We start from the raw sequence: 57671 nt of genomic DNA on the forward strand, positions 1-57671 counted from the left end.
AAAACAGATATTATCAACACAGGCATCTCTACGGTAGGTGGTGCAATTAGCGGTGTTCTTCCGGGCGTTCATCCAGTCACAGATCTCACCAATTTAGGTACCCTCACCTTTGAAACTTCTCGCGATACCGTTAACGGTACTTTAGAAGCTATTTCTGATTTAGCAGGTGCGGATATCAGTGGTGCTGCGGGTTCACTGACTGGTGTAGTCGGTACATTAATTACCAACGGTTCAACTGCGTCTGGTCTGGTTCAGCATATTGCAGGCGATCTCACTGATGTGGGTGGCCTCATCGGTGGAATCACTGGCGGTATCGGTGGTGAAGGTGGTCCTTTAGGCGCAGTTACTGGCATTATCGGTGGCATTACTGGCAGTATCGGTAGTGAAGGTGGTCTAAGTGTGATTACAGATATTCTTGGAACCATCAATAATGGTGCAAATAGCGGAGACGTTATCGCAGGAATTGCTCAACCGATTCAAACTGTCATTAGCAATGGCAACATTGCAGTAGACACATTACAAGATCATGTCAGTACCCTATTCAGCGATGGTTCATTAGAGAGTATCAATAATCTAATTAGCGTCAGTGTTGGAAATGGAGATTACAGTCTTCATGGCAGTGTAGACGGAATTTTAGATGCATTGACTGGAACCGTCACTTCTGGCATCGCTGTTGGCGAACCAAATCCAAATGGTGGTTCTTTAACAGATCTTGTATCTCTTCAATCGCCACTCAGCAGTCTTACAGATCATCTATTCAGTTCAGTGAATCATTTCTAAAATAGATTAACTAAAAAGCCGCTGATCTCAGCGGCTTTTTTTATATTTATTATTTAATTTATATTCGATCAAAAAAATCAGACACAAAAAAACCGCAATTAAGCGGTTTCTTTTATTAAGTTGGTGCGCTCAGAGAGATTCGAACTCCCGACCCCTTAGTTCGTAGCCAAGTGCTCTATCCAGCTGAGCTATGAGCGCATTACTTATGTGCCTATTTAGGCATGTGTTACTTTAAATCTTTACTTGGTGCGCTCAGAGAGATTCGAACTCCCGACCCCTTAGTTCGTAGCCAAGTGCTCTATCCAGCTGAGCTATGAGCGCTTTAAGTAAAGTGGCGGTGAGAGAGGGATTCGAACCCTCGGTACAGTTACCCGTACGCATCCTTAGCAGGGATGTGGTTTCAGCCACTCACCCATCTCACCGTAACACGAGCGCAATAATACAAACTAAAACCACATTACACAAGGGATGTTCCTGTTTTTTTCTACTTTTTAAGTTCAATCAAATGTTTTTTAATCAATTTCCACATTTTTTCAGCATTTTTTGGTTCAACGCTTGTTAATATAGCGTTCTCTCCTTTATTCAGATCGGAGCAATAAACAGAATCTTGCAATCTTTGACGTGCAGTTAGAGTTTGAATGACTTATGCTAAACCGATCTGCCAGATGTGAATTGAAACGATATGACTAAAAATTGGGCCGATCCCGAAGCAAAAGCAGAAGCGCAACGTTACGATAATCCTATTCCTAGCCGAACTCTTATTCTAACTACACTAGAACAATTACAAACTGCACAGTCCCATGCAGAGCTGGTTGACCACTTTAATATCCCAGATCAAAAAAGCATTGATGCCTTGAATCACCGTTTAAGTGCCATGGTACGTGATGGTCAACTTATGAAGGATGGTTTTAAATACCAACCTGCAACCGATCTGCCAACTCATGAAGCAACGGTCTATATCAATAGTAAAGGTCTGGGGACTGCCAATATTGCAGGTCAGGACGATATCCTTTTACCTGAACGTGAACTTCGCTTAGTTTTTAATGGTGACCGCGTTAAAGTGCGTCAGACCTCCGTTGATCGTAAAGGTAAGCCTTGGGGCTTTATTAGCGAAGTAGTACAACACCGCGTTAAACAAATTATTGGTAAATTGTCTGAACATGAAGGTGAATACTTCATTCAACCAGCCAATCCAAACCAGCATCAACCTATTACTTTAGAAAAAGAATTGATTGAGCATGCCAATGCTAAAGTTGGTGATATGCTCCGTGTTGCAATTGATGACTATCCAACACGCGAAGAGCTGGCGACAGGTCATATCGTTCAATCAATGGCGGATAAAGCAGATACTGAAATCATCATTCCACAAACGATTCTAGAATTTGGTCTGCCTTACGAATTTCCAGAAGCTGTGGTGAAAGAAGCAGAAAGCTTTAAAGAACCATCAGCAAAAGATCTTAAAGGGCGTGTTGATCTACGTGATCTACCATTAGTTACTATTGATGGTGAAGATGCACGTGACTTTGATGATGCCGTATTTGCAGAAAAACGTGCAGGTGGTGGTTATCGTGTTGTCGTTGCAATTGCGGATGTTAGCCATTATGTACGTTTAGACTCTCCATTAAATGAAGAAGCAGAAGAACGTGGTACATCGGTTTATTTCCCGCACTTTGTATTGCCTATGCTGCCAGAAGCGCTATCAAATGGCTTATGTTCTTTAAATCCACATGTTGATCGTCTGTGTATGGTCTGTGATTTAAAACTTTCTCGTGCAGGTAAAGTCACAGGATATGAGTTCTACCCTGCGGTGATGCATTCCAAAGCTCGTCTGACTTATACCCAAGTAGGACAATATTTTGAGGGGGCAACCAATGCGATCCCTGAAGATAAGAGCATTCATAAGTCACTTAATACGCTCTTCCAGCTTTATCAAACACTAAAAGGCTTACGTGCTGAACGTCATGCAATGGAATTTGAAACCGTTGAAACCTACATGACCTTTGATGAGTTAGGCGGAATCAAGGAAATTTTGCCACGTACACGTAATGATGCGCATAAACTCATTGAAGAATGTATGCTGCTGGCCAACGTTGCTGCAGCAGAATATGCTTTAGAGCATGATATTCCGATGTTGTATCGTGTGCACGAAGCACCAGAGTTTTCACGTATTCAGAAAGTGCGTGACTTTGTGAAATTGCTTGGTCTGCCATTCCCTGAACAGCCAACTCAAGCAGATTATCAAGCCGTCATTGAAGCAACCAAAGATCGTTTAGATGCGCCAAGTATCCACGCGGTGCTATTACGTTCGATGATGCAAGCCTACTATGGTGCGAAGAATGCAGGACACTATGGTTTGGCATATGAAGCCTATACCCACTTCACGTCACCGATTCGTCGTTATCCAGACTTATTATTACACCGTGCAATCAAAGCGTATTTAGACAAAAAAGTGTATCCACTGTCAGGTGCAGCATTAGATGATGCGGGTGAGCATTTCTCCAAGACAGAACGTCGTGCTGATGAAGCATCACGTAGCGTCACCATGTGGTTGAAATGCCACTATATGCAACAGCATATCGGTGATGAGTTTGTCGGGGTTATCAGTGCAGTCACTGAGTTTGGACTATTCGTGACTCTGAAAGACCTCTATGTCGACGGCATGATTCATGTCAGTCAGTTAGGTGATGACTTCTTCATTTATGATCAGGCCAGTCAAAGCTTAGTCGGTCAAAATCGTGGACAGTCATTCAGCCTTGGTGATGAAGTGAAGATTCAAGTTGCGGGTGTGAACTTGGAAGAACGTAAAATTGACTTCCAACTGGTACAACAGCTGACACATTTGGGTCGTGTAATTCGTCAAAAAGCACCACGTACTGCGAATCCTTCTAGCTCGAAGCGTGCTTCAACAACTGAAGAAGTATTTGGCAAACAGCCCTCTACTCAATCTAAAGTTAGTGAAGATGGTGAAAAGCCTGTACGCAAGAAAAAGGACAAGAACAAACCAAGTTCTTATACCAAGAAGCCTGCAAAAAAAGCGTCTGCCAAGCCTGAAAGCAAAGACAAGGCCAAGAAAAAAGTGAAAAAGAAAAAGTCGAATGCGAAAGCAAAGGCTGAGTAATTGATAAAAGATAAGGGAGCTTCGGCTCTCTTATTTTTTGTTATATAATGAATAGATAGACTATTTTTAAATATAAATAAAATCCAAATGACTTACGCCCGCATCACCAAATATTATTACCACCATTACTTTTCTATTCTCTTTTTCTTTCTCACAATCGGTGCTGCTATTTCTGTATTTTGGAGTGATTTTTCACCTAGCTTTACAGTAGAAATTGTCGCCTTAATCATTGCATGTTTTCTCTATGCCTTACTCCTCATTTATTTTCTCTACTTGAAAAAAAGACAGGAATGGGTGATTCCTAGACAATGGCAGAAAGTACGAAAACAGCCTAAACATTATGCTTTATTTATTTTCCCTTTATTCATTATTCCCGTACTCTGGCTCAACTTAGCCGGTACGCTTCCAATGATCTGGACATATACGCTAGGAAAACCCCAAATCATAGAAATATCAGCACAAGCAGTAAAAAAACGCTCTAAAAATACCGATTTTTATTCTTTTCAAACAATATATTCAGGGATCCCTATTTTCAGAATTACATCAAAACAATATGCAATGTATAGGGATCATCAACTCAAATTAAAGCTATCTACCCGTCACAGCACATTCGGTACATATGTAATGTCGATTGATGAAATCCAGGTCGCAACGCAAAACCCAACGAATAAATAATCAATCAACCTTGATTTCTCCCCTCCGAAGCACTACATCTATAACTATGTTTAAAGATGAATATGGCAAAAATACAATGACACTCCAGCAAGCGACACTTCCCGTTCCTCAATTTGATCAAATTCAACTTGCCGATTTAAAACAACAGATCGAACAAACCATTCAAAACGGTCAAAATTTCTTAAATCAACTCAATAACGTTCCGCAAGGGACTGAAGCCCAACTAGCAACATTGACTGAAGTTGATCAACTTGAAAATAACATGAGTGAAGCATGGGGAATTTTGTCACATCTCAATGCGGTGATGAACAATGCGGAAACCCGTGAAGTGTATCAAGCCCTGTTACCGAGTTTAAGTGAGTACTATACCCAGCTTGGTCAACATACGCCGTTGTACCAAACCTATCAACAGATCCATGACAGTTCCGTATTTCAAACGCTGAGCGAAGCACAACAAAGTGCGATTAAACTGGCTTTACGTGACTTTAAACTGTCAGGTGTTGCACTGGAAGGCGAAGCCAAAAAACGTTATGCCGAAATCTCAGCACGTTTATCACAACTGTCTTCTGACTTCTCTAACCATGTACTCGATGCCACCCAAGCCTACTTCAAGCCGCTAACAGAAGCGCAACTTAAAGGCTTACCGCAAAGCAGTGTTGAACTGTTAAAACAATACGGACAACAACGAGAGCTTGAGCAAGCCGTTGCCACACTCGACTTCCCTGCTTATTTTGCGATTATGACCTATGCCGATGATCGTGAATTAAGAGAAGAGCTGTATAAGGCCTATGTCACCCGTGCTTCAGAACAATCCGACCAAACTGAATTTGACAACACTCCAGTGATGGAGGAAATCCTGAGCTTACGTCAGGAAATGGCTCAGTTGCTTGGCTTTAACAACTTTGCCGAATATTCCCTTGCCAGCAAAATGGCACCTGATGTTGAAACCGTAGATAAATTCTTGGTTGATCTGGCAGAACATGCGCGTACACCAGCACTGGCTGAAATTGCAGAATTGAAAGCAATTGCACGACAAGATGGTATTGAAGAACTCAAACCTTGGGATGCAACCTACTATTCTGAAAAGTTGAAACAACAACAGTTCAATCTTTCTCAAGAAGCACTTAAACCATATTTCCCTGCACCGAAAGTGGTTCAAGGTTTATTCCAGATCGTACAACGCCTTTATGGTATCCAGATCATCGAACGCCAAGCGCCTGTGTGGCAAAATGATGTACGCTATTTTGAAATTGAAGATCAAGGCCAAGTGGTCGGTGGTTTCTACTTTGATTTATATGCCCGTAGTGGCAAACGCGGCGGAGCATGGATGAGCGGTTTCCGTTCTCGTGTTCAAACAGCCAATGGTCTGCAAAAACCAATTTGCTACATGGTGTGTAACTTTACCCCACCAATTGGCGATCAACCTGCGCTGCTGACCCATGATGAAGTAATTACTTTATTCCATGAGTTTGGTCATGGCTTACATCATATGCTCACCGAAGTGGATAACATCTCGGTTGCGGGGACACACGGTGTGGCGTGGGATGCAGTTGAATTACCAAGTCAGTTTATGGAGTTCTGGGCATGGGACAATGAAAGTTTAGATGTACTCAGCGAGCACACTGAAACCAAACAAACCTTGCCGCAAGAATTACTCTCTGCATTGTTGAATGCACGTTTCTTCCAGTCTGGTATGCAAACCTTGCGTCAGATTGAGTTTGCCCTGTTTGACCTGAGCATTCACCGTCAAGCACCTGCCTTAAACAGTCAGCAAATTCAGGCCACGCTGGATGATATTCGCGCTAGGTTTGCCGTGGTTCCAGCAGTTCCTTATAACCGTTTTCAACACAGCTTCAGCCACATTTTTGCAGGCGGTTATGCTGCAGGTTATTACTCGTATAAATGGGCAGAGGTTTTAGCCAGTGATGCATTTGACCGTTTCGAAAGCGAAGGTATTTTTAATACCGAGACTGGAAAAGAGTTTAGAAAGTTTATTCTAGCAGTTGGCGGAAAAGATACGGCGCTTGATGCGTTTCGCAATTTCCGAAAAAGAGAACCAAAAATAGATGCATTATTACGTCATCAAGGTTGGACGAACACTGATAAAACCGCTTAAACTACGTCATTATTGTTCACAGGGTGTAATTAACTGACATGAAAAGACAGTTCATCGCGGGCGCAAAATGCCCGAAATGTGGGGCCTTAGATCGTGTCGTTAAGATCATCACTGTGGATGACGAGTGGATTGAATGTATCGAATGCGCTTATAGCGAAAAACGCCCAACCCATGTGGAACAAGCGCAACCCGCTGAGCCAGATGAAATTGGGGTGATACAATTCAAACCTCGTCATTTTGACTAGAAGGTTAAAAGTGATGTCCACATACCAAACAGAAAATTCCAAATTATTATGGATGATAATTGGTGGAATTAGTATTGTCGTGGTGCTGTTCCTTGCGGTCCAATGGTTCTTAGCTCAAAAAGATCAGCAAGCCACAACATCCGCACCGACTCAGCCTGTGGCTGAAAAAACCGTTGCCCCAGTAGCAACTGAAGCAATGGCAACCGTTGATGAAGTAACAACGGCGAGCAGTGATGTCGCTGCACCGATCCAATTGGTTGAAGAATCGATTGTAAAAGCGCCACTCCCTGTAAATGACAGTTTGGCAAAAGAAGAAATTGCCAAACTGGATGATATTCATCAACAACTGCAAGACCAGCAACATGATTTGAAACAGCAGAATAGCGATGTGGATACTTTGCTCAAGCTCAAAGAAGATCAAATTAAGCTCTTGGAAGCCCAGATTGCTGCCCAGAGTAAATCTTAATAAGAAAAGCTTTAACTTCGGTTAAAGCTTTTTTGTTAGTGGCCTGTTTAATCTAAAATTTGCTTTGATGCTGGTTTGAATTGAATCGGTTTCTGAATAGTTTGTGCTATCAGAATTCCAATCAAGGTTAAACCACCGCCTATATAGTGGAACATCTGCAAATGCTCGCCTAGCAAAGCGACCGCAATCAGCGCAGTAAATAAGGGCAATAGATTCATAAAAATACTGTTGCGATTCGGTCCTAAATGTCTCACCCCTTCTATCCATAAATACGACAACAATACTGAAGAAAAAATACTGGCGTAGATAATCAGTGGAATGGTCTGTTGGTTCAGTTGCATCTGCGATGCTGGTAAAAATATAAAGAATGGCAGTACATAAACAATCGCAAAACAGGATTGCACAAAATTCGATTGCCAAGCAGGGATCGGCATTTTCCAACGTTTAAGTAACACACCATATAAGGCATAGCCTGCCGCAGCAATCAACATTAAACCATCACCCAAATGTACGCCTTGCTTCCAGATACCGGTAATTGAACCATGGCTCAGCAAATACAAGATGCCATAAAAAGACAAAGCACCTCCGAACAACATGCCATAGCTCAGCCGATCTTTCAGCATCACACTACTTAAAATCATGGTCAGTAAAGGAATCAAGGCGGTGACAATCGCCATATTGGTGGCTGTGGTGGTGGATGCTGCCTGATAAGACAAGAACTGGAATAGAGACACGGACAGAAAACCTCCCAATGCCAACTGTTTCCAATACTGTTTGATGGTGTGTCGATTGTTCCAGACTGGAATCAGCACAAAGGTACTCATCACGGCGAGCGCCAACACCAGACGATAAAACGTAATCGCGACAGGCGAAATGGCATGACTGGCCATTTTAGATACCACGACATTGCCCGCCCAAAATAAAATCGCGAATAAGGGATAAAAATAAGCTTTCTGAAACATAGGCTAGACCTCTACATTGCGGTAACGGTCATGCTAAAAAATAATCAATTTATTGTTTCTCGACAATAAGACGATTACTATCGAGAAATAGACAACTTGTTTTTGGACATTGCACACATGGGGAAAAACTTTGAACATGGATTTGCAGATTATCCAGTCTATGCATTTTCAGAAAACTACCCCCATGGCCATATTGAAGACTGGCATAGCCATGATCGAATTCAGTTGATTCATACCCTATCAGGCGTGATTCGAGTACAAACCCACGAAGGGATCTGGATTACCCCACCTGGACGTGGCGTATGGATTCCTGCGCATAAACCACATGCCTTACTCAGTAGCGGTGATGTCAAAGCCCGAGGGATTTTTATAGAAACCTCAGCACAAACCCATCTGAGTTCCGGATGTCGGGTTGTTGCCATTCCTGCTTTACTACGGGAGCTGATGAGTAGTGCAATGGACATTAAAGCAGCGATCCAGCCCATGAGTCGCGATGAAAGACTGTTGCAATTGATTTTAGACGAAGTTCGGGTATTACCAGCTCTTGCCTTTAATTTGCCAGATCCTCAAAACCCACGCCTGCAACAGCTTTGTCAGCAAATCAAAGACAATCTCAGCTTTAACTGGAATCTGAAAGATACAGCTGAACAACTGCATATCAGCAGTAAAACGTTAGCGCGACATTTTCAAAAAGAGACTGGACTGCATTTCTCCCATTGGGTTCGTCAAGCCAAACTGATGCAGGCCATGATTGATTTGGCCCTGAACAAACCGGTTTTAAATGTGGCCTTGGACTTGGGCTATGACAGCCCCAGTGCCTTTAGTGCCATGTTTAAACGTGAAACCAGCATGACACCGAGTGACTATCTTAAACAATTCTCTGACACACTCAGTTGAGTGTCCTGAGCATAGATTGAGTGAAGAATCTCATTCCTTTCATCCTCACAGCAGCATAAAATAAGCGCAATCTCCCAATACCCGAATCGCTATGGATGCTCAACCCACCAATCGCAACCTGATGATGGCGATTGGTTGCCTTACTCTTTCTGCGCTGCTTTTTTCTGTGATGGGCATTTGTATTCGTTACGCTTCACATACGGTCGATAACTATACCATTGTGTTTTTCCGCAATGTGGTGGGCCTGATCCTGTTTTTACCTTTTATCTTCAAGCAAGGAACCCAGTTTGTAAAAACAGAAAAACTGTGGATGCATACCTGGCGTAGTATTGTTGGGCTTGCTGCCATGTATGGTTTTTTCTATGCCATTGCACATTTAAAACTCTCCAATGCCATGGTGTTTACCTATTCTTCCCCCATTTTTATTCCATTGATTGCTTGGCTGTTTCTTAAAGAAAAAATCACCACGGCGATGCTCTGTGCCGCAGGACTGGGCTTTATTGGAGTGTTCTGTGTAGCTAAGCCTGATCAAGGTTTATTGAACTGGATTTCAATCGTTGGCATCAGTTCTAGCCTGTTGGCTTCAATGGCCTTTGTCACTGTGCGCGCACTGACTCAAACCGAGCCACCTGAACGGATCGTGTTCTATTTCTGTTTTATTGGTTCTTTGCTTTCCGTGATTCCGATGTTTTGGGTATGGCGACCTTATCATTTACAGGAATTATTGTTTTTGATCGGTGCAGGTGTACTGGCCAATGTCAGCCAGATTTTTATGTCGCATGCCTACCGTCTTGCCCCTGCTGGACAGATTGCACCCGTCAACTATATTGCAATTATTTTTGCAGGACTTTGGGGTTTTTTACTGTGGAATGAAGTGCCTGATTTATATAGCTTGATTGGTTTTTGCATTATTCTCTCAGCGATTTTTTTATGTAGTCCATTGATAAAACGATCAAAGTCAAAAAAGTCAGTACTGTAAGCTCAATGCTTTGGATAAGGGTGCAAGTCCAGTACATAATGACCTAGAATTTCCCGTTTTGGCTTATCAACAACGATAACAAGATAGGTGTTATCTAAGGGCACTGGAATATTAAGATGCTGGAATTGCACGTCTCCGCTTTCATAAATATGTTTCACAGACCATTCCCATGCAGTACAGGAGTGATACAGCTGTTCAATCACAGGATCAGCATAGCCCCATAAATCTACAATTTCCTCCGCACTCTCCGTGACATCTAACATAGGAGGGAAAAAAGTTGCCTGATACTCTGCCTGACTCAATGCTTTCATGGATTCACTCCTTCAATAAAATAATAATAAAAAAGCACCCGTAGGTGCTTTTTTAGTTTCAATTGTTAATGCTTATACCAACCAAACATTTGGAAGATATACGGCGCATAGGTCACCAACACCAACGATGAGAACAAGACGATAATCGGCAATAACCAACGCTCATAGCGGAAGTAGAAACTGGTGTATTTCTCTTTCGCTTCCTTATCGGCGGCCGAGACCTCTTCATCCCCGACGGAGAGTCGCGTCAGCAAGTGGTTCAGGGCAACAGGCGGCGTTACATAACCAAACTCGAATGCCACCAATACGATCATCCAGAAGTGGATCGGATGGATACCATTCTCGTAAGCAACAGGGGCAACCGTTGCAGCAACCAGAATCACCGCACCGAATGGATCGGTAGTCATCCCAATAATCGCAAGTAACAACGCAATGAAGGCAAGCGAAATATAGATATTGCCCAAGTGAGTCGGTAATAACTCAACCACTTCTGCACGTTCAATTAAGCCACCGACACTTGCAGACAATGCCATTAATAGAATTAATGCACCGATGTGCCCCACTGTTTCTGAGGTTGCAAAACGTAATGCCCCACCAAAACCAAAGCTCTTGCTACCGTGTGGATCATGTGATTTCAAGAACTCAGATTTTTTCTCATGTTCACGAACCAAAGCTTCATGCTTCGCATCGACCACTGGCGCAGGCGCAAGTTTTGAGGCAAATAACTTGTCAAACAAGATCATTGCAATCAACACCAACGGTAAAATCATTGGCGCAGTAAATTCGTTGATTGAGGTATCTAAAGCAAGCTTATAGAACATCACCACAGCAAAACCAATGATGATATATGGGATCACAGGCACACATGCACGTAACATCCCTGGCACAGCGATTTTAGGTGAGTTCACACGGAACTTTTCCTCTGCAAGAATCAGAGAAACACCCAAGAAGATGAAGGCCGTTAACCAGAAGACATAGATACCGTGATCAAATAATTCAGTCGATGTCACATGGCGGCTGTCGAGCATTGAGATCAAGATAACCAATAGACATGGACGAATCACCACACCCAAAGAACCCGACATTGCCGATACAGCTAAGGCATATTGACGGCGAGCACCTGAGTTCCAAACTTCTTTATAGATGATCGCACCTGCTGCAATAACGAAAATCCCTGAAGCACCTGTATATGCTGTTGGAATCGCTGCTGCAATCAAGATTAACCAAGTTAAAGTTTCTGGCGCCAAGTTCCACGGACGTAAGATATTTAAGAATAAATCCATCACGCGTGTTTGGGTCAGTAACATACCCGCCCAAATGAACAAGGCTAGATTTAAGAAAATACCTGAGAACTCAACCAAGATACCCAAGTAAATCCCTTGCCCCATTGGATAATCCATGAAGAAGGTAAATACAATCCCTGTCACCAAAGACATAAACGCATACAGAGGAACACTCAGTAGCGCCAAACCAAAGTTACCCTTCGGTTGTGCAGTTTTCGGGATAAAGATGAATTGGAAAATACTGATAATGGTCAATGACACAAATAGCGCAATCCACAACCAATACAAAACGGCCGTTTTTCCAGCAACTTCAACACCTGAATTCAATACTGAATGGTATTGGCTAATCACCGAATAACTGAGTAAAGCATTACCCGCAACCATCAATGCTGAATAGACACGGAAGTCGATTCTAGTTTTTGGTGCACGTAAACCAATGTGGTGATAACGCAAAGATGCTGTAATTGAAGCAAACAACACCATGATTAATAAAATAACAGTTTGGTTTTCAGAACCTAATTTAAAGATTCCGAAGAAAGTAGTTTCAACTTTACGATAAGTACGAATACTTGGATGCGCTTCCAAGTGCTTCATTGCTTTATCATAGAATTGGTATTTTTCTTCACACTGCTGCTGTGCGGCCAATAAAGACGCACGAACATCAGCTTCAGAAGCCGCACCAAACATACTTGCAAATTCATCGGCAGCATTGGCTTTCATCTGCTCTTGAACTTGTGCATCAATGTTTGGATGTCGATCACAAGATGGTTTTTCAGGTTCCGCACGTAAAAACGAATATTGCATCCCTGTTGTTTGATCACCGTAAAGACGCTCCCCCATACGAAGCATCTGACCGTGAATCATTTCGCCTGTACCAATAAGCAACGTCATTAGCAACAAAGCAAGAATAATGAAGGTTGATATCCAATCATTCCAGATATAGCCTAATCGGGCTAATCCAGTCTTATTCTCTTGATCATTTTGCATGTCTATTCCAATTTATTGTTATCAACATCCATCCAAAGATGTTGAATCATGCGCTGTCCTTGGTTGATAGATAAATGAATTTACCCTTTGAATCACCAATCCCTTTTAAACCGCTTAAATTTGCAGCAAACTTTTATAAAAAAGAATGACTGCAATCACTTTTTTGTTGGTTGTTTTTATCAATTTATCTGTTCTCTCGAGCGCTCTCCATTTTTATCACTCTGCTGATTACAAATTTCGCGCCCCAAATTGCCTTTTTACAGCTGCCCTTTAGAAAGATGAATCCGATCTTAAAGCAGGCTACTCCATCTTTTCCGTCTATTTATAGCATAACTGGTTCGATCTCAAAATGTTATTTTAATCACATAATAATCAACGCTAGTCTAAATTCACCTATAGTTATTGGTTCACTCGATATTCACCACTATAACCAGAGTTCAATAGCATTTACTTCTGCACAAAATAAGCACCCTAAGGTGCTTATTTTTTCTTTAAGCTTCGCTAGCTATACCAGCCAAATAATTTAAAGCTATAAGGGACATAGGCAATGATCAGAATTGCAGGCACCATCACCAGTAATGGTAAAATCCAGCGCTCATAGCGATAGAAAAAGGATTGATGGCGTACTTCAGCATCCGCCTCTGCCACTTCAGCATCCCCAATCGACTGTCTCGCCAATAAGTGATTCAATGCAACTGGCGGCGTGACATACCCCAGTTCAAAACCAATTAATGCAATCATCCAGAAGTGCACAGGATCAATCCCATACTGATAAGCCACGGGCGCAACTGTTGCAGTAATTAAAATCACTGCCCCAAATGGGTCCATAATCATCCCCACAAAAATCATCAGCAGCACGATCAGCGTGATCACCACATAGGTGCTGTTAATATCTTGCGGGAAATTTTCCATGATATGAATCTGTTCAAGGAAACCACCGACACTCACCGAAAGTGCCATGAGGATCACCAAAGCCCCAATATGTCCAACCGTCTCACTGGTCGATGCATGTAATGCTTTACCGAAAGAAACACGGCGCACAGGATTCCGCGGATCATCTGCAGGGTTGATCGGCGCAGCAGGTTGAGAACCATCCGCAGGAATGATGTAACTGTTCAAAGTACTATCCCAATGCCCAACGGGTGCTAAGGGTGCAGGTTCTTTGCGCAACTTATCAAAAAGCACCATCAATAATAAAATCACTGGCATCATTACAGGTGCAGTAAATTCATTCAGATCTGTGGCCAAAGCATGTTTATAGAACAGCCAGATCAAAATAAAAATCACGATATAAGGTGATACTGGCACAAATGCACGTAACGACTTAGGTAAGGCGATTTTGAGTGGTGCAACTCTAAATTTCTGTTCGGCAAAAAACAGCGCAATCACCAAGAATAAAGTTGAGGTTAACAAGAAGGTGTACATGCCATATTGATACAGCAGGTCAGTGGTCACTTCTTTATTTAATGACGCTACAACCACGATCAATAGACATGGACGAAGCACCACCCCAAGTGAACCTGACAGTGCAGTTGCAGCCAAAGCAAATTGGCGACGTCCACCTGCATTCCAGACTTCTTTATAAATAATTGCACCTGCTGCAATGACGAAAATACCTGACGCGCCAGTGTAGGCGGTCGGCAAGGCCGCAGCAATTAAGATTAACCAGGTTAATGTTTCAGGGGCGAGATTCCAAGGTCGCAGAATATTTAAGAATAAATCCACAATGCGCGTCTGTTTTAACAACATCCCCGCCCAAATAAACAAGGCCAGATTTAAGAAAATATTCGAGAACTCGACCAACTGCCCTAAGTAAATCCCTTGCCCCATTGGATAGGCCATAAAGAAGGTAAAAGCAACTCCCGTGATAATCGCCATATAGGCATAAAGTGGCACGCTTAGGAAGGCTAAACCAACACTCCCCCCTTCTCGGGTTGGCGTAGGCGACTTAATCAACTGATACAGACTAATCAAGGTCAGTACCGCAAATAAAATCATCCATAACCAATAAATCAGCATCATTTCTGGGCTGATCGGAACACCAGAGTTCATCACAGATCGATATTGACTCATCACCGATGAGGTCAATAAAGCATTTCCAATCAGCATCGCAATGCTATAGATACGGAAATCAATTTTCGTCGCTGGGCTGCGTAAACCGATATGATGGGTCTTTAATGTGGCACTGATGGCCGCAAATACCACCATAATCACCAAAAATAAAGCACGGTTTTCTGTACCAAATTTAAAGATGCCAAAGAAGCTGGTTTCAATCTGACGATAGGTCCGCACACTCGGGTGTGCCTCGATATGCGTCATTGCCTTATCATAAAATTGATATTTTTCATCACATTGCTGCTGTGCTGCCATCAAGGAAGCGCGTACATCTGATTCCGAAGCCACGCCAAACATACTGGCAAATTCATCGGCTGCATTAATCCGCATCTGCTCTTGAACTTGTGCATCGATATTGGGATTTCGGTCACAGGTGGGTTTTTCTGGTTCGGCACGAAGGAATGAATACTGCATTCCAATCGCAGGATCACCATATAAACGTTCGCCCATCCGTAATAACTGACCATGGATCATCTCGCCAGTACCAATAATCAGTGTCATGAGTAATAAGAAAAGGATAACAAAGGTTGATATCCACTCGGTCCAAATATAACTCAATAGACCTAATCCAGTTTTTTTCTGTTGATTATGCTGCATATCTATTCCAGTTTATTGTGATCAACACCCCTCCGAAGATGCTGAATCTTGCAATGCACATGGTTGATAGAGAATACATTTATTCCCTGTATAACCAATCCCTCTGTACCCACTGAATTATTATTAAGCGTCTTAATCAAATGATCATGTTGTTGTCGTTTTTATCTTTTTTATCAGTAAATAACCTAAACCACAGAGCAACCCACCAATCGCACCGATCAAATGTGCTTCGGTGAGGACTGGACTGCCAATTAATTGAGCAGTCCCTGTTTGCCCAAAGGTATTCTCCCAAATCAGTTTTGCCGCAATCAAGGCTAAGACCAAAATTGCAAATTTCCGTTCATTTTTATATTGCAGATATACCACACCCACTGCGGTATATAGACCATGCAAGACCCCTGAAAGTCCAGCATAGGCATCAATATAAGGCAGATAAAAATAAAAAATTAAACTAATAAAGGGAGGTAGCACGAGCAATAATGCACCTAAATGCCAATTGCGAACATGAGGAAAAATAAAAGGTAAACAGGCAAAAGCCATCATATTCAGTAGAAAGTGAACCCATCCTACATGAACCCAATGTGCAGTCCATAAGCGCCAAAACTCGGTGAGTAAACTTGGACGCCAATAAATAAAATGATCAGCAAAAACTTGTAGACAAGCCGATATGGAAATACATATCGCAATCAAAATAATTTTACTTACCCATATTTGATCTTTCATAGGCTGACCGCCTCCTAAAAAAACAGACCTTTTACAAGTTTAGATAGTTCATCTGTAAAAGGTCGTTTAATTCAGGTTACTCCGCTGGAGTTTCTTGTGCTGGTGCCGCCTGGTCTGATGCTGGTGCAGCTTGATCCTGCGCAGGTGCTGCTTCACCACCGTCAAACAACGAATCCAACTCAGCTGAGCTTTCTTGTTTGTCATCCCAGAATGAAGTTAAGCCTTCGTCACTGGCTCTTACACCTGTATTTTCAGTCCAATAACGATCTGCGATACCACGAACCATCAAACCGGCCATTTTATCAATCAATCGGAACTGTGGATTTGCTGGTTTATCTTCACCTGTTGCCGCAGCATATGAACGGAAAGCATCGCGTAGCTTGGCATCATCACCACTGGCCTGTGCGGCAACGGCATATAAAGCATGTGCTAAACGAACACCCTTCTTCTCACCAATGGCCATAGACTGCTTCATGGTGGCATACGGTTCAGGCTTACCGTCACCCGCACCTGGTAATAAGGTCCAGATGACTGCACGGGTTGCCATTGGCGCACCCCAGAATTTCTCATTGTCTAAACACGCCATACCGCGTTCAACAATACCTGCAATATCTTTAGGTACATTGATCGCACCACCAGAGTTAATATCGTTGGTCATGGCTTGTAAACCACTCACCATACCAAGTAAATAAACGGTTTGATCTAGATCATTACGCATGGTTGGGCACGAGTCGCCCAATTTATATTTGTATTTAGTTTCCCAACGATTCGCAAACAGCTGATAGCCTGCATATTGACGTTCAGCAGCAATTCCCGCCCAACGTTTCTGTTCAATACGTGCATCTTGTGCTTCTGAAACCTGACCTGCTTTAGACGCACGTAAGTAACGCAACTCTGCTTCTAAAGCTTGATTCTCAGCACAAACGCCCGCTGCGGTATATAACAATACCGCCATGCGGGTTGGGTCAGCACCCATATCTTTGGTTGACATCACGGCAGGGGTTAAAGCATTCCCTGAGTTACACACCATTTCAGCGTCATCCATTGCTAAAATTGGTGGAACAATATGGTTTTCACCAAAACCAAGTGCGACATTCGCACCCGTTTTAATCACATATGAACATCCTGATAGCATTGATGTTGTCAATACAGCAACCGCCACACCTTGTCCAATTTTTTGGAGTTTAGACATACTTCCTGTCCCTCTAATAATTTGTTTTTTCCTTTTAGCTGTACATTATCAGATGCATAACCTGAATTAAAGAGTAATTGCTCTAATTTTAACCTAGACATTTTGACACAAATCACAGAGGAATGAATTGACACTTAAGCGGCTGAACAGAAATTTCAGGCAAAAAAAAGTAGCATTGCGACGGTTCAGCACATGCTACTTATTAACTGGTAAAATCGTGAAACTCTTTATATTTTAGTTTTGTTGAAAATAATCCTTGAGTAACGTTCCAGCTCTTCCTACAACAATCGCCATAACGATTGCAATTACTAGAAACATCCACATTGAAATCTCCATAGAGACCTCCTACACTTACGTATCTACTTTTGATAGATACTAGATTGGCGTTCACCATCGATATTCACGGGAGAGTGATATATTGATGACACTTTCAATCTCTTTCTCTTGGTCACGACAACTTGACGTGATTCAAGAAATTCCCTGAGTAAAGTTCCTGCTCTTCCTACTACAATCGCAAAAATGATTGCGACCACCAGAAACGACCATGTTGGAATTTCCATTTTGGACCTCCACCATACTTTACGTTGGTGTTTGTACTTTAACGAAAATAAATCGGACTTGATCGCCAGATTGTCTGACAATCATAATTTTCACTATTTTTTAGAGTATTTAATCTAACAATTTAAACAAGACAAACCATAATTTTAATTAAATTATTGAAATTTATATTTTTATTAATTTTATACAGTTGTAGAATTGTCAAACAATCATCCCAGTTTTGCGCGTAATTTTAGCTTTTTCCATTGCGAATGTGATAATTGATCCCACCAAATAATGCAATTTTTATGCTTTTTATGAGAAAAATAGAGCGCGATATAAAGTTGCTGATCTAATATTTTGATGATCTGTCTACGCTGGATCTTTAATTTGGGGTCATAAAATTCGAACGAGCATTCTTGATGATCCAAGTATTCAAAACGTCTAATTTGAGGTCGTTTCAAAAATAAAAACCAAGTAATGCTCATCATGCCAAAGCACAGTAGCCAAATCCATAAGGTAAGTAAGGAATAGGTTAAACTAAGAATGGCAATGAAAATCAAGAGCTGCAATACCATCGCAAAACGACTGCGTTGCAGCTCGAAAACACCATTAGCCATGGACATAGTGTTTTAATTTTAAAATAAAATCTTTTAATTCTGCACGAGGTGGTTCCCCTACCTCCATAAACCAATCCAATAAATCTGGATCTTCTTGATCAACCAACTCGGCAAATAATGCCTTTTCAGCAATATCGGCTGTCAGGTAGTGGTTTTTAACATAAGGATCAAAATACACATCGATTTCTTTTAAACCGCGACGCGCACGATACACAACCTTACGCTCTTCCAGTGTCATTTCATCAGACATTATTGGCTCCGCAATGCAACAATTTTTCCATAGTGTACCCGATCTCCCCGATGAAGTTCTGAGAGATTTTTCTCAAGTGACCAAATACATCAATCAAATTGAGCATTGATCACATTGTTCACTATTTTCAATTTCTTGTATGGTGATGAAGATGATTTAAATCCAACACACTAGGGAAAAATAACAAATGCAATCAGGTGCTATTCGTCCAATTCCAAACATGCTGCCACGCAAACTGTTTACTTCAGACCATGAAGCATTCCGTGAAACCGTGCGTAAATTCTATGAGAAAGAAGTTGTTCCGAATATTGAAAAATATGAAACACAACAACATGTAGATCGTGACTTATGGAATAAGGCAGGTGCACTTGGTCTACTCTGTACAACAATGCCTGAACAATACGGTGGTTCAGGTGTCGATCGTCTTTACAGTATGATTCTGATCGAAGAACAAGCCTATGCCATGGATTCAAGTACGGGTTTTTCTTTGCATTCAGATATCGTTGCCAACTATATCAATAACTTCGGTAATGAAGAGCAAAAGCAACACTGGTTACCAAAAATGGCAACAGGCGAAGCCGTCACAGCAATTGCGATGACTGAACCTGGTACAGGTTCCGACCTACAAGCAGTTCGCACGACTGCCGTATTGGATGGCGATGAATATGTCATCAATGGTTCTAAAATCTTTATTACCAATGGCTATCTTTGTGACATGGCGATTGTGGTGTGTAAAACAGGCAACAATGAAAAAGGCTCAGCCAATTTATCCTTACTGATTGTAGAAGCGGATCGTGCGGGTTTCAGCAAAGGTAAGCCACTGAACAAAATTGGGATGAAAGGCCAAGATACCTGTGAATTGTTCTTTGATAATGTCCGTGTACCGAAAGAAAATTTACTAGGTATGGAAGGCATGGGCTTTATCATGTTAATGAAAGAGCTCGCTTGGGAACGTATGCTGGTCGCAATTATCTGTCAAGCAGGTGCTGAAGCAGCCTTTGCACATACCGTGCAATACACCAAAGATCGTAAAGCATTCGGCAAAGCAATTAGTACCTTCCAGAATACTCGCTTTAAACTGGCGGAATTGCGCACTGAAATTGATTTCTGTCGTACCTATCTCGATCGCTGTATGGAACTACAGCTTGAAGAAAACTTAGGTGTGGATGCGGCCGCAGCTGCGAAATACAAAATTTCCGACATGTTCTCAAAAGTTGTAGATGACTGCTTACAACTACATGGTGGTTATGGTTATATGCTGGAATATCCAATTGCCCGTGCTTATATCGACAACCGTGCCAATCGTATTTATGCAGGTACCAATGAAATTATGAAAGAACTCATTTCTCGTACCCTCTAAATAGCAATACAACAAAGCGATCGTGCCCGATGCACGATCGCTTTTTTATTTATTTCGATTCAGGTTTTTCAGTCGTTTGAACGGGCTGCGGATTCATTCTTGCCATTAGCTGCTTAACTTTTGGATTCTCAATATATTGTTGCATGGTGGTATTGAGCGCTGTACGTGCATTTTGTGTGGTGAAATGTGCGACTTCACTGCCAACATCACTGGCTTTCTTTGCCCAAGCCTTACCTTCTACAGATTGATAAAAGGTCAATGCAGCTTGTAACTCTTTCTGGCTAAAACTTTCCACATAACGTTGCACGATAAATTGCTTACGCTGTTCACTATTCAGATTTTTGCTCAAATCGGTATAAAAACTTTCAGGTAAGTCTTTTGGCAAACGCATACGAATTTGCTCTAAAATCATTTTATCGGTGTTTTGCAAACCTTGTTCAGTCCCGTCAACAGATACCAGCTTTTGCGCAATGACTTCTTTTTGTTTTGCATCATCGGCAAACACCAATGTACTGAATAATAATGTCCCTAAGATGATGATTTTTTTCATCGTATTATCCCTAATCAAAATTTTCTAATGTGCTCAATATACGCGATATTGATCGAATTTAAAGCCCGATTGCAAATAAAAAACCCCATGCTTATGCATAGGGTTTTTTAATAAATTCAATAAATAATTACGACACTAGCTTTGGCTTACGATCGACTTGCTCACCACGTTTATGGAATTGCAGGACCACGTCATTGAATGATGCATCTTTCAATTCTTTACGATCCGCAAGATAGTTATTGGTGATTTTCCACGGTGCTTTTTTACCTTGCTTCGGCATTACATCTGCTGCACGTGCAATATAACCAGAAGACATTTTACCCATAATGGTATCTTGTTCACGCAATGCTGGATCCGCATGGGCAATGACTTCATCATAGCCATTTTTGTCCATATGATTCAGCAAACGACAGATATAATCCGCTGCAATATCAACCTTTAAGGTCCAAGATGCATTGATATAGCCAATGATCATTGCCATATTTGGTACATCACTGACCATCACACCTTGATAGAGCATGTGTTGAGAGGTATCCATTGGCTTACCATCAATTGTGCCTTTCACGCCACCCAAGATTTGGATTTCTAAACCTGTTGCTGAAATCACAATATCTGCTTCAAGGTGTTTACCAGACTTCAATTGAATACCATTTGCCGTGAATTTTTCAATTTGATCTGTTTCAACATTGGCTTGGCCTTCACGTAATGCCTTGAATAAATCACCATCTGGTACGACACATAAACGTTGATCCCAAGGGTTATAGCTTGGTGTAAAGTGTTTCATATCCACCTTACCTTTCAACTGCAACTCAATACCTTTCAACAATAAGCGACGTACTGTTTTTGGATATTTTTGTGCTAATGCATAAATACCACGTTGCATACCAATATTACGTGCACGGGTAAATTTATAAGCGGTTTCCTCAGACATAAATTTACGCGTTTTTTCATAAATGAAGTCAATTGAAGGAATCGTCGCAATATAAGAAGGAGAACGCTGTAACATGGTTACATGCCCTGCACCGCCTTTCACCATTGAAGGAACAAGGGTAATTGCTGTTGCACCACTACCAATAATAACGACTTTCTTACCTGTATAATCTAGGTTTTCAGGCCAGTGTTGTGGGTGGATCAATTGGCCTTTGAAATCTTCTTGTTTTGGAAATTTCGGTGCATAACCTTGATCATAGTTGTAGTAGCCTGTGCAACCCATCACAAAATTTGCAGACCAAGTTTGCTTTTTCTTGTTACTGTCTTCAATTTCAACAGCCCATTTTTTCTTTGCAGAATCGTAGTTTGCAGAAAGGACACGATGACCAAAATGAATTTTATCTTTTAACTGATTTTCACTGATCACATCGCTTAAATAGCCCTTGATCTCAGCACCGCTTGCCAATACTTTATCTTTTGCCCATGGTTTAAAATTAAAACCAAACGTTGACATATCCGAGTCAGAACGAATACCAGGGTAACGGAATAAATCCCAAGTCCCACCAAAGCTATCACGACGTTCTAAGATTTCGAATTTACGTTGTGGACAGTTTTTCGAGAGATGCACAGCTAACCCAATCCCAGAGATACCTGCACCAATAATTAATACATCAACTTGCTTTTCCATTTTTTTTATACCCTGTATAAACCATGACTTTATTAAAGCACAAATTTGACAATACGCAATGTCAAGTTTGGTCATTCATCGGTTTTTTCATATCACTTCGGGACAATTTTAGAAAAAAGAGTGCTAAAAAATCCTGAGATTTCTGCTTGGATTTCGTTCAGTAGAGGGTTTGCTTTCGTAGATGAATAAAATTATCTGTACTCACTGAATACTTATAAACATGCTTTATTCAATACCTACAGGGAGACAACTTTTAAGGAAAAAGCTCAGGATAAGAGATGATGTAGAAATAGATGTATTAGCAATTTTAGATCGTAGCTTTAATTTCAAATAGAAAATGCCATTTATATCCTAGAATAAAAATAGCTTCATCAAAAGCTCATCTATATATTCTGCGTTATTTTTCAAGGCTTTTGATTCCACCCCATAAGTTTGAAAACCAAACTTTTGATATAGCTTAATTGCTGGCTGATTATCATCAGCGACAATAAGTAAAATTTGTTCTAGATATTCTTTACTATGTTCAATAACAGTCGTGAGTAATCTATCTGCCACTCCCCGTCTTTGAAATTCAGGTTCAATAAATACACTTGATAAATAAGCCTTATGAGCAAGCTTTGTTGCGACCTCTCGGGTTAAAGTCGCTAAACCAATAATTTTATCGTTGTAGTAAACGCCAAAAACTGTTGAACTAGATAAGCAATTTTCAAAGAAACTTAAGGGCTTCACTACTTCTATACGATAAGTAGAACCAAACATTTCAGGGGCTTTTGCTAAAGCTGAAAGCCTGATCGTTCTAAAGTCATTCAGCTCATTCACACTTAGAATTTTAATCTCAATATTTAGCATACTTGTCGATTTGAATTTTTATAAGAACGCGACTTAATTTAGCATATCAACCAGTTGGCCAAACACAGATTAATTAAAAAGATAAATAAAAAAGGCCGGTTATTACACCGGCCTTTTTTGGAACAACTGACTGTTCTACACGTAGAAGTATTATTTTACTTCACGGTCAACGAGTTCAACGTAAGCCATCGGTGCAGCATCACCTGCACGGAAGCCCGCTTTAAGAACACGAAGATAACCGCCGTTACGTTCTTTGTAACGAGGGCCAAGAACGGTAAATAATTTACCAACAGTTGCTGCAGAACGAGTACGAGCAAACGCTAAACGACGGTTTGCTACTGTATCGTTTTTTGCCAAAGTGATTAAAGGCTCAGCAACGCGGCGAAGTTCTTTCGCTTTAGGTAAAGTTGTTTTAATTAACTCGTGCTCAACTAAAGCATTTGTTAAATTTTGGAACAACGCCTTACGGTGGCTGCTGGTACGGCCTAATTTCACACCACTATTACGATGACGCATGGTGATAGTCCTACTTAATTAACGGCTACGATAGGCAAAACGGTCATCCATACGGAGACTAGCTGGTGGCCAGTTCTCTAAACGCATGCCGAGTTGTAAACCTTTCGAAGCCAAAACATCTTTGATCTCTGTTAACGATTTTTTACCTAAGTTAGGAGTTTTTAACAACTCAACTTCAGTACGTTGAACAAGATCACCAATGTAGTAAATATTTTCTGCCTTCAAACAGTTAGCAGAACGAACAGTTAGCTCGAGATCATCTACTGGACGAAGCAAGATTGGGTCAACTTCTTCGCGAGGCTCTTGAGCAACAGGAGTTTGATCTTTCTGAAGGTCAACAAAAATTGCAATTTGTTGTTGCAAGATTGTTGCCGCTTTGCGGATTGCTTCTTCTGGATCAACAGTTCCGTTAGTCTCAAGATCAATCACTAACTTATCAAGATCGGTACGTTGTTCAACACGAGCATTTTCTACTGTGTATGAAACACGCTTGATTGGGCTATAAGAAGCATCTAACTGTAAACGACCTACAGGACGTGTTTCACCTTCAGGGAAACGTGAGTCAGATGTTTCATAACCACGACCTTGAGAAACTTTAAGGCGCATTTTCAATGAACCTGTAGAACTCAAAGTACCGATTAAATGATCAGGGTTAACCACTTCAACATTATGAGGTAAACGAAGATCAGCTGCAGTTACGTCACCCGCCCCTTGTTTCTCTAATGTCAAATATGCTTCGTTTTGATCGAACAGCTTAATAGACAATCCTTTTAGGTTCAGCAAGAGCTCGACGATGTCCTGCTGCAAGCCTTCTAAAGTACTGTACTCGTGCTCGACACCTTCTATTTCTACTTCAACCACAGCAGCGCCAGGTAAAGAAGACAATAGAATGCGACGTAAAGCATTACCTAGAGTATGACCAAAGCCACGCTCTAAAGGTTCCAGAATCACTTTTGCCGAGGTCCCGCTCACCGCTTCGACCTTGATCGCTTGCGGAGTTAGAAACTCGTTTGCAGTACGCGTCATTTATTGCTACCTCAAGGATTATTTAGAATACAATTCTACAATCAAGCTTTCGTTGATTTCAGCAGGTAAATCAGAACGATCTGGTGCAGCTTTAAACGTACCTTCTAACTTAGAATGGTCAATTTCCATCCAAGCAGGGATACCACGTTGAGCAGCTAATTCAATTGCGTTTTTAATACGTAATTGTTGTTTAGCGCCTTCGTGTACTGCAATTACATCACCAGCTTTAACTTGGATAGATGCAATGTTAACACGACGACCGTTCAAAGTGATGCTACGGTGAGATACTAACTGACGAGCTTCTGCACGTGTAGAACCAAAACCCATGCGATAAACAACGTTATCAAGACGGCTTTCAAGCAATTTCAACAAGTTTTCACCTGTTGCGCCTTTCACACGAGCAGCTTCTTTGTAGTAGTTACTAAATTGACGCTCTAACACACCGTACATACGACGTACTTTTTGTTTTTCACGTAATTGTAGTGAGTACTCTGATTGTTTGCTACCACGAGCTCCGCCATGTTGGCCAGGAGCTTTAGCATGTTTTTTAGTCTTAACGTCAAACGGTTTAACGCCAGATTTTAATTGCAGGTCTGTCCCTTCGCGGCGAGAGAGTTTGCATTTTGGACCAATATAACGAGCCATGAATGTTTCTCCTTACACGCGACGTTTTTTAGGTGGACGGCAACCGTTGTGCGGAATTGGAGTCACATCGGTAATGCTGTTAATTTTATAACCCACTGCACCTAATGCACGAACCGCAGATTCACGACCAGGACCAGGACCTTTTACAAGGACGTCCAAGTTTTTCAAACCGTAATCTAAAGCAGCTTTACCAGCAACTTCAGCAGCTACCTGAGCAGCAAACGGTGTTGATTTACGTGATCCACGGAAGCCTTGTCCACCTGAGGTAGCCCAAGCCAATGCATTACCTTGACGATCGGTAATCGTAACAATGGTGTTATTAAAAGAAGCGTGAATGTGTGCGACACCTTCAGAGACGGTACGAGTGACCTTCTTGCGTGCGCGAGTATCTTTAGCCATCTTTTAGCTTCCAGAAATCTTATTTCTTAATCGGTTTGCGCGGACCTTTACGGGTACGTGCGTTAGTTTTGGTGCGTTGTCCACGGACAGGCAAGCTGCGACGATGACGAAGACCGCGGTAGCAGCCTAAATCCATTAAACGTTTAATGTTCATGGAAATTTCGCGACGTAAATCACCTTCGGTCGGAACCTTAGCAACTTCTGCACGAATCGCATCAAGCTGAGCATCATCTAATTCACGGATCTTAGTAGTTTCAGCAATACCAACAGAAGCTAAGATATTCTTAGCAGTGTGGCGACCTACACCAAAAATATACGTGAGAGAGATAACAGCATGCTTGTTATCCGGAATGTTTACACCGGCAATACGAGCCATTCAATTTTCTCCAAAAAGGCAGTCAAGATAATCAACCGCCCCACAAAAATCTTGAGGGGCGGATAATAACCTAATTAGCCTACTGAAATCAACAGGTCTTAATTAAATTAACCTTGACGCTGCTTATGACGAGGTTCTGCGCTACAAATTACGCGAATAACCCCATTACGACGGATAACTTTACAGCTACCACAAATTTTCTTTACAGAAGCTTGTACTTTCATGATGAAACCTTCTAAGTGCGCTTATCCCTTAGGATGAGCAGTCGTTTTTCTCATTAACGTTTGATTATCATATTGATGCGAAGTAAGGTGCGCTTGGAGTTGCGCCATAAAGTCCATTACGACTACGACGACAATCAATAAAGATGTTCCACCCAAATGGAATGGAATACCAAACGAACTTTGCAGTACCATAGGCATTAAACACACTACAGTAATGTAAATTGCACCAATGAAGGTCAAACGGTTAAGAATATGATCTAAATAACGAGCCGTTTGCTCACCTGGGCGGATACCAGGCACATATGCCCCGCTACGCTTTAAATTCTCTGAAACTTCTTTCGGGCTAAAAACTAGCGCAGTATAGAAATAACAGAAGAAGATAATTAACGCGCCAAAGAGCATTAAATACAACGGCTGTCCAGGCGATAACACCAATGCCAGATCTTGTAGGCTGCGCTTCACAATCCCTGCATTTGGATCAGCACTTCCTAACCATTGTCCCAAGCTCGCTGGAAATAATAACAATGAGCTTGCAAAAATCGCTGGAATTACACCGGCCATGTTAATTTTTAACGGCAAATGCGTTTGCTGTGCAGTAAATACACGACGACCTTGCTGTTTTTGTGCGTAGTTCACTGGGATACGACGTTGTGCTTTTTCAATAAACACGATCGCAGCTAAAACGGCTAATGAGAGTAAACCGAATACAGCTAAACCAATTAAGCTACCCTGACCATTCTGTACAGACGTAAACGACTGAATCACAAGATTTGGCAAACCTGCCACAATACCTGCGAAAATGATCATCGAGATACCATTACCAACACCACGTTCGGTAATTTGCTCGCCCAACCACATCAAGAACATCGTCCCAGCAACTAACGAAGTTACTGCTGGGACGTAGAATGCCAGGCCTGACGTTAAGGTAATACCTTGACTAATCAAGCCAGCACACATCCCTACACCTTGCACGAGTGCAAGAAATAAGGTGCCGTAACGCGTATATTGATTGATCTTACGTTTGCCTTGCTCGCCTTCTTTTTTCAAAGCTTCTAGCGAAGGAACTACCGTAGACATTAACTGCACGATAATCGATGCAGAAATGTACGGCATAATCCCTAACGCCAGAATCGACATGCGTTCTAATGCACCACCAGAGAACATGTTAAATAAACCTAAGAAGGTACCTTCATTAGCTTTAAAAAACTGTGCTAGCGCTACATTATCAATCCCCGGCAACGGAATATGCGCTCCTAGTCGAAAGACCAATAACGCGCCAATCAAAAACATTAATCGACGAATAATTTCACGGTATTTCACATGAAATGGTTGGCCTTTCATCATGTTTACATGACCTGAAGAACTAGGAGTCATAGACACTCGAGATTACTCCTCGACTTTACCGCCAGCAGCTTCAACAGCAGCTTTAGCGCCTTTAGTCAACACAACACCTTTAACAGTGAATGCGCGAGTGATTTCACCAGAAAGAACGATGCGAGCACGAATTTGGTCACGACGAACAACATTCGCAGCTTTTAAAGTTTCAAGGCTAACAACATCACCTTCAACTTTATTCAACTCAGACAAACGTACTTCAGCAGTTTTCAAAGCGATTTGGCTAGTGAAACCGAATTTAGGCAAACGACGATATAACGCAGTTTGACCGCCTTCAAAGCCTGGACGAGTACCACCACTTTTACGTGAGTTTTGACCTTTGACACCACGGCCACCAGTCTTACCAACGCCAGAACCGATACCACGGCCTAAACGACGGTTATCACGCTTAGCACCTTCTGCAGGTGCAAGTTCATTTAAACGCAGAGTCATGGCTTATTCCTCTACACTAACCATATAGTAAACTTTGTTGACCATACCACGGTTAGAAGGCGTATCTTGCACTTCTACAGTATGACCAATACGACGCAGACCTAAACCTTTAAGGCAAAGTTTATGATTTTTTAAACGATGCGAAGAAGATTTAGTCTGGGTAACTTTAATCGTTTTCATGATTGATTACCCTTGAATTTGTTCTACTGAAAGACCACGTTTCGCAGCGACTTTCTCAGGAGAAGTCATATCACGCAAACCTTTGAAAGTTGCGTTTACTACGTTAGCAGCATTTGTAGAACCATAACATTTAGCAAGTACGTTATGTACACCTGCAGCTTCAAGAACAGCACGCATAGCGCCACCAGCAATTACGCCAGTACCTTCTGAAGCAGGTTGCATGTATACACGGCTTGCGCCATGACGAGCATTCACAGGGTGTTGTAAAGTAGTGCCCGCAAGGTCTACAGTAATCATGTTACGACGAGCAGCTTCAAGTGCTTTAGAAATAGCAGCTGGAACTTCACGTGCTTTACCACGACCAAAACCTACACGACCATTACCATCGCCCACAACAGTTAATGCTGTGAAAGAGAAGATACGACCACCTTTAACAACCTTGGCTACACGATCAACGGCAACCAGCTTTTCAACGAGACCTTCGTTTTGTTCAACTTTCGCCATGATTAGAACTCCAAGCCGCCTTCACGAGCAGCATCAGCCAAGGCTTTGATACGACCATGATATTTAAAACCAGAACGGTCAAATGCAACTTTGGTAACACCAGCTGCTTTAGCACGTTCTGCGATCAAAGCACCAACTTTCGTAGCTGCATCTACATTACCTGTAGTACCGCTACGTAAAGATGCATCTAAAGTTGAAGCTTGCGCTAAAACTTTTCCACCATCTGCTGAAATAACTTGCGCATAGATGTGACGCGGCGTGCGGTTTACACACAAACGAGTCGCACCCAATGCACGAATGTGCAAGCGTGTGCTTTTCGCACGACGCAAACGGGTTTGTTTCTTTTCGTTCATAAGAACCTCGCGCCTTATTTCTTCTTAGCTTCTTTACGAAGAATAACTTCATCCGAATAACGAACACCTTTACCTTTATATGGTTCAGGAGAACGGTATGCACGGATTTCCGCTGCCACTTGACCTAACAACTGCTTGTTTGCTGACTTCAAAATGATTTCAGTCGCAGTTGGAGTTTCCGCTGTTACACCTTCAGGTAAAGCGTAGTCAATCGGGTGTGAGTAACCAAGGTTAAGGTTTACAGAAGTACCCTTAACCGCAGCTTTATAACCAACACCAACAAGCTGTAACTTACGTTCGAAGCCTTCGCTAACACCTTTTACAAGGTTGTTCAATACAGCGCGAGCAGTACCAGCCTGCATCCAAGCGTCTTTCGACTCTTTAGCTGGAGCAAGTTGAAGTTTACCTTCTTCCTGTTTTAGCTCGACCAGCGCATGCAGGTTGAAAGACAATGTACCTTTGCTGCCTTTCACTTCGACCTGCCGGCCGTTCTGAGTAACTGTTACACCATTAGGTACAGTTACTGGGGCTTTAGCCACACGAGACATGAGGAATCACCTATTAAGAAACAAAAGCAATAACTTCACCACCAACGCCCGCAGCACGTGCAGCGCGATCAGTCATGATGCCTTTGCTTGTAGAAACAATTGCAATACCTAAACCTTGCTTAACGCTAGGAATTTTATCTTTACCGCGATATTGGCGTAGACCTGGACGGCTTACACGCTTAACGGTTTCGATAACTGGTTTGCCTTCGAAATATTTTAAAGTAATTGTCAAAGTAGATTTTGTTTCTTCAGAAGCAACTTCTACATTTGAAATATAACCTTCTTGTTGAAGTACGTTTGCAATAGCAACTTTCAACTTAGAAGAAGGCATAGAAACAGTTTGTTTCTTAGCCATTTGTGCGTTACGAACACGTGTTAGCATGTCGGCAACGGTATCTTGCATACTCATTTAGTCGCTCCTTACCAGCTTGCCTTAACAACGCCTGGTACATCACCCTGCATTACTGTGTCACGTAATTTGTTACGGCTTAAACCGAACTTACGGAAGTAACCATGAGGACGACCAGTTAAACCACAACGGTTACGAAGACGTACTGGAGATGCGTTACGTGGCAATGCCTGTAACTTTAATGTCGCTTCGAAACGTTCTTCGTCACTTGCATTTACATTAGCAATCGTTGCTTTTAATTCAGCACGTTTTGCAGCGTATTTAGCAACTGTCTTTTCGCGTTTCAATTCGCGATTAATCATACCTTTCTTAGCCATATCGACCTCTTATTTGAACGGGAAGCCGAATGCACGCATAAGCGCACGGCCTTCGTCATCGCTACGAGCAGTTGTCGTAATAGTGATGTCTAAACCACGGATACGATCAATCTTGTCAAAATCGATTTCAGGGAAAACGATTTGCTCTTTTAAACCCATAGAGTAGTTACCACGACCATCAAATGATTTCGAAGAGAAACCACGGAAGTCACGGATACGAGGGATTGCGATCGAGATCAAACGATCCAAGAATTCGTACATTTGGTCGCCGCGTAAAGTAACTTTACAACCGATCGGCCAACCATCACGGATTTTGAAACCAGCGATTGATTTACGAGCAAGTGTCACAACTGGTTTTTGACCAGCAATGAGTTGCATGTCAGCAACAGCGCCATCTAATAATTTCTTATCAGTTGCAGCTGCGCCTACACCCATGTTAAGAGTGATTTTTGTGATGCGAGGAATATCCATCACATTCTTAACGCTAAGTTCTTCTTGTAACTTTGCTTTAAGTTCGTCGTTGTAACGTGCTTTAAGTCTGGCCATTGCCTTTTCAACCTATTACTTCGCTACCGCCACTGATTCACCATTTGATTTATAAACACGAGTTTTCGCGCCATCAATCACTTGGTAACCAATACGGTCAGCCTTTTGGGTTGTAGCATTAAAAATTGCCACGTTTGAAATATGAAGCGTAGCCTCTTGAGTAACGATGCCGCCTTCAGCGCCAGTTACACGGTTTGGCTTTTGATGCTTCTTCACTAAGTTAAGGCCTTCGACCTTAACTCGATCTTCAGAAACTGACAAAACGATACCTTGTTTGCCTTTTTCTTTACCTGCGATCACAATTACTTGATCGCCTTTTTTAATCTTAGCCATGATTGCCTCTTATAGAACTTCAGGAGCCAATGAAATGATTTTCATGAACTGTTCAGTACGAAGTTCACGAGTCACTGGTCCGAAGATACGAGTAGCAATCGGAGCTTTGTTGTTGTTCAAAATAACAGCCGCGTTATCGTCGAAACGAATAACAGAACCGTCTGGACGACGGATGCCGAACTTTGTACGAACAACTACAGCATTCATCACGTCACCTTTTTTAACACGTGCGCGTGGAATTGCTTCTTTTACAGTAACTTTAATAATATCGCCAACTGAAGCATAACGACGGTGTGAACCACCAAGTACTTTAATACATTGTACGCGGCGTGCACCACTATTGTCTGCTACGTCGAGCATACTTTCGGTTTGAATCATTGCCCTACTCCAAAACCGAGCATCACCGGTCACAATTTCGAAAGGCTCAAAGAGTACTCGAAATTGTCCGATGATGCAACAAGAACGTCTAATTACTCAGCAGCAGCTTCAACTACTTCCACTAAAGTCCAAGCTTTAGTTTTAGAAATTGGGCGGCTTTCTTTGATGGTTACCAAGTCGCCTAATTTAGCAACATTGTTCTCATCATGAGCGTGTAATTTAGTTGAACGGCGGATTGATTTGCCATACAACGGGTGTTGAACGCGGCGTTCAATAAGCACAACAATAGACTTGTCCATTTTGTCGCTTACGACTTTGCCGGTTAACGTGCGGACTGTTTTTTCACTCATTGTCCGTTCCCCTGTTTTTCGGTAAGGAGTGTCTTAATACGAGCAATTGTCTTACGAGCAATTTGCACTTCATGCGATTTGCCTAGTTGACCAGTTGCTTTCGCCATACGAAGACGGAATTGGTTAAGCTGTTGCTCATCAAGCAAAGCTTTCAACTCTTCTACCGACTTTTCACGTAGATCTTTAGTTTTCATTACATCACCGTCCGAGTCACGATAGTGGTTTTAAACGGGAGTTTAGCAGCAGCTAAAGCAAAAGCTTCACGCGCTAACTCATCGCTAACACCTTCAATTTCGTACAGGATCTTACCTGGCTGGATCTGACAAACCCAGTATTCCACGCTACCCTTACCTTTACCCATACGTACTTCTAATGGTTTTTCGGTAATTGGTTTGTCTGGGAATACGCGGATGAAGATTTTACCACCACGTTTGATACGACGGCTAATGGTACGACGTGCAGCTTCAATCTGACGCGCAGTCATACGACCACGTTCAGTTGCTTTAATTGCAATCGAACCAAATGATACTGTACTACCACGGTGCGCTAGACCAGTGTTACGGCCTTTGTGCACTTTACGGAATTTGGTACGTTTAGGTTGCAACATGGATTATTCTCCCTTGTCAGCAGCACGGTCACCGCGACGACCACGACGCTCTTGACCTTCACCACGACCACGACCACGTTTAGCTGGACGCTCTTCAGCAGGAGCAGGGTTCATGACTTGTTTCATGCCACCTAAGATCTCGCCACGGAAAATCCAAACTTTAACACCGATCGTACCGTATGTTGTTTCTGCGCGCATAGTTGCATAGTCGATGTCAGCACGAAGCGTATGCAAAGGTACACGACCTTCACGATACCACTCAGTACGAGCAATCTCTGCACCACCTAAACGGCCAGAAACTTCAACTTTGATACCTTTAGCGCCAGCACGCATTGTGTTTTGAACCGCACGTTTCATAGCACGACGGAACATAACACGCTTTTCTAATTGAGAAGCAATCGCTTCAGCAACTAAACGTGCGTCCAAGTCAGGGCGATCAATTTCATTGATGCTAACTTGAGCTGGAACACCCATAATGTTGGTGAGTTCGCGCTGTAATTTCTCAATATCTTCGCCTTTTTTACCGATAACGATACCAGGACGAGCAGTACTAATTGTTACTTTAGCAGCGCCTGTAGGACGTTCGATAAGAATATTGCTGATCATCGCGTTTTTAAGTTTTTTAGTTAAAAACTCACGAACTTGAAGATCTTTAAGCAAGTATTCAGCATATTGTTTCGGACTCGCATACCAGTTAGCGTTATGACGTTTCACAACACCTAGGCGGATACCGATTGGATGAACCTTCTGACCCATATCAAACCCCTACCTTAACGGTGATGTGACAAGTACGCTTAGTAATACGATCTGCACGGCCTTTAGCACGTGGCATGATACGTTTAAGGCTCATGCCTTCATCAACGTAAATCGTAGTTACTTTAAGGTCATCAACATCTAAGCTGTTGTTGTGTTCAGCATTCGCGATTGCAGATTCAAGTGCTTTTTTAACAAGCACAGCTGCTTTCTTGTTGCTGAAGTTCAAAATGTCTATCGCACGTGCAACCGACTTACCACGGATCAAATCAGCAACTAAACGTGCTTTTTGTGCCGAGATAGCGGCACCGCGTAATTTAGCAGTTACTTCCATCATAGCACCTATTAACGTTTAGACTTCTTATCAACACCGTGACCACGATAGGTACGAGTTGGCGCGAATTCACCCAATTTATGACCAACCATGTGTTCAGTAACAATTACTGGAACGTGGTTACGGCCATTGTGAACAGAAATTGTTAAACCAACAAAGTCTGGAAGGATCATTGAACGACGTGACCAAGTTTTGATCGGCTTACGGTTGTTAGCAGCAATCGCAGCTTCAACCTTAGCGAACAAATGCGCGTCGACGAATGGACCTTTTTTTAATGAACGAGGCATTATTCAGATTCCCTTACTTGACGCGACGGTCGCGAATAATCATCTTAGTCGTACGCTTATTGGTACGTGTCTTGTACCCTTTAGCTTTTTGACCCCATGGACTTACAGGTTGAATACCTTTACTACGTCCTTCACCACCACCGTGTGGATGGTCTACTGGGTTCATCGCCATACCACGAACGGTAGGACGAATACCACGCCAGCGCGCAGCACCAGCTTTACCCAATGAACGAAGGTTGCTTTCTTGGTTAGAAACTTCACCAATTACAGCACGACATTCAACGTGGACTTTACGCATTTCACCAGAACGTAAACGAACGATAGCGTAAGAACCATCACGACCCAACAACTGAACTGAAGTACCAGCAGAACGTGCTAATTGAGCACCTTTACCGATTTTAAGTTCAAGGTTGTGAAGTGTAGAACCGATTGGCATGTTGCGAAGTGGCAAGCAGTTACCTGGACGAATTGGAGCATCGTTACCAGATTGTACTTTATCACCAGCACGTAGGCCTTTAGGCGCAATGATGTAACGACGCTCACCGTCAGCATATTTCAATAAAGCAATATGAGCTGTACGGTTAGGATCGTATTCAATACGCTCTACAGTCGCAGGGATACTGTCTTTGTTACGTTTAAAGTCAACAATACGGTAGTTTTGCTTATGACCACCACCCACGTGACGTGTAGTGATGTGACCATTATTATTACGACCACCAGTACGTTTTTTAGCTTCTACCAACGGTGCATAAGGAGCGCCTTTGTGAAGATGGTCATGAACCACTTTCTCTACAAAGCGACGTCCTGGAGACGTTGGCTTACATTTTTGAATTGGCATAATTCTCGTCCTTATTCCGCTGCGTTTTCAGCGGTATCGCCCAAGTCAGCCATTTCTACATCTTGGCCAGCTTTCAGGGTGACGTATGCTTTTTTCACATCAGAACGACGTCCTAATGTTTTACCAAAGCGTTTTGTTTTACCTTTAGTGATCGTTGTATTGATTTTTACAACTTCAACACCAAAGAGCTGCTCAACTGCTTTCTTGATTTCAAGTTTGTTTGCATTTAATGCAACTTTGAACACTTGAACACCAGCAGTATCACCTAAAACTTGTGCTTTTTCTGAGAATACTGGTCCTAATAGGACTTGATAGATACGTTCGTTGTTCATCCGAGTTCTACCTCAATTTTCTTAGCAGCAGCTACAGACATTACAACTTTATCAAATGCGATCAAGCTAACAGGATCAATAGCAGTAGCATCAACCACATCAACGTGTGGAAGGTTGCGAGCTGCGAGATACAAGTTCTCATCTACAGCATCTGTAATGATCAATGCGCGAGTTGCATTCAAGTCTGTAAGTTTTGCAAGCAAGTCTTTAGTTTTTGGAGCTGCAACAGCAAACTCTTCAACTAATACAAGACGATCTTGGCGAACAAGTTCAGCTAAGATACATTGCATTGCACCGCGGTACATCTTACGGTTTACTTTTTGAGACCAATCTTGTGGGCGAGCAGCAAAAGTTTTACCACCACCAACCCAGATAGGGCTACGAATAGAACCCGCACGAGCGCGACCAGTACCTTTTTGACGGAATGGCTTTTTACCACCGCCAGAAACATCTGCACGTGATTTGTGAGCACGAGTACCTTGACGACCACCAGCTAAGTAAGCTGTAACAACTTGGTGTACAAGAGCTTCGTTAAATTCACGTCCGAAAGCAACTTCAGACAATTCAACAGCAGAGCCGGAAACAGTTTTTAAATTCACAGTATTTCCCCTCAGGCCTTGATGGTAGGACGTACAACAACGTCACCGCCAGTTGAACCAGGAATAGCACCCTTAACAACTAAAACAGAACGTTCAGCGTCAATAGATACAATTTCAAGACCTTGAACTGTTACGCGTTCGTCACCTAAGTGACCAGCCATTTTCTTGCCTTTGAACACGCGACCAGGTGTCTGGTTTTGACCTGTAGAACCTAATACACGGTGAGATACAGAGTTACCATGAGTAGCATCTTGCGTACGGAAATTCCAACGCTTAACACCACCTTGGAAACCTTTACCTTTTGACTGACCAGTTACGTCAACAATTTGACCAACTGTGAACAGATCAACACCGATAGAAGCACCCACTTCACGGCCTTCAAGCTCAGCTTCAGTAACACGGAACTCTTTAACTAAACGACCAGCAGCAACACCCGCTTTCGCGAAGTGACCTTTCTGAGCGTTAGTTACGCGCGATTCGCGACGTTCACCAGTAGTTACTTGAATTGCTTGATAACCATCAGTTTCAAGTGTTTTGATTTGCGTAATGCGGTTTGGATCGACTTCGATAACTGTAACAGGTACAGATACACCAGCATCTGTAAAGACGCGAGTCATACCACATTTGCGACCGACTAAACCAATAGCCATGTGCATAAACCTCTAAAAAAGCGGCCTAATTAACTTAAAAAGTTAATCAACCGAAAGCCTTAACCCAAAGCGATCTGAACATCAACACCAGCAGCAAGATCTAACTTCATCAATGCATCAACAGTTTTATCTGTTGGTTGAACGATGTCGATCAAACGCTTATAAGTGCGGATTTCGTACTGATCACGAGCGTCTTTGTTGACGTGTGGTGAAGTAAGAACGTTGAAGCGTTCGATGCGAGTAGGCATCGGAATTGGACCACACACTTGTGCGCCAGTACGCTTAGCGGTTTCTACGATCTCTTGAGCAGATTGATCAATCAGACGATGATCAAAAGACTTCAAACGGATACGAATTCTCTGGTTAGACATACCAGTAAACTCCAAGCCAAATATATAAAGAATCACCCATGACGCACCTCACCATTCTGGTAAGTGTCAAGGGCAGTGAAAATCACTAAGGTCATGATCGATGCCACGACTGTAATGCGTTAACTACTTTCTTCGTAGTAAACGCCCTCCATTTGAGGGTCGCTCATTATAACGATTGTTTAAGTCTTATGCAATTCTTCTTTTCATTTTTTAAGCAATCAATCCTGCTATGCACTCACAACATAATCGATTGCTTGATTCAGCAAACGATTCCCCTGTTCAAATTTACTTTTGATGGTTCTTTTTAATTCAGATATCGGTTGTACATATTCACCATTAAAAACCGCCATATCCTCTTCATTCTCAATCAACAGTGCCAAGGTCTGTGGTGTCATTTCTGGATGAAACTGAAACCCAAGAACATTACGCCCAATCTGATACATTTGATTTCGGCAGACTTTATTCTCGGCTAAACGCACCCCACCCTTTGGAATTTCAAAAGTTTCGCTATGCCATTGCAATATATTCAATTGCTCTGGAATCTGAAAATAATCCTCAGGTATATGCGAGGCACGCCCCACATCCATCCAGCCTAATTCTTGGTACGGATTACGACTCACGGCTGCCCCCAAGGCATTGGCAATTAACTGACCACCCAAGCACAAACCAATCGCAGGCTTACCCGCAGCCAAATAACGTCGCAACCATCTTTTTTCGAGTTTTAACCACGGATAATTTGCTTCATCATTCACACTCATGGTACCCCCCATGATAATCAGTAGATCAACTTCATCTACTCGTGGTAAGGCCTCCAACTCCAATGGTAAATCGACGGGTAATGCAAAAAACTCGGTTGCGGTAATTTTTGCTTTATGTGCTTTTAAAAAGTCATAGCAACTGCCAAAACCCTCGCCAGCAATGTGCTGAAAATAATGCACTCTTAAATGCGACTTCATGCGCTAAAACCTATTGTAGTTAGAATGATACTTAGTCTTAGCAAAAATAAAGCCAGTTTTGAGCAATCGTATTAATCCGTACCGATTCTGTACAAAAGCAGCGCAACACTAGCGGCTTTGTTGATTTTCTCTTAACCTAAGTCATTATATTGATTTAGCCCATGCCCCATGACAACACACAATAAAGCACAAACCAATCTAATTCATGCACCACGCCAAGCCCCTCAATACATTGAAACCGTACAACCTCCCTTATTTCGTGCATCGACCATTATTTTTAAAAACACGTCGCACCTTTTTGAGCGCCATTGGACCGATGCATATGACTATAGTTATGGCACACACGGCACCCCGACGACGTTTACATTAGGGGACAACATTGCCCAAATTGAAGGCGGACGTTATTGCTTGCTTGCACCAAGCGGTTTATCTGCGATTAATCTCGTGAATAGTACGGTTTTAGGATCAGGTGATGAGGTTTGGGTCGCCGATAATATTTATGGCCCTAATCTTGAGCATTTAAATCATCTGCAAAATCGTTATGGCATCAGCGTTAAAATTTATAATCCAATTGATGCTAATAGTTTTCAACCGACTGAAAAAGCGAAATTGATTTGGCTCGAAGCAGCAGGATCAGTCACTTTAGAATTTCCCGATTTAAAGAACTTGGTTAAAAAAGCACAACAGGCCAATGTACTTACCGCACTGGATAATACATGGGGCGCAGGGCTGGCTTTCAATGCGTTTGATTTCTCAGATGAGCATCTCACTGTTGATATTACAGTTCATGCACTGACCAAATATCCAAGCGGTGGTGGCGATATCTTAATGGGTTCTGTAGTCACAAATGACCAAGCACTCCATCACAAACTCTATCGTATGCATGCCATCCAAGGAGTTTCAGTTTCAGGTGACGATACGGCACAAATCCAACGCAGCTTGGCGCATATGTCTTTACGCTATGAACAGCAAGCGCAAAGTGCACTCACCCTATTGAATTGGTTAAAACAACAACCACAATTTAACCAAGTCCTTCATCCAAGCGATCCTGATGCAGCAGGCCATCAGTTCTGGACAGAAATTTGCAGCACTGGCAAAAGTGCAGGCTTGGTCAGTGTTATTTTCAAACCAGAATATGATCTAGCCACGATCCGAAAGTTCTGCGACAGCCTGACGCTGTTTAAACTCGGATTTAGTTGGGGCGGTCCTATCAGTCTGGCAATGCTATATGACTTAAAACAAATGCGTACTTTGGAAAATACACATTTACAACAAGGTTTATTGGTTCGCTTCTGTATAGGACTAGAACATCCAGAAGATTTAATTCAAGATATTCAAAACGCATTAAAACAGCTCGATTGAGATTAAAAACAGGTGAAGAATGAGTACACCAATCGTTATTGCAAAAAAAACCACTGATACAACACAAGATATTGTTTTACATTCTAAATTTGCAAACCGACATGGTCTGATTGCAGGTGCGACAGGAACCGGTAAAACCGTTACACTAAAAGTGATGGCGGAAAGCTTTTCTCGTATTGGCGTACCCGTCTTTCTTGCTGATGCCAAAGGGGATGTCTCTAGTCTTGCCAAAGCGGGCAGCAGCAATCCTAAATTTGAGGAGCGTCTGAAAAGCCTGCAACTAGATGCAATTCCTTTTGCAGCATCTCCCGTTATCTTTTGGGATTTATTCGGTCAGCAAGGCCATCCGATTCGTACCACCATTTCAGAGATTGGTCCCTTATTACTGGCACAAATGCTGAATCTGAATGACACCCAAGAAGGTGTGCTTTCAGCTGTGTTTCGTGTTGCCGATGATCAAGGTTTACTGCTGATCGATTTTAAAGATCTAAAAGCTATGCTGACTTATGTCAGTGAAAATGCTGCCAGCCTCAAAGCCGAATATGGCAACCTTTCCCCTGCCAGTCTGGGTGCAATTCAACGTAATCTACTGGCTTTAGGTGATCAAGGCGGTGAACAGTTCTTCGGTGAACCAAGCCTGAATATTCTCGATTTCATTCAAACTGATACCAATGGTCATGGCTATATCAATATCTTGGCTGCAGATAAGCTGATGAACACCCCAAAGCTATATGCCACTTTCCTGCTTTGGATGATGTCTGAACTATTTGAGCAGTTGCCTGAAGTCGGCGATATGGATAAGCCAAAGTTGGTATTCTTCTTCGATGAAGCGCATTTACTATTTGATAATGCCAGTCCTGCTTTGCAACAAAAGATTGAACAAGTGGTGCGTTTGATCCGTTCTAAAGGTGTGGGGATTTATTTCATTACCCAAAATCCACTGGATCTGCCTGAAAGCGTATTAGGGCAATTGGGTAACCGTGTACAACATGCCTTACGTGCATTTACCCCCAAAGACCAAAAGGCAGTCAAAACTGCAGCGGATACTTTCCGTGCCAATCCAGAGTTTAAAGTCGATCAAGCAATTACTGAACTTGCCGTTGGTGAAGCATTGATTAGTTGCCTAGATGAACAAGGGACGCCACAGATTGTGGAGCGCGGTTGGGTGATGCCTCCTTACACCTCCTTTACCCCGATCACGCCTGAAGAACGCCAAGTGATTATTGGGCAAAGTATTGTGGCGGGTGTCTACGACCAAGCCGTGGATCGCGACAGTGCCTATGAAATGCTACAGAAAAAAGTGCTGCAACAGTCGCAACAAAAAGAAGCAGATGAGTTAGCCAAACAGCAAAGCAAAGAGCAAGATGCTTTGGCCAAGCAACAAGCCAAAGAACAAGAACGTTTTGCCCGTGAGCAACAAAAAGCCGCAGAAAAGTCACAGCGTGATCGTGAGAAACTCACTCAAGATATCGTCGGTACTTTTGCCAAGAGTGCAGCACGTAGTTTGGGCGGGACGACTGGACAAAAAATTGTTCGTGGCTTACTCGGTTCTTTATTTGGTAAATAATAAAACCTTAGCTAATTGTAAATTAAGGGATAATTTAATATCCCTTAATTTTTTTATGGATTTTATTTAAATATGCATTGCAAATACACCTTATAAGATGTATTTTAAATACATCTTATAAATGATAGCCAAGAGAGATCAAGCATGACTCCACAGCAAATTGACCTAGTAAAGGCCACTGTTCCGGTCCTACGCGAAAATGGTGTTGCACTGACTGGATACTTTTATAACCGCATGTTAGGTAATCATCCCGAATTAAAAGAAACCTTTAATATGGGACACCAACGCAGTGGGGCTCAAGCACAGGCACTTGCAGGTGCAGTTTTGGCGTATGCAGAAAATATTGAAGACCCTTCTGTGCTTTTGCCTGTGGTTGAAATGATTGCGCATAAACACGTGAGCTTGAATATTCAATCCCCTGACTACGGCATTGTCGGTGAAAACCTTTTGCACTCAATTAGTGAAGTCCTCAATATTTCAATGGAAGATCCATTGATTGCTGCATGGGCTGCCGCTTATGGTCAATTGGCTGATCTATTTATCAGTACTGAAAAAGCCATTTATGATCAACACCAACAAACCCAAGGCAGCTGGTTAGGCTGGCGTAATTTCAAAATCGCCAAAAAAGTGGTGGAAAGTGATGAGATTACCTCGTTCTACCTTGCCCCTGTAGACGGCGGCGCATTACCGCATTATGAAGCAGGCCAATATATTTCTGTCCGCGTGTTTGTCCCTGAACTCAATTTAAGACAACCGCGTCAGTACACGCTTTCAACCAGTCCGCAAGCTGACTATTTACGTATCTCAGTGAAACGTGAAGATGAAAAAGGCGAACTTGCAGGTGGCTGGGTATCTAGTACTTTACATGGCTTAGCTGAAGGCTCAGAAATTGAAGTGTCTGCACCAACAGGTAATTTCTATCTGATCGATAGCAGCAAGCGTAATGTCTTTATCAGTGGTGGTGTTGGTCTAACCCCAATGATTGCAATGTTGAACCAATTGGTAACTTTAGATATGCCGCAACCCGTGAATTTCATTCATGCCTGCCGCAGCAGCCAAGTGCATGCCATGAAGCAGCATATCCAAGAGCTTAAAACCAACTATCCACGTTTAAGCACATTTACGGCATATGAGTTTCCACACGAAAATGACAACCTTGGTGAAGACTACGATGTTGCTGGACGTTTAGATTTAAGCAGCATCGATGCTGCACTATTACCCGCCAATGCTGATTATTATTTATGTGGCCCAATGCCATTTATGGCAGCGCAACATCAGGCACTGGTTGCTCGTGGTATTCCTGCTGCCAACATTCACAGCGAAGCCTTTGGCACAGGTGGCGTTAAACTCAGCTAAGCCACACTACATTTTGCATGGGGCTAGTCTATGTTAGACTAGCCCTTTCTATTTCTTGCACTAGATTGAGTGAAACCACATGCAACTCAATAAGTTTACTGATTATGCACTCAGAATTTTGATGTATGTCGCTCGTCCGAGTGATGTACCTTATACGATTGCAGATATCGCAGAAGACTTACATGTGTCGCAAAACCACTTGGTTAAAGTCGTGCACTTCATGGGTAAGCAACACTGGATTGTAACCATTCGCGGCAAAGGTGGTGGCCTGCGCCTCAATCCGGAAGCCAAGAATCTGAAATTAGGTGCGATTGTTCGAACCTTACAAGGGAATCATCAAATTGTTGAATGTAATACCCCTCCTTGCGTACTTCGAGCCAACTGCGGACTAAAAGGAATTTTAGATCAAGCCTTAGAATGCTTTTATCAAAGCCTTGATCAATATACGCTTGGCGAAGTCGTCCAACAGGGCATTATCCCCTCTTCCACACGCTCAAATATCGATTTTTTAGAGCTGATTCAAAAAGCTTAAAATCACATACAGATGAAGGATTCGCACGAATGCCTCACATCCTTTATAATGGTCGTTGCTATTTCTATTCAAAAGTAAGCTTCTATGCGTCGCAGTGAAAAATCGAAAGATACCAAAGCCAGACTCGCACCTAAACAAAAAATCAGTTATGAAAAAAAGGCTGACCCTGCATTAACTGAATATGCAGTACAGTCTTTAACTTGGTTACGCCAAGCTGAATTTTTGATGAGTGCGCCGAAACTGGCTTTATGCGTAGAAGATACAGGTTATGAAATCGCATTTGCCGGCCGCTCCAATGCTGGTAAATCAAGTGCAATCAACACCTTGACCAATCAAAAACAACTGGCACGTGCTTCAAAAAGACCGGGCCGCACCCAAATGATCAACTTTTTCAGCTTGGGCAATCCAGATCAGCGCTTGGTCGACTTACCAGGTTATGGTTATGCAGCGGTTCCTGAAGCAATGAAAATCGTCTGGCAAAAAGAACTCGAAAATTATCTGATCCACCGTAAAAGCTTACAAGGCTTGGTATTATTGATGGATATTCGCCATCCTTTACAGCACTTTGACTTGATGATGCTGGAATGGGCACATTCACGTCATTTATTTGTCCATATCCTGCTGACCAAGGCAGATAAGCTCAATCGTGGTCCTGCCAATGAAGTTTTATTTGATGTAAAACAGCAATTGAAGAAAATGAAACTCGATTTCTCAATTCAACTGTTCTCATCGCTTAATCGCATTGGCTTAGAAGAACTAGCAACTGTCATGGCAGGTCGTTTGAATTACACCCTTGATCAACCGACAGAATTTGACCTCAGCCAAATCCCTGAAGCCTCAGAAACCGACATCCAAGAATAAAAAGTGCATTTTATGCAACTTGATGCATAAAATAATTTTTAATTGTCCCGAATTGCTAAACACAAACACTAGGTAGTTTTCATATACTGCTTAGTGTTGGTTCATTGCACTATCGATTAGGACTAAACGATGAAATTACTATCATTTGTGAAGAACAAAGTTCTTGGTTCTTCGATTGACTATAAAATCCTCCCACGAAAAGTAAAATTTGACTGGGAAAATACGCCAGTGGATTGGATTCCAAACCAGCCTTTTGCCAGCTATTTTATTAATGAAATTAACAATATTTTACCTGCTGGTGAGTTTTGGTTTTGCCGTTTATATAACAAAGTCCTTCCTCAAATTACCGATGAAAAATTAAAGCAAGACGTCCAAGCCTTTATTCGTCAGGAAGCAATGCATGCCGTTGCCCATACCTCAGCCAATAAAGAATATTTGACGCAACGCAATATTGATATTCAGCGTAACCTCGACATCATGGATTTCTTATTCACCAAGGTCTTGGCTGACAAGCCTTTCGATAAAGAAATTCCAAAAGCATTCGAACATCAATGGGATTTATTCCGTCTCGGTGTGATTGCGACTGTTGAACACATGACTTGTGTATTGGGTAAATACGCACTGTACAACAAGCGTTGGGAAGAACTCGGTGCAGATCCAGAAATGATCGATCTGATTAAATGGCATGGCTCTGAAGAAATTGAACACCGTACCGTTGCATTTGATCTCTATCGTCATTTGGGCGGTGGTTATATCGCACGTTACTATATGAGTGTTGCCGTCATTATCGGTGTACTTGGCCTATGGGTCGATGGTGCAGCGCATATCATGAGCCAAGATCCTCGTTTTGCTGACAAGAAACCAAGCTTATTTAAACCATGGATCTGGATCGAATGGTCGAAGATCGCATTAAAAGACGCTAAAATCTTGCCAGGTCCTGCATGGTTGGTTGCACAACAGATTGATTACCTCATGCCTTGGTATGACCCCGTCAAAGAAGGCAACACCCAAGATGCTGTGAATTATTTAAACAGTTCCCCTGCTGCAAAACGCGCCTTACAACCCGCAGCATAAGCACTCTTTTTAGAATAAAAAAAGCAGGAATCATCTCCTGCTTTTTTTGCGTCCAATACGATCAACTTGATTCAGCTTCTGCCTGTTTTGCGTAGCGATCAACCACTACACTAATCATCATATCGCCTTGTACATTAACCACAGTACGGACCGTATCCAACACGCGGTCGATCGGCAGTAAAATTGCAATCGCCTCCGCAGGTAAACCGACTGACTGTAACACCATAATCATGGTGACCATCCCTGCACTCGGAATCCCTGGCGCGCCCAATGAAGCAATCATGGCGGTTAAACACACAATAATCTGCTGCGTTAAACTCAGATCCAAGCCCATCAAATTGGCAATAAATAAGGCAGCCGCAGCTTCATACAAAGCCGTACCATCCATATTCAGTTGTGTGCCTAAAGGAATCACAAAACCTGCCGTTTGCGGCCGTACACCTAAGTTTTCCTGTGCACACTTCATACTCAGCGGCATGGTCGCTGAACTGGAACTGGTTGCAAAAGCTGTGACTAAAGCCGTTCTCGCCCCTCTAAAAAAGGTAATTGGATTCATACGACCAAAAATCCACAACAAAGCAGGTAACACCACCACACCATGGAAAATGGTCGTCCCCGTCACTACTGCCGCGAATTCAACCAACCGACTTAATACAGACAAATCTTCAGTCGCAATCAACTTTGCTAAAAGCGCAAAAATCCCGATCGGTGCAAGCTTCATCACCCAACCCACTAACATCATCATGATGTCAAAGAATTGCTGGCTGATGTTACGGACGAGACTAAAACGTTCGCCACCTTTGACTAAGGCCACACCTAAGAATAAGGCAAACACCACCACAGCCAACACATTACCTTCACTAAATGCCTTAAATGGATTGATTAAGGTATTTTGAATAAAGCTAGTGACAAAACTTGATGGCGTTAAGGTGTCTGGTGTTTGATGACTGTCCATTGCTGCTTGAAACAGCTGAATATCGACGCCTTTACCCACATCAAACAGATGCGCACAACTAATCCCTAGAATTAAAGCCAAGGTGGTCGTCGTCAGGCAGCTCAATGCCGTAATTTTCCAGACACGCCCGAATTGACCGCCTGCCTGTAAATTGGAAACCCCAACGATGATTGAGCTAAAAATCAATGGAATCAGCAGCATTTTCAATAAACCAATGAAAACACTACTTAAGATGCCCAGTCCGTAAAGACTAGATTCAACAAATGCAGTTTGTGGATAGGCAAGCAACAGAAAACCGAAAGCGACACCAAGCACAGCTGCAATTAAAATTTGTGTATTTAAATTCATTGTTTAATGGGTAAACATTTAACTTATTGGTACTATGGCATGCTCATGTTGAAGAATCGAGCAATTTTTTGTCACATCCTTATGATAAAAAAAGCCATCAGAATGATGGCCTTAGTACTGGTTTACTTTTTACTGGGTTTCAATTTCTCTGAGCCGAATCAAACCTTCTTGAACGGTACTACAGACCAACTGTCCATTTTGCCACATCCGCCCAAAGTTTAAGCCACGTGAGCTGGCACTAATCGTTGCTTCCATGTCGTAAAGCATCCATTCATCTGCACGCAGTGGGCGATGGAAATAGATAGTGTGATCAATACTGGCACATTGTAAGTTTGGAGAGATCCATGACAATCCATGTGGACGTAAAGCCGTGGTCATCAAGGTAAAGTCTGAATAGAATGCCACAATCGCCTGATGCAGCGAGATCTCATCTAAATCTGCTGGAATCGTATCATGGGTACGAATGTAATGTGCATAAAACGGCGCTTCAGGCTGCGGCTGAAATGGGTTAATCAACTGCGTCGGTCTGATTTCCACATGACGCTCCCGCATAAAACTGGCACGTACATTTTCAGGTACAAAGTTAATCAGACTTTCTTTCAGCTCATTCTCAGACTTTAATGTCTCTGGTTCAGGGTATTCTGGCTCTTTATGTTGATAGTTCAAGCCTTCTTCTGGATTGGCAAAAGAGACCATTGCAGAGAAAATAGTACGGCCATGTTGAATCGCACGAACCTGTCGACTGGCAAAGCTTTTACCATCTCTGAGTGGATCAACTTCATAAATAATCGGTGCATTGACATCGCCACCATACAGGAAATAGGCATGTAAAGAGTGCGCCGGACGATCCGTAGTATATGACGCCGCTCTTAATGCTTGTCCAAGAACCTGCCCACCGAACACTCGCTTGCCTACCAAATTGCGGCTATTGCCTCGAAAAATATGCTCTTCAAGCTTTTCCAGAGTCAACAGTTCTACCAATTCTTGAGTTAACGCATTCATGTAATAGCCTTCCAACATCAATGAGGAGAGATCAACCAATCCTTTCAGGGTTGATAATTTTGATTGTGCCACAAATTCAAATGACAATGGTCAGGATAAAATGATTCATCCGTCACGATAATGATGTATTGATTATCTTAATATGTATTTATAGCGGCTAAAAATACGATTTTTAACGATAAAATCTACCAAATACGCTATATTTTGTCAGAAAATAACATACCGTTTCATGTAAGAATATCGCAGAATGTCGTGTTCATCATGACTCGATGTCAGGATTATTATTTAGGAGTTTGTAATGTCCAAGACTGGATTTGGTCAAATGTATCGCCAACTTTCGAGTAAGTTACTTGACCTTGTGGTAACCCCACATGTTCTTGGTGAAGTTCCTACAGAATCCACCACAACAGAGCAAAACACAACCGATTCAAATAAGTTAGTTTGCTATGTTTTACAAAATTATTCGCGTAGTAATGCGCTGGTGGTTGATGGTGAGACCCGCCGCCTAAATTTAAAACCAGCCTTAGACCCCTTGAGTTTTGGGAGCTATCAAGAAAAAAATTCAGTCTTGTTTTTACATCATAACGAAAACAATTTTTTTAATACTCAAACGTTCCCGCCTCGCTTGTTACAACTGGTCGAAGCCTTAGAACAACAAACTGATATTGATATTCAGCTGGTACCTGTGACCGTACTTTGGGGCCGTTCGCCAGACAAAGAAGACTCTTGGTTCAAATTATTATTTTCAGATACTTGGGCAACTCCAGGTACAGTTAAACAACTGATGAATATTGGCTTGCATGGGCGCCAGTCTTATTTAGAGTTCCATGAGCCGCAATCTTTGCGTGAGTTGGTAGATTATGCCAAGACCAACCATCCAAATATCTCACCTGCAACCTATATTGCAAGTTCTTTAGATACCTATTTAGATCAGCAACGTGAAGTGGTACTTGGCCCTGACTTATCAGACCGTCGCAATGTGATGCAATCGGTAGTGAAGTCAGCTGAGGTACAAGATGCCATTCGTCGTGAAAGCATTCAGCATAAAATCAGTATGCTCGAAGCTGAACGTCGTGCGATTGGCTATGTCAATGAAATCGTGTCTGACTATTCGGCATCTGCGGTACGCTTTGCCGATATGGCCTTAACCCGTTTATGGACGCAACTCTATGACGGCGTAGAGGTACATAATTTCAGTACCGTACGTGAGCTGGCAAAAGACTACGAAATCGTTTACACCCCATGTCACCGTAGCCATATCGATTATTTATTACTGTCTTATGTGATTTATAAGCGTGGCTTGATGATTCCGTATATTGCCGCAGGTGATAACCTTAATCTACCATTTGTAGGTCAGTTATTACGTGGTGGTGGTGCATTCTTTATTCGCCGTTCTTTCCGCGGAAATGCACTTTACACCTCTGTATTTAAAGAATATTTATACAGCATTTTATCGCGCAACACGCCTATCGAATACTTTATTGAAGGTGGTCGCTCACGTACAGGTCGCTTACTCCCGCCTAAGACTGGTATGCTAGCGATGACCATTCAAGGTCATTTACGTGGTCCTGCAAAGCCGATCGTCTTTGTACCGACCTATATTGGTTATGAGCGCCTGATGGAAGGCTCAACCTATGTTGGCGAAATGCAAGGTCAACCGAAAGAAGCGGAATCCATTTTTGGTATTGTGAAAACCTTACGTAAAATTGAACGTATCTTCGGTAAAGTGCATGTCAACTTCGGTGAACCTGTATTCCTGAATGATATTCTGAAACAACAGGGTGCGGAGAATATTCAGGCGGATACCGCAAGCACCACAGAGATTTCTAATGTCGTTGCAAGCTCAGCCAATCTGATTTTAGAGAACATCAACCGCGCTGTCGTCATCAACCCTGTGTCATTACTGTCTTTAATTCTATTGGCAACACCAAAACACACTTTAGATGAAGAAATCTGTGCGAAACAGCTCGATATCTACCGTGACTTGGCAACACAACGACCATATGATGAGCGCACGCAAGTGACCTCATTGTCAGGTAAAGAGATTATTGCTTATGGTCTCAAACTCAAGTTAATCAAACGTGTACAACATGTGCTAGGCGATATTATTGCGATTGAAGATAATCAAGCGGTATTGCTGACTTACTTCCGTAATAACATTTTACACGCCTTTGTTTTACCGTCATTGGTGGCTTCGCTGGTTGAGCACAATGGTAAAATTCACAAGAATGATTTAAGCAATGTGATCCGTACCTTGTATCCGTTTTTAAAAGCTGAATTATTCATGAAATGGGAAGCTGCTGATCTACAAAAGCAGATTGATAATTATATCGATGCCTTGGTTCAGATTGGTTTGATTTTCCAAGATCATGACGGCAATTTATTCAGTCCAACGCCAAATAGTGAAGAACATCAAAAGCTTGTCACTTTAGCTCTACCAGTAAAGCAAAGTTTAGAACGCTATTACATGACACTGGCACTGATTACTCAGCGCGGTTCAGGCAACATTTCAACCAAGCAAGTTGAAGAGCTGAGTCATCTCTTGGGTCAACGCTTATCTGTGCTGTATGAATTCAACTCACCTGAGTTCTTTGACAAAGCCTTATTCCAAAGCTTTATTAAGGTCCTCACTCAACAAAATTATATTCGTAATAATGAGCAAGGTTTCATTGAATATGATGATAACTTCAGTGAAATGGCCGCAGGTGCACAGCTGGTCTTAGATGAAACCACCTTACAAATGTTGCAGCATATCACCACCTTCAGCGATGAAGAGCTGGCTGAGGCATTAGAAGCAATGGCCTCACAACAAGCCAAACGTCGCTTAAAACGTAAGAAAGCTTAAAGCCACTAACACCGATACAACTCAAATTTCAGAGATAAAAAAAGCAAACCGAGGTTTGCTTTTTTTATCTCTGAAAGAAATTAGATAAGTGCTTTACTGACTATTCATGAAAGAACGTTGCTAATGCCTGAACATATTGCTGTATAGCCTGTTGTCCTATTACCGTCATTGGTGCATAGCCATCAAAACCATGAAAGCAGCCAGGATACAAATGAAATTCAGTGGGGACTCCTGCTTTTGCCAGTGCTGCCACATAGTCCATTGTTTCATCCCTAAACGGATCTTGATCACCCACACAGGTATAGGTTGGTGGTAAATGAGCATAGTCCTCAGCCCTTGCTGGAGCTGCATAAGATGGAACTTGCTGTGCTAGCATATCACCTAAATACATAGCCCATGCATTTCGATTGGATTGCTCATTCCAGACTCGACTATCCTGAATTTCAGTACTAGAGTGCGTCTGAAGACGATCATCAATCATTGGGTAAAGTGGCATTTGAAATGCAATCTTTGGTCCCTTACGATCCCGAGCCAATAAGCTAACCGCAGCGGTTAAGCCACCACCAGCACTCGCCCCTGCTACCGCGATCTTGTCAGCATCAACACCAAGTGCAGATGCATTTTCAGATAACCAACACAAGCTATCATAACAATCCTCCAAAGGTGCAGGATAAGGATACTCAGGTGCCAGATGATAATCGACAGCAACAACCTGACAACCAGCCTCAAGTACAAAGCGCTCACAAAGACTGGCATCCATCTCAGGTGTTCCCATCACATAGCCACCTCCGTGAATCCACAGTACGGCAGGACTCGGCTTCTGAAGGGATTGAGAACGATAAATTAATATTCGAATCTCTCGTCCACGATGTTGTGACGGAATCCACTGCTCAAGGCATTCGACTTGTGGGTGAGCTTGAAAATCACCGATCAAATGATCTTTCAGGAACTGACGAATAGCAGGCATTTGCTCTGCACTAATCATTAACTCAGGGAGTTGCGCCAATACAGACTGCAATTCCTTATGAACATATCTCATGTTGCTTACTCCTTTGTCTAATGCGAGTTAACTAGCTAGGCCACCATCCACTGGAAGCAAGACTCCGTTGATATAAGAAGCATTTTCTGACAATAGATACACCACACTATTAGCAATTTCTCCCGCTAAAGCCAGACGCCCTAAGGGACCTAAACGTGATGCATCACTGTCTTTTACCATGCCACTAATCATGCTGGTATCCACACCTCCCGGACAGACGGCGTTAACACGTATGCCGTACGGCCCATATTCATGTGCAGCGGATACTGTCAACCCTGACAAAGCATGTTTACTCGCGGCATAAATTGCCAGATAAGGTTCTGCACGTATGCCAGCATGAGATGACGTATTGACAATGCTGCCAGATTTTTGTCCCATCATCTGCTTCAGCACCAGCTGCATTCCCCAATAAGCGCCTTTTAAATTCACATTCAAAACACGTTCCGCTTCAATCTCTTCCGTTTCATGTAATAACGAAGGTTTCTGGAGCACACCAGCATTGTTATGAAAGAAATCAATTCGTGGAAACAACTCGTTTGCCTGATCCACATAAGCCTGCACGTCAACATAATTTGCTACATTAGCTTGTTTACAGTAGGCAATGCCGTGCTCATCTTCAATTAATTGTTTTGTTTCAAGAAGGGCCTCATAGTTATAATCCACCAACAGAACTTGTGCGCCCTGCCTACAGAGTTGTATAGCCGTTGCTCGGCCAATCCCTCCACCAGCCCCCGTTACAATGCCAAATTTATTTTTAAAGTTCATAATTAAGCACTCCATACTGTATTGTGACTGTCTACTTGTTTGAATTGAAATCCTCGATATTGATCTGCCGCAACTTCATTACAGAGCTGTCGATATGGTCCAATACCAGGCAAATAGATCAGAAAGCGTCGCGGTTTTCCTGCAATATTGGCGCCGGTATACCATGACTCAGCTTTGGTAAATAAAGTGTATTCCGCAATCTCCTGGCAACGTGCACTCCATTGATCTTCAGCCATAACCGAAGCCTCGATCAGGTCATGATCGCAATCTCGCATATAATTCAGGCAATCGGTAATCCAGTCGACATGCTGTTCAATACACAAAGGCATATTGCTAAGTACCGATGGGCTTTCTGGTCCAGTAATCATGAAAAAATTGGGGAAGCCTGCTGTGCTGAGCCCAAGATAGGTCCGGGTCGCAGCTCCATTTTCCCATTTATCTTGTAAGGAAATACCAGCAACGCCGCGGATATCCATTTTAAACAATGGCCCAGTCATGCCATCGTATCCCGTTGCATATACCAGAATATCTAATTCAAAATATTCATCGGTGGTTTGCAAGCCATACTCATCAATCGCAACAATTGGATTCTCTTTAATATTGACCAATTGCACATGTGCCTGATTGAACGTTTCATAAAACTGCGAGCCTAAAATTGGACGCTTGGTTCCATAGTAATATTGAGGCTGCAACTGTTTGGCAATTTCATTATCATCAATACTGTCTGCAATTTTATCTCTAAAGAAATGAGCAATTGCGGCATTGGATTGTTCATTTACCAACAAATCGTTATATGAAGTTGCGAGATAAAAACCACCTTTATCCCAAGCATGTTCAAATACTTGTAAGCGTTCTTCAGCACTATCTTGCATAGCAGACTTGTCTGGAGGGTCTTGTGGCATCCCAAACATGGTTTGATGCATTTGCGCCTTCAATGTCTGAAAGCTATTTTTTATGTGCTGACGTTCCTGATCTGAATAGGGACGATTATTAGCAGGCGCCACATACTGTGGAGTTCGCTGGAAAACAAATAATTGTTCAGCCTCTTTGGCAATCTCTGGAATACTTTGGACGCCACTTGACCCAGTACCAATGACACCCACTCGTTTTCCTTTGAAGTCGACCTTGTCATGCGGCCAATGTCCCGTATGGTAAGCTTGTCCCTTAAAGAGGTGTTGCCCTTGAATTACAGGCATATTCGATGCAGACAAACAGCCCACACCAGAAATAAAATACTTAGCTGAGAACCGTTGTCCCTCCTGTGTATGAATGTCCCAGCGTTGGCTCTGTTCGTTAAAATGCGCAGAAATGATCGTTTGGTTAAACTGAATGTCTTTCTTTAAATCAAACTTATCTGCCACATAATTGAGATAAGCTAAAATTTCAGGTTGTTCCGGATAGCGTGAGGACCAGCTCCATTCTTGGAACAGCTCTTCGGAAAAGGTGTAGTTATAAGAAAAACTTTCTGTATCACATTTGGCACCAGGATAGCGATTCCAATACCAGACACCTCCCACACCCTCACCCTTTTCAAAAGCCATGGTCTTAAACCCAGCGTCTCGCAGCTTTAACAGCATATAAAGCCCTGAGAATCCTGCGCCAACGACAACTGCATCCAAAAATACATTGCTTGTGTCTAAAGCTGCTTTTATCATATTCAAATACTCCTTTTGAATTTTGCTGACAAATTCATCATAAGAGCTTGAATCGGATACGGATATTCCCGATTTCTATACTAACAATTCCCTAAAAAGGAGGATAAGTATTGATCCCGCCTTCTAGAATAATTAAACAGGTGCAACAAATCGAATTGGCAAAAAGCCATGAAGAACAACTCTTTATGATTTTAAAGACCTATATGTCACTTTTCCCGATGATGAATGCCACACTCTCCCGATATTCTGCGTTCGGCTTTCTTGGAGAAGGTATTATTTCAATGGAAGGTGAACGGCTCGAATACATCAGTGAAATACGAGATGATATCCGTTCTATTCCTATTATTTATCAAGCCATACAGGAGCGTAAGGCACATTTTTGCCAAGGAATTGATTTCCTAAAAATGGTGAGCAGTCGCTATCAAATTGCAAGTAATATACAAGCCATTACGGTCACACCCATATGTAATGGTTCAGCCGTATTGGGGTTTATTTGCAGCACCAAATTTAGTGATGATACTCAACTCAATCCAACTTTACTCCATGCCCTTACCCAATTTGGACATTTGGTCGGTCAATATATGGCCGGTGGTACTGCCTTGCAATTAAAGAATCGTCTCAGCAAACGAGAACTTGAAGTCATGAAACGGGTTTCACTGGGTGAAAGAAGTAAGGAAATTGCTGACGCCCTCGACATAAGTGAATTAACGATTAATCAATATATCCAATCATCAGTCAAGAAATTGCTCGCACATAATCGCACCCATGCAGTCAGTATTTTATTGCGTGAAGGTGTCTTGACCTAAGCTCATTAAGCGATGTATCAATTCAATAAGGAGTTGATACCCCAAAAGGCAACTTCGGTTGCCTTTTTTAATGTGCTAACGACACTCTAAATACTTCGGATCATCCAAACATCTCAGTCGTTTAATCAGCGATACAAAATATGCATCATAATAACCAGAGTCGACATAACGATTCCGAATTTTGACCACCATCGCGTCATAACCCTGTTTCTCATAACCTGAAATATCCGCCCAGTAATAAGCTGGTAAATGGTTTTCCCATTGAATGGCTTGTGCAGCAAGCACATTGCTGTTGCGTACAAACCAAGCTCGTATTTGATGACCGAAGCCCGCTGGGTAGACTTGTGGTCGAATCACGATATTCATCGCAAAATACGCCATAGGGAAGTTAACGACCTGCGTGTCTGCACCAAATTCCTTTTTCAAGTTATACGGCAATATTCCATAGGCAGGTGCAGCCAAAATATCAATTTTTTTCTGCTTGAAGGATTCCACCGCATTGGAAAAATCTACATAGACAGGTTTAGCACCTACACTTTGCACCAAGGCTTGCTGTGGTGGATTATTCTCCAAAATACCAATGGTTTTATTTTTTAATTGAGACACCTTATTGATCTGTTGGGTATTCATGATCATATAAGCCGTGCCGATCGGGATCATACCCAGCATTTCATAATCTGTCCCGATCATACGCTTTTCTACATTGCTATTATTTAAAAGCTGTAAAAAGACTCTGGCGACACGATTATTGGGAATCAAACCAATTCCACCTGTTGTCCCCATAAAGCGGTTATAGCGATAGGTATTAAAGTTGGATGCTACCAAGCCTGAACATTTACGCTGCTCAAAAGCTTGTATAGCCTCCTTTTCATTCTTAAAGGTTTGAAATTTTAATTGAACTTGATTCTGTAGCGCATACAAACGAATATCCTGTAGACGGCGACTAATATCACCCTTTGTACTTAAAGGATCAAATACGCACCAAGACTGCTCAACAGCCCAGCTAGTGGTTGTGATCAACCCGAATAAGATCATGCAAATTATTTTTCTCATGTATCACCTTTACGCCTCACCGCAAACCATGTGCTTAATTTAGGCGGTTCCTTTCAGGAATCTATTGGTATTTATAATTCAAAATACATACCAACTCTTTAAACTTTCTTTACAGTCTAATCTAATTATTTTTCATTACTATGTACCAATAAAGCCGCTGCATAGTCATTAAAGCAAATCAAATGGTCAAATTTAAAATCAATCTCAACTAATCGTGTCGCGTAAATTCGCTTGCCAGTGTGTTGTTCTGATACTAGTTTTAAGGGTTTTACATGAAGTTGCTGTTGAAACCACCATAATATTTCGTGCATTGGTAGTGGTGTATTATTGCTAATGATATAACTTGCTTCAACTTTAGCTAAATTAACTAATAGTGCTAAAAACTTTGCTAAATCATCAATATGAATGCGATTACTAAAATGGATTGCGGGATAAGTTAGACTCTGTTCTGCCATTTTTTTGAGTCGGGCGATTGAAGTCCCATAAATGCCAGTCGGGCGAACAATAATACTTTGTTGCGGATAATGCGCTTGCCAGAGTAATTCCATCTCCCGAAGAATGTGCCCTTGCTCATCAGCAGGTTGTATCAGCGATTCATCATCAATTCGCTCTCCTGCATTTTCGCCATACACCCGAGTCGAGGACACCACGACAATACGTTGTACGGGATGTACTTTGAGTGCGTTGACAATAGGTAATACACTATCAAGATAGGTTTGCTGATAAGCCGCTATACCACTCTGTGCAGGGGCCAATATCACATACACCATATCAACAGGTAGCAGTTTACTTAAATCCAGCTGATGAATATCCTGAATATAATGGGTCGCGTAACAATCTGTTTTTTCACTGCGACTAATTGTGCTAATGTGGTGACCTTGCTCAAATAAGTGTTTAGCGACACGCTGAGATGTTTTACCATAACCAATAAATAAAATATGCATACACACCTTTGAGCAGAGATGACATCAGTTCAGCAATTACAAGGCGTTGGTGCTGCCGCAGCGACCCTCTTAGAAAAGCTTCATATTTTTAGCACGGATGATTTGTTATTCCATCTTCCCCGTGACTATGAAGATCGTAGCACTATTATTCCAATGAATCAGCTGATCGTTGGACGAAGTTACTTGCTTGAAGGTGAAGTTCGTTCTGTCGATTTCCCTCCGGGGAAAAAGAAATCGCTCGCAGCTCTGCTACAAGATGATTTTGGCAAGGTAACCTTGCGCTTTTACCATATTTATAAAGGTCTGACAGATCGTATCCAAATGGGGCAACGATTACGGATTTTTGGTGAAGTTCGAGTTGGTGCACGGGGTTTGGAGTTGTATCATCCCGAAATTCAAGTAATCCAGCAACATACTGCTTTACCTAAGACACAACTCACTGCGATTTACCCCAGCACTGAAGGCTTAACTCAACCCAAGCTGCGTGAATACGTCCACCAAGCCTTGCAGCATCATAGTGATGACTTACCTGAATTACTGCCCAGCAAATACAGCAATGGCTATGAGCTTAAACAAGCGCTCCATTACATCCACGAGCCGCCGCTTAATGCCAATATGCTGCAACTCAATCAAGGTTCGCATCCTGCACAACAACGCCTGATTTTTGAAGAACTGGTTGCCCATCAAATTAGTTTACTCACCCGACGTGCCTATATTCGGCAAATTTCTGCACCTCGCTTTAGCAGCAGTAAAGTACTTGCAAAGAAACTCTTGGAAGGCTTGCCCTTCCAAATGACCAATGCACAAAAACGGGTGTCCAAAGAAATTCTGCAAGATCTTAAACAAGATCAACCGATGCTACGCTTGGTGCAAGGTGATGTGGGCGCAGGTAAAACCTTAGTAGCTGCAGTCGCTGCCTGCCATGCCTTAGAAGCGGATTGGCAAGTAGCCCTCATGGCACCAACTGAAATTTTAGCCGAACAGCATTACTTAAACTTTAAACGCTGGTTTGAACCCTTAGGCATTCAGGTGGCATGGCTATCAGGCAAACAAAAAGGCAAAGCCAGAACTCAAGCGGAACAACAAATCAAAGAAGGTCATGCGCAACTAATCGTAGGTACGCATGCTCTGTTTCAAGACACTGTTGGATTTTCTAAACTTGGCTTGGTGATTATTGATGAGCAACATCGTTTCGGTGTCGACCAACGTCTTGCCTTAAGAAATAAGGGTGCAGATCAATTTACGCCGCATCAATTGGTGATGACGGCAACACCGATTCCCCGTACTTTAGCGATGAGTGCATATGGGGATTTAGACACCTCGATTATTGACGAGTTACCCCCTGGACGAACCCCAATTCAAACCGTAACCATTCCCCTAGAGCGTCGTGAACAGGTATTACAACGCATCGCTAGCAATTGCCGCGAAGGTAAACAAGCCTATTGGGTCTGTACCTTAGTGGAACAATCTGAAACGCTGGATGCGCAAGCCGCAGAAGCCACTTATCAAGAAATTAAAGAGCGTTTTCCAGACATCAACATTGGTCTGGTACATGGCAAGATGAAGGCTGATGAAAAGCAAGCAGTGATGCAAGCGTTTAAAGACAATCAATCCCAACT

64 protein-coding genes, 3 tRNA genes and 2 pseudogenes (1 of these 69 running past the window's edge) are annotated in these 57671 nt (G+C 42.3%); 18 read left to right on the plus strand and 51 right to left on the minus strand.

Annotated features, from left to right (window positions below; translation table 11 throughout):
* Positions 1-780 (plus strand): annotated as a pseudogene (locus tag F902_RS03465) (agmatine deiminase); the annotation flags it as partial.
* A gap of 121 nt (positions 781-901) precedes the next feature.
* Here the strand turns inward: F902_RS03465 and F902_RS03470 are convergent.
* From F902_RS03470 to F902_RS03480, 3 genes are all read right to left on the minus strand, one after another.
* A tRNA-Arg gene (locus F902_RS03470) sits at positions 902-978 on the minus strand.
* A gap of 46 nt (positions 979-1024) precedes the next feature.
* Positions 1025-1101 (minus strand) — tRNA-Arg (locus F902_RS03475).
* Between the two features lie 11 nt (positions 1102-1112).
* Positions 1113-1202: transfer RNA gene (locus F902_RS03480), tRNA-Ser, on the minus strand.
* 260 nt (positions 1203-1462) lie between these two features.
* Between F902_RS03480 and rnr the strand changes: the two genes are divergently transcribed.
* The 5 genes from rnr to F902_RS03505 all read left to right on the plus strand — a co-directional run bounded on the left by rnr (position 1463) and on the right by F902_RS03505 (position 7400).
* Positions 1463-3898: a ribonuclease R gene (gene rnr / locus F902_RS03485; RefSeq protein WP_005201167.1), complete on the plus strand. Its 2436-nt coding sequence runs from the start codon at positions 1463-1465 to the stop codon at positions 3896-3898.
* Positions 3899-3985: 87 nt separating this feature from the next.
* Entirely contained in the window at positions 3986-4573 is a 588-nt protein-coding gene (locus tag F902_RS03490) for a hypothetical protein (protein WP_004804153.1), read from the plus strand.
* A 76-nt stretch (positions 4574-4649) separates the two neighbouring features.
* Positions 4650-6689, plus strand: coding sequence for a M3 family metallopeptidase (locus tag F902_RS03495; RefSeq protein WP_043540886.1), 2040 nt, complete (start codon positions 4650-4652; stop codon positions 6687-6689).
* A 38-nt stretch (positions 6690-6727) separates the two neighbouring features.
* Positions 6728-6934, plus strand: a complete 207-nt coding sequence (locus F902_RS03500; RefSeq protein ID WP_004657752.1) for a YheV family putative metal-binding protein — start codon at positions 6728-6730, stop codon at positions 6932-6934.
* A 10-nt stretch (positions 6935-6944) separates the two neighbouring features.
* Complete coding sequence (locus tag F902_RS03505; protein WP_026057492.1) at positions 6945-7400, plus strand: hypothetical protein; 456 nt, start codon at positions 6945-6947, stop codon at positions 7398-7400.
* Positions 7401-7447: 47 nt separating this feature from the next.
* Here the strand turns inward: F902_RS03505 and F902_RS03510 are convergent, their stop codons facing one another.
* Positions 7448-8362 (minus strand): DMT family transporter, encoded by a 915-nt coding sequence (locus tag F902_RS03510; RefSeq protein ID WP_005201172.1) that lies wholly within the window; start codon positions 8360-8362, stop codon positions 7448-7450.
* Between the two features lie 117 nt (positions 8363-8479).
* On the opposite strand from F902_RS03510, the gene F902_RS03515 reads away from it, so the two are divergent.
* Together F902_RS03515 and F902_RS03520 are read left to right on the plus strand one after the other, a co-directional pair.
* Complete coding sequence (locus F902_RS03515) at positions 8480-9259, plus strand: AraC family transcriptional regulator (protein ID WP_005201174.1); 780 nt, start codon at positions 8480-8482, stop codon at positions 9257-9259.
* A gap of 91 nt (positions 9260-9350) precedes the next feature.
* Entirely contained in the window at positions 9351-10238 is an 888-nt protein-coding gene (locus F902_RS03520) for a DMT family transporter (RefSeq protein ID WP_005201177.1), read from the plus strand.
* Between the two features lie 2 nt (positions 10239-10240).
* On the opposite strand, the gene F902_RS03525 is transcribed toward F902_RS03520, so the two are convergent.
* From F902_RS03525 to F902_RS03560, 8 genes are all read right to left on the minus strand, one after another.
* Positions 10241-10549, minus strand: a complete 309-nt coding sequence (locus F902_RS03525) for a hypothetical protein (RefSeq protein ID WP_005201182.1) — start codon at positions 10547-10549, stop codon at positions 10241-10243.
* A gap of 65 nt (positions 10550-10614) precedes the next feature.
* Positions 10615-12819, minus strand: a complete 2205-nt coding sequence (locus F902_RS03530; protein ID WP_005201184.1) for a TRAP transporter large permease subunit — start codon at positions 12817-12819, stop codon at positions 10615-10617.
* 501 nt (positions 12820-13320) lie between these two features.
* Positions 13321-15531: a TRAP transporter large permease subunit gene (locus F902_RS03535; RefSeq protein WP_005201186.1), complete on the minus strand. Its 2211-nt coding sequence runs from the start codon at positions 15529-15531 to the stop codon at positions 13321-13323.
* Between the two features lie 144 nt (positions 15532-15675).
* Positions 15676-16254: a rhombosortase gene (rrtA, locus tag F902_RS03540; RefSeq protein ID WP_005201188.1), complete on the minus strand. Its 579-nt coding sequence runs from the start codon at positions 16252-16254 to the stop codon at positions 15676-15678.
* Between the two features lie 76 nt (positions 16255-16330).
* Positions 16331-17446, minus strand: a complete 1116-nt coding sequence (locus tag F902_RS03545) for a hypothetical protein (RefSeq protein ID WP_004804142.1) — start codon at positions 17444-17446, stop codon at positions 16331-16333.
* 359 nt (positions 17447-17805) lie between these two features.
* The gene (locus tag F902_RS03550) at positions 17806-18006 is read right to left on the minus strand and encodes a hypothetical protein (protein WP_004804140.1); all 201 of its coding nucleotides are present in this window, start codon (positions 18004-18006) and stop codon (positions 17806-17808) included.
* Between the two features lie 207 nt (positions 18007-18213).
* The gene (locus F902_RS22840; RefSeq protein ID WP_005201191.1) at positions 18214-18603 is read right to left on the minus strand and encodes a hypothetical protein; all 390 of its coding nucleotides are present in this window, start codon (positions 18601-18603) and stop codon (positions 18214-18216) included.
* Complete coding sequence (locus F902_RS03560; RefSeq protein ID WP_004804137.1) at positions 18596-18853, minus strand: FAD assembly factor SdhE; 258 nt, start codon at positions 18851-18853, stop codon at positions 18596-18598. Before F902_RS03560 ends, F902_RS22840 begins: the two co-directional genes overlap by 8 nt.
* A gap of 187 nt (positions 18854-19040) precedes the next feature.
* Between F902_RS03560 and F902_RS03565 the strand changes: the two genes are divergently transcribed.
* Positions 19041-20213: an acyl-CoA dehydrogenase family protein gene (locus tag F902_RS03565; RefSeq protein ID WP_004804135.1), complete on the plus strand. Its 1173-nt coding sequence runs from the start codon at positions 19041-19043 to the stop codon at positions 20211-20213.
* A 49-nt stretch (positions 20214-20262) separates the two neighbouring features.
* On the opposite strand, the gene F902_RS03570 is transcribed toward F902_RS03565, so the two are convergent.
* The 32 genes and pseudogenes from F902_RS03570 to F902_RS03720 all read right to left on the minus strand — a co-directional run bounded on the left by F902_RS03570 (position 20263) and on the right by F902_RS03720 (position 37888).
* Complete coding sequence (locus tag F902_RS03570) at positions 20263-20763, minus strand: DUF2059 domain-containing protein (RefSeq protein WP_005201193.1); 501 nt, start codon at positions 20761-20763, stop codon at positions 20263-20265.
* 127 nt (positions 20764-20890) lie between these two features.
* On the minus strand, positions 20891-22381 hold the full coding sequence (locus F902_RS03575; RefSeq protein WP_004804131.1) for a flavin-containing monooxygenase: 1491 nt from the start codon (positions 22379-22381) through the stop codon (positions 20891-20893).
* 351 nt (positions 22382-22732) lie between these two features.
* The gene (locus F902_RS03580) at positions 22733-23230 is read right to left on the minus strand and encodes a GNAT family N-acetyltransferase (RefSeq protein WP_005201195.1); all 498 of its coding nucleotides are present in this window, start codon (positions 23228-23230) and stop codon (positions 22733-22735) included.
* 150 nt (positions 23231-23380) lie between these two features.
* Positions 23381-23746: a 50S ribosomal protein L17 gene (gene rplQ / locus F902_RS03585; RefSeq protein ID WP_004641032.1), complete on the minus strand. Its 366-nt coding sequence runs from the start codon at positions 23744-23746 to the stop codon at positions 23381-23383.
* 18 nt (positions 23747-23764) lie between these two features.
* Positions 23765-24772 (minus strand): DNA-directed RNA polymerase subunit alpha, encoded by a 1008-nt coding sequence (locus F902_RS03590; protein ID WP_004804125.1) that lies wholly within the window; start codon positions 24770-24772, stop codon positions 23765-23767.
* Between the two features lie 18 nt (positions 24773-24790).
* Positions 24791-25417, minus strand: coding sequence for a 30S ribosomal protein S4 (gene rpsD, locus F902_RS03595; protein ID WP_004657698.1), 627 nt, complete (start codon positions 25415-25417; stop codon positions 24791-24793).
* A gap of 12 nt (positions 25418-25429) precedes the next feature.
* Positions 25430-25816, minus strand: coding sequence for a 30S ribosomal protein S11 (gene rpsK / locus F902_RS03600; protein WP_004281491.1), 387 nt, complete (start codon positions 25814-25816; stop codon positions 25430-25432).
* A gap of 19 nt (positions 25817-25835) precedes the next feature.
* Complete coding sequence (gene rpsM, locus F902_RS03605; protein ID WP_005201198.1) at positions 25836-26192, minus strand: 30S ribosomal protein S13; 357 nt, start codon at positions 26190-26192, stop codon at positions 25836-25838.
* Between the two features lie 107 nt (positions 26193-26299).
* On the minus strand, positions 26300-26416 hold the full coding sequence (rpmJ, locus tag F902_RS22000) for a 50S ribosomal protein L36 (protein ID WP_000867907.1): 117 nt from the start codon (positions 26414-26416) through the stop codon (positions 26300-26302).
* 21 nt (positions 26417-26437) lie between these two features.
* Positions 26438-27757, minus strand: a complete 1320-nt coding sequence (gene secY / locus F902_RS03610) for a preprotein translocase subunit SecY (protein ID WP_171061115.1) — start codon at positions 27755-27757, stop codon at positions 26438-26440.
* A 45-nt stretch (positions 27758-27802) separates the two neighbouring features.
* Entirely contained in the window at positions 27803-28243 is a 441-nt protein-coding gene (gene rplO / locus F902_RS03615) for a 50S ribosomal protein L15 (protein WP_004804120.1), read from the minus strand.
* Between the two features lie 3 nt (positions 28244-28246).
* A complete protein-coding gene (gene rpmD, locus F902_RS03620) occupies positions 28247-28423 on the minus strand; it encodes a 50S ribosomal protein L30 (RefSeq protein WP_004804119.1) in 177 nt (58 codons plus the stop codon).
* 6 nt (positions 28424-28429) lie between these two features.
* Positions 28430-28927 (minus strand): 30S ribosomal protein S5, encoded by a 498-nt coding sequence (gene rpsE / locus F902_RS03625; protein WP_004657688.1) that lies wholly within the window; start codon positions 28925-28927, stop codon positions 28430-28432.
* A 2-nt stretch (positions 28928-28929) separates the two neighbouring features.
* Positions 28930-29280, minus strand: a complete 351-nt coding sequence (gene rplR, locus F902_RS03630) for a 50S ribosomal protein L18 (RefSeq protein ID WP_004775881.1) — start codon at positions 29278-29280, stop codon at positions 28930-28932.
* 14 nt (positions 29281-29294) lie between these two features.
* A complete protein-coding gene (gene rplF, locus F902_RS03635) occupies positions 29295-29828 on the minus strand; it encodes a 50S ribosomal protein L6 (RefSeq protein WP_004804118.1) in 534 nt (177 codons plus the stop codon).
* Positions 29829-29841: 13 nt separating this feature from the next.
* Positions 29842-30237, minus strand: coding sequence for a 30S ribosomal protein S8 (gene rpsH / locus F902_RS03640; protein ID WP_004804117.1), 396 nt, complete (start codon positions 30235-30237; stop codon positions 29842-29844).
* A gap of 11 nt (positions 30238-30248) precedes the next feature.
* A complete protein-coding gene (gene rpsN, locus F902_RS03645; RefSeq protein ID WP_004641050.1) occupies positions 30249-30554 on the minus strand; it encodes a 30S ribosomal protein S14 in 306 nt (101 codons plus the stop codon).
* 9 nt (positions 30555-30563) lie between these two features.
* On the minus strand, positions 30564-31100 hold the full coding sequence (gene rplE / locus F902_RS03650) for a 50S ribosomal protein L5 (protein ID WP_004804116.1): 537 nt from the start codon (positions 31098-31100) through the stop codon (positions 30564-30566).
* Positions 31101-31115: 15 nt separating this feature from the next.
* Positions 31116-31433 (minus strand): 50S ribosomal protein L24, encoded by a 318-nt coding sequence (gene rplX / locus F902_RS03655; protein WP_004804115.1) that lies wholly within the window; start codon positions 31431-31433, stop codon positions 31116-31118.
* Positions 31434-31442: 9 nt separating this feature from the next.
* Positions 31443-31811, minus strand: a complete 369-nt coding sequence (gene rplN, locus F902_RS03660) for a 50S ribosomal protein L14 (protein WP_004657680.1) — start codon at positions 31809-31811, stop codon at positions 31443-31445.
* A 92-nt stretch (positions 31812-31903) separates the two neighbouring features.
* Complete coding sequence (rpsQ, locus tag F902_RS03665) at positions 31904-32161, minus strand: 30S ribosomal protein S17 (protein ID WP_004657679.1); 258 nt, start codon at positions 32159-32161, stop codon at positions 31904-31906.
* On the minus strand, positions 32158-32355 hold the full coding sequence (gene rpmC / locus F902_RS03670; RefSeq protein ID WP_000849927.1) for a 50S ribosomal protein L29: 198 nt from the start codon (positions 32353-32355) through the stop codon (positions 32158-32160). Before rpmC ends, rpsQ begins: the two co-directional genes overlap by 4 nt.
* Positions 32355-32768, minus strand: coding sequence for a 50S ribosomal protein L16 (gene rplP, locus F902_RS03675; protein ID WP_004657678.1), 414 nt, complete (start codon positions 32766-32768; stop codon positions 32355-32357). The genes rpmC and rplP overlap by 1 nt, the downstream gene beginning before the upstream one ends.
* Positions 32708-33524, minus strand: a pseudogene (rpsC, locus tag F902_RS03680) (30S ribosomal protein S3). Before rpsC ends, rplP begins: the two are co-directional and overlap by 61 nt.
* Position 33525: 1 nt before the next feature.
* Positions 33526-33855 carry a 50S ribosomal protein L22 gene (rplV, locus tag F902_RS03685; protein WP_004657676.1) on the minus strand — a complete coding sequence of 110 codons (330 nt, stop codon included), beginning with the start codon at positions 33853-33855 and terminating at the stop codon, positions 33526-33528.
* Positions 33856-33866: 11 nt separating this feature from the next.
* Positions 33867-34142 carry a 30S ribosomal protein S19 gene (gene rpsS / locus F902_RS03690; RefSeq protein WP_004641066.1) on the minus strand — a complete coding sequence of 92 codons (276 nt, stop codon included), beginning with the start codon at positions 34140-34142 and terminating at the stop codon, positions 33867-33869.
* Positions 34143-34155: 13 nt separating this feature from the next.
* Positions 34156-34980, minus strand: coding sequence for a 50S ribosomal protein L2 (gene rplB / locus F902_RS03695; protein WP_004804114.1), 825 nt, complete (start codon positions 34978-34980; stop codon positions 34156-34158).
* An 11-nt stretch (positions 34981-34991) separates the two neighbouring features.
* Positions 34992-35312: a 50S ribosomal protein L23 gene (rplW, locus tag F902_RS03700; protein ID WP_004641070.1), complete on the minus strand. Its 321-nt coding sequence runs from the start codon at positions 35310-35312 to the stop codon at positions 34992-34994.
* The gene (rplD, locus tag F902_RS03705; protein ID WP_004804113.1) at positions 35309-35911 is read right to left on the minus strand and encodes a 50S ribosomal protein L4; all 603 of its coding nucleotides are present in this window, start codon (positions 35909-35911) and stop codon (positions 35309-35311) included. The genes rplW and rplD overlap by 4 nt, the downstream gene beginning before the upstream one ends.
* Positions 35912-35922: 11 nt before the next feature.
* Positions 35923-36561: a 50S ribosomal protein L3 gene (rplC, locus tag F902_RS03710; protein WP_004775888.1), complete on the minus strand. Its 639-nt coding sequence runs from the start codon at positions 36559-36561 to the stop codon at positions 35923-35925.
* Between the two features lie 59 nt (positions 36562-36620).
* On the minus strand, positions 36621-36932 hold the full coding sequence (gene rpsJ, locus F902_RS03715) for a 30S ribosomal protein S10 (protein WP_000070912.1): 312 nt from the start codon (positions 36930-36932) through the stop codon (positions 36621-36623).
* A gap of 227 nt (positions 36933-37159) precedes the next feature.
* On the minus strand, positions 37160-37888 hold the full coding sequence (locus F902_RS03720; RefSeq protein ID WP_005201207.1) for a type 1 glutamine amidotransferase: 729 nt from the start codon (positions 37886-37888) through the stop codon (positions 37160-37162).
* Between the two features lie 168 nt (positions 37889-38056).
* Here F902_RS03720 and F902_RS03725 point away from each other — a divergent pair, with 168 nt between their 5' ends.
* The 6 genes from F902_RS03725 (at position 38057) to F902_RS03750 (ending at position 44640) form a co-directional block, all read left to right on the plus strand.
* Positions 38057-39250: a PLP-dependent transferase gene (locus F902_RS03725; RefSeq protein ID WP_005201208.1), complete on the plus strand. Its 1194-nt coding sequence runs from the start codon at positions 38057-38059 to the stop codon at positions 39248-39250.
* Positions 39251-39269: 19 nt separating this feature from the next.
* Positions 39270-40817, plus strand: coding sequence for a helicase HerA-like domain-containing protein (locus tag F902_RS03730; RefSeq protein ID WP_005201210.1), 1548 nt, complete (start codon positions 39270-39272; stop codon positions 40815-40817).
* Between the two features lie 144 nt (positions 40818-40961).
* A complete protein-coding gene (hmpA, locus tag F902_RS03735; RefSeq protein WP_005201212.1) occupies positions 40962-42173 on the plus strand; it encodes an NO-inducible flavohemoprotein in 1212 nt (403 codons plus the stop codon).
* 79 nt (positions 42174-42252) lie between these two features.
* Positions 42253-42705 carry an RrF2 family transcriptional regulator gene (locus tag F902_RS03740; protein ID WP_005147145.1) on the plus strand — a complete coding sequence of 151 codons (453 nt, stop codon included), beginning with the start codon at positions 42253-42255 and terminating at the stop codon, positions 42703-42705.
* Between the two features lie 84 nt (positions 42706-42789).
* Positions 42790-43566 carry a ribosome biogenesis GTP-binding protein YihA/YsxC gene (gene yihA / locus F902_RS03745; RefSeq protein WP_005201214.1) on the plus strand — a complete coding sequence of 259 codons (777 nt, stop codon included), beginning with the start codon at positions 42790-42792 and terminating at the stop codon, positions 43564-43566.
* 129 nt (positions 43567-43695) lie between these two features.
* A complete protein-coding gene (locus tag F902_RS03750) occupies positions 43696-44640 on the plus strand; it encodes a metal-dependent hydrolase (RefSeq protein ID WP_005201216.1) in 945 nt (314 codons plus the stop codon).
* A 61-nt stretch (positions 44641-44701) separates the two neighbouring features.
* On the opposite strand, the gene F902_RS03755 is transcribed toward F902_RS03750, so the two are convergent.
* Both F902_RS03755 and F902_RS03760 read right to left on the minus strand, forming a co-directional pair.
* The gene (locus F902_RS03755) at positions 44702-45943 is read right to left on the minus strand and encodes a dicarboxylate/amino acid:cation symporter (RefSeq protein ID WP_005201218.1); all 1242 of its coding nucleotides are present in this window, start codon (positions 45941-45943) and stop codon (positions 44702-44704) included.
* A gap of 129 nt (positions 45944-46072) precedes the next feature.
* A complete protein-coding gene (locus tag F902_RS03760; RefSeq protein WP_004804100.1) occupies positions 46073-46945 on the minus strand; it encodes an acyl-CoA thioesterase in 873 nt (290 codons plus the stop codon).
* Between the two features lie 298 nt (positions 46946-47243).
* On the opposite strand from F902_RS03760, the gene plsB reads away from it, so the two are divergent.
* Entirely contained in the window at positions 47244-49790 is a 2547-nt protein-coding gene (gene plsB / locus F902_RS03765) for a glycerol-3-phosphate 1-O-acyltransferase PlsB (protein ID WP_005201221.1), read from the plus strand.
* A 100-nt stretch (positions 49791-49890) separates the two neighbouring features.
* Here the strand turns inward: plsB and F902_RS03770 are convergent, their stop codons facing one another.
* From F902_RS03770 to F902_RS03780, 3 genes are read right to left on the minus strand one after another with little or no spacing between them, the layout of a single operon-like run.
* Positions 49891-50829: an alpha/beta hydrolase gene (locus F902_RS03770; protein WP_005201222.1), complete on the minus strand. Its 939-nt coding sequence runs from the start codon at positions 50827-50829 to the stop codon at positions 49891-49893.
* A 27-nt stretch (positions 50830-50856) separates the two neighbouring features.
* Entirely contained in the window at positions 50857-51594 is a 738-nt protein-coding gene (locus F902_RS03775) for an SDR family NAD(P)-dependent oxidoreductase (protein WP_005201223.1), read from the minus strand.
* Between the two features lie 2 nt (positions 51595-51596).
* The gene (locus F902_RS03780; protein WP_005201224.1) at positions 51597-53249 is read right to left on the minus strand and encodes a flavin-containing monooxygenase; all 1653 of its coding nucleotides are present in this window, start codon (positions 53247-53249) and stop codon (positions 51597-51599) included.
* A 140-nt stretch (positions 53250-53389) separates the two neighbouring features.
* Here F902_RS03780 and F902_RS03785 point away from each other — a divergent pair, with 140 nt between their 5' ends.
* Positions 53390-54055: a response regulator transcription factor gene (locus F902_RS03785; protein ID WP_017402243.1), complete on the plus strand. Its 666-nt coding sequence runs from the start codon at positions 53390-53392 to the stop codon at positions 54053-54055.
* 75 nt (positions 54056-54130) lie between these two features.
* Here the strand turns inward: F902_RS03785 and F902_RS03790 are convergent, their stop codons facing one another.
* Together F902_RS03790 and F902_RS03795 are read right to left on the minus strand one after the other, a co-directional pair.
* A complete protein-coding gene (locus F902_RS03790) occupies positions 54131-55108 on the minus strand; it encodes a putative solute-binding protein (RefSeq protein WP_005201226.1) in 978 nt (325 codons plus the stop codon).
* Positions 55109-55233: 125 nt separating this feature from the next.
* Entirely contained in the window at positions 55234-56052 is an 819-nt protein-coding gene (locus F902_RS03795; RefSeq protein ID WP_005201229.1) for an NAD-dependent epimerase/dehydratase family protein, read from the minus strand.
* A gap of 18 nt (positions 56053-56070) precedes the next feature.
* On the opposite strand from F902_RS03795, the gene recG reads away from it, so the two are divergent.
* Positions 56071-57671, plus strand: partial view of an ATP-dependent DNA helicase RecG gene (gene recG, locus F902_RS03800; protein WP_005201230.1) — the 5' portion only. 445 nt of this gene lie beyond the right edge of the window; 1601 of the gene's 2046 nt are visible here — the first part of the coding sequence; the start codon lies at positions 56071-56073; its stop codon lies off the right edge, out of view.

The organism is Acinetobacter higginsii, assembly GCF_000369525.1.
Lineage (GTDB): Bacteria > Pseudomonadota > Gammaproteobacteria > Pseudomonadales > Moraxellaceae > Acinetobacter > Acinetobacter higginsii.

What these genes read in the sequence shown, in the direction of transcription:
- F902_RS03575 (WP_004804131.1), bottom strand. Translation starts at nt 22,381, where the DNA reads ATGGAAAAGCAAGTTGATGTATTAATTATTGGTGCAGGTATCTCTGGG.
- rpsS (WP_004641066.1), bottom strand. Translation starts at nt 34,142, where the DNA reads ATGCCTCGTTCATTAAAAAAAGGTCCATTCGTCGACGCGCATTTGTTC.
- rplQ (WP_004641032.1), bottom strand. Translation starts at nt 23,746, where the DNA reads ATGCGTCATCGTAATAGTGGTGTGAAATTAGGCCGTACCAGCAGCCAC.
- F902_RS03545 (WP_004804142.1), bottom strand. Translation starts at nt 17,446, where the DNA reads ATGTCTAAACTCCAAAAAATTGGACAAGGTGTGGCGGTTGCTGTATTG.
- rpsQ (WP_004657679.1), bottom strand. Translation starts at nt 32,161, where the DNA reads ATGAGTGAAAAAACAGTCCGCACGTTAACCGGCAAAGTCGTAAGCGAC.
- F902_RS03790 (WP_005201226.1), bottom strand. Translation starts at nt 55,108, where the DNA reads ATGAGAAAAATAATTTGCATGATCTTATTCGGGTTGATCACAACCACT.
- rplO (WP_004804120.1), bottom strand. Translation starts at nt 28,243, where the DNA reads ATGACTCTGCGTTTAAATGAACTTGCACCTGCAGAAGGTGCTAAGCGT.
- rplC (WP_004775888.1), bottom strand. Translation starts at nt 36,561, where the DNA reads ATGGCTATTGGTTTAGTCGGTCGCAAATGTGGTATGACTCGCGTCTTT.
- F902_RS03755 (WP_005201218.1), bottom strand. Translation starts at nt 45,943, where the DNA reads ATGAATTTAAATACACAAATTTTAATTGCAGCTGTGCTTGGTGTCGCT.
- rpsH (WP_004804117.1), bottom strand. Translation starts at nt 30,237, where the DNA reads ATGAGTATGCAAGATACCGTTGCCGACATGCTAACACGTGTTCGTAAC.
- F902_RS03530 (WP_005201184.1), bottom strand. Translation starts at nt 12,819, where the DNA reads ATGCAAAATGATCAAGAGAATAAGACTGGATTAGCCCGATTAGGCTAT.
- rpsN (WP_004641050.1), bottom strand. Translation starts at nt 30,554, where the DNA reads ATGGCTAAGAAAGGTATGATTAATCGCGAATTGAAACGCGAAAAGACA.
- rpsE (WP_004657688.1), bottom strand. Translation starts at nt 28,927, where the DNA reads ATGGCGAAAGTTGAACAAAACGAAGGTCTCGTTGAAAAGCTGGTTGCC.
- rnr (WP_005201167.1), top strand. Translation starts at nt 1,463, where the DNA reads ATGACTAAAAATTGGGCCGATCCCGAAGCAAAAGCAGAAGCGCAACGT.
- rpsD (WP_004657698.1), bottom strand. Translation starts at nt 25,417, where the DNA reads ATGGCTCGTTATATTGGTCCAAAATGCAAACTCTCTCGCCGCGAAGGG.
- hmpA (WP_005201212.1), top strand. Translation starts at nt 40,962, where the DNA reads ATGACTCCACAGCAAATTGACCTAGTAAAGGCCACTGTTCCGGTCCTA.
- F902_RS03730 (WP_005201210.1), top strand. Translation starts at nt 39,270, where the DNA reads ATGAGTACACCAATCGTTATTGCAAAAAAAACCACTGATACAACACAA.
- rplE (WP_004804116.1), bottom strand. Translation starts at nt 31,100, where the DNA reads ATGGCCAGACTTAAAGCACGTTACAACGACGAACTTAAAGCAAAGTTA.
- F902_RS03515 (WP_005201174.1), top strand. Translation starts at nt 8,480, where the DNA reads ATGGGGAAAAACTTTGAACATGGATTTGCAGATTATCCAGTCTATGCA.
- F902_RS03780 (WP_005201224.1), bottom strand. Translation starts at nt 53,249, where the DNA reads ATGATAAAAGCAGCTTTAGACACAAGCAATGTATTTTTGGATGCAGTT.
- F902_RS03740 (WP_005147145.1), top strand. Translation starts at nt 42,253, where the DNA reads ATGCAACTCAATAAGTTTACTGATTATGCACTCAGAATTTTGATGTAT.
- rpsK (WP_004281491.1), bottom strand. Translation starts at nt 25,816, where the DNA reads ATGGCTAAAGATACTCGCGCACGCAAGAAGGTCACTCGTACCGTCTCT.
- rrtA (WP_005201188.1), bottom strand. Translation starts at nt 16,254, where the DNA reads ATGAAAGATCAAATATGGGTAAGTAAAATTATTTTGATTGCGATATGT.
- F902_RS03550 (WP_004804140.1), bottom strand. Translation starts at nt 18,006, where the DNA reads ATGGAAATTCCAACATGGTCGTTTCTGGTGGTCGCAATCATTTTTGCG.
- secY (WP_171061115.1), bottom strand. Translation starts at nt 27,757, where the DNA reads ATGAAAGGCCAACCATTTCATGTGAAATACCGTGAAATTATTCGTCGA.
- rplF (WP_004804118.1), bottom strand. Translation starts at nt 29,828, where the DNA reads ATGTCTCGTGTGGCTAAAGCCCCAGTAACTGTACCTAATGGTGTAACA.
- yihA (WP_005201214.1), top strand. Translation starts at nt 42,790, where the DNA reads ATGCGTCGCAGTGAAAAATCGAAAGATACCAAAGCCAGACTCGCACCT.
- plsB (WP_005201221.1), top strand. Translation starts at nt 47,244, where the DNA reads ATGTCCAAGACTGGATTTGGTCAAATGTATCGCCAACTTTCGAGTAAG.
- rpmD (WP_004804119.1), bottom strand. Translation starts at nt 28,423, where the DNA reads ATGAAAACGATTAAAGTTACCCAGACTAAATCTTCTTCGCATCGTTTA.
- F902_RS03580 (WP_005201195.1), bottom strand. Translation starts at nt 23,230, where the DNA reads ATGCTAAATATTGAGATTAAAATTCTAAGTGTGAATGAGCTGAATGAC.
- F902_RS03490 (WP_004804153.1), top strand. Translation starts at nt 3,986, where the DNA reads ATGACTTACGCCCGCATCACCAAATATTATTACCACCATTACTTTTCT.
- F902_RS03570 (WP_005201193.1), bottom strand. Translation starts at nt 20,763, where the DNA reads ATGAAAAAAATCATCATCTTAGGGACATTATTATTCAGTACATTGGTG.
- F902_RS03525 (WP_005201182.1), bottom strand. Translation starts at nt 10,549, where the DNA reads ATGAAAGCATTGAGTCAGGCAGAGTATCAGGCAACTTTTTTCCCTCCT.
- rpsM (WP_005201198.1), bottom strand. Translation starts at nt 26,192, where the DNA reads ATGGCTCGTATTGCCGGTGTAAACATTCCGGATAACAAGCATGCTGTT.
- F902_RS03535 (WP_005201186.1), bottom strand. Translation starts at nt 15,531, where the DNA reads ATGCAGCATAATCAACAGAAAAAAACTGGATTAGGTCTATTGAGTTAT.
- F902_RS03500 (WP_004657752.1), top strand. Translation starts at nt 6,728, where the DNA reads ATGAAAAGACAGTTCATCGCGGGCGCAAAATGCCCGAAATGTGGGGCC.
- F902_RS03750 (WP_005201216.1), top strand. Translation starts at nt 43,696, where the DNA reads ATGAAATTACTATCATTTGTGAAGAACAAAGTTCTTGGTTCTTCGATT.
- rplN (WP_004657680.1), bottom strand. Translation starts at nt 31,811, where the DNA reads ATGATTCAAACCGAAAGTATGCTCGACGTAGCAGACAATAGTGGTGCA.
- F902_RS03770 (WP_005201222.1), bottom strand. Translation starts at nt 50,829, where the DNA reads ATGAGATATGTTCATAAGGAATTGCAGTCTGTATTGGCGCAACTCCCT.
- rplV (WP_004657676.1), bottom strand. Translation starts at nt 33,855, where the DNA reads ATGGAAGTAACTGCTAAATTACGCGGTGCCGCTATCTCGGCACAAAAA.
- F902_RS03510 (WP_005201172.1), bottom strand. Translation starts at nt 8,362, where the DNA reads ATGTTTCAGAAAGCTTATTTTTATCCCTTATTCGCGATTTTATTTTGG.
- F902_RS03560 (WP_004804137.1), bottom strand. Translation starts at nt 18,853, where the DNA reads ATGTCTGATGAAATGACACTGGAAGAGCGTAAGGTTGTGTATCGTGCG.
- rplW (WP_004641070.1), bottom strand. Translation starts at nt 35,312, where the DNA reads ATGAACAACGAACGTATCTATCAAGTCCTATTAGGACCAGTATTCTCA.
- F902_RS03495 (WP_043540886.1), top strand. Translation starts at nt 4,650, where the DNA reads ATGACACTCCAGCAAGCGACACTTCCCGTTCCTCAATTTGATCAAATT.
- F902_RS03725 (WP_005201208.1), top strand. Translation starts at nt 38,057, where the DNA reads ATGACAACACACAATAAAGCACAAACCAATCTAATTCATGCACCACGC.
- F902_RS03565 (WP_004804135.1), top strand. Translation starts at nt 19,041, where the DNA reads ATGCAATCAGGTGCTATTCGTCCAATTCCAAACATGCTGCCACGCAAA.
- rplB (WP_004804114.1), bottom strand. Translation starts at nt 34,980, where the DNA reads ATGCCAATTCAAAAATGTAAGCCAACGTCTCCAGGACGTCGCTTTGTA.
- rpmJ (WP_000867907.1), bottom strand. Translation starts at nt 26,416, where the DNA reads ATGAAAGTACAAGCTTCTGTAAAGAAAATTTGTGGTAGCTGTAAAGTT.
- rplP (WP_004657678.1), bottom strand. Translation starts at nt 32,768, where the DNA reads ATGTTGCAACCTAAACGTACCAAATTCCGTAAAGTGCACAAAGGCCGT.
- rplR (WP_004775881.1), bottom strand. Translation starts at nt 29,280, where the DNA reads ATGAACGAAAAGAAACAAACCCGTTTGCGTCGTGCGAAAAGCACACGC.
- F902_RS03760 (WP_004804100.1), bottom strand. Translation starts at nt 46,945, where the DNA reads ATGAATGCGTTAACTCAAGAATTGGTAGAACTGTTGACTCTGGAAAAG.
- F902_RS03590 (WP_004804125.1), bottom strand. Translation starts at nt 24,772, where the DNA reads ATGACGCGTACTGCAAACGAGTTTCTAACTCCGCAAGCGATCAAGGTC.
- rpsJ (WP_000070912.1), bottom strand. Translation starts at nt 36,932, where the DNA reads ATGTCTAACCAGAGAATTCGTATCCGTTTGAAGTCTTTTGATCATCGT.
- F902_RS22840 (WP_005201191.1), bottom strand. Translation starts at nt 18,603, where the DNA reads ATGGCTAATGGTGTTTTCGAGCTGCAACGCAGTCGTTTTGCGATGGTA.
- F902_RS03795 (WP_005201229.1), bottom strand. Translation starts at nt 56,052, where the DNA reads ATGCATATTTTATTTATTGGTTATGGTAAAACATCTCAGCGTGTCGCT.
- F902_RS03520 (WP_005201177.1), top strand. Translation starts at nt 9,351, where the DNA reads ATGGATGCTCAACCCACCAATCGCAACCTGATGATGGCGATTGGTTGC.
- F902_RS03720 (WP_005201207.1), bottom strand. Translation starts at nt 37,888, where the DNA reads ATGAAGTCGCATTTAAGAGTGCATTATTTTCAGCACATTGCTGGCGAG.
- rplX (WP_004804115.1), bottom strand. Translation starts at nt 31,433, where the DNA reads ATGGCTAAGATTAAAAAAGGCGATCAAGTAATTGTGATCGCAGGTAAA.
- F902_RS03775 (WP_005201223.1), bottom strand. Translation starts at nt 51,594, where the DNA reads ATGAACTTTAAAAATAAATTTGGCATTGTAACGGGGGCTGGTGGAGGG.
- rpmC (WP_000849927.1), bottom strand. Translation starts at nt 32,355, where the DNA reads ATGAAAACTAAAGATCTACGTGAAAAGTCGGTAGAAGAGTTGAAAGCT.